The 47,025-nt window shown below is 38.0% G+C and carries 48 protein-coding genes and 1 pseudogene (1 of these 49 cut by a window edge); 33 read left to right on the top strand and 16 right to left on the bottom strand.

Annotated elements, in window-relative coordinates; all coding sequences use genetic code 11:
* The 33 genes and pseudogenes from BN1546_RS26980 to BN1546_RS26820 form a co-directional block, all read left to right on the top strand.
* Positions 1-209 (top strand): annotated as a pseudogene (locus BN1546_RS26980) (hypothetical protein); the annotation flags it as partial.
* Positions 210-222: 13 nt separating this feature from the next.
* Complete coding sequence (locus tag BN1546_RS28385; protein WP_255305660.1) at positions 223-708, top strand: hypothetical protein; 486 nt, start codon at positions 223-225, stop codon at positions 706-708.
* Entirely contained in the window at positions 680-970 is a 291-nt protein-coding gene (locus tag BN1546_RS28380) for a hypothetical protein (protein ID WP_255305659.1), read from the top strand. Before BN1546_RS28385 ends, BN1546_RS28380 begins: the two co-directional genes overlap by 29 nt.
* 92 nt (positions 971-1,062) lie before the next feature.
* Positions 1,063-1,818 carry a hypothetical protein gene (locus tag BN1546_RS26970; protein WP_090739291.1) on the top strand — a complete coding sequence of 252 codons (756 nt, stop codon included), beginning with the start codon at positions 1,063-1,065 and terminating at the stop codon, positions 1,816-1,818.
* Between the two features lie 112 nt (positions 1,819-1,930).
* Positions 1,931-2,431 (top strand): hypothetical protein, encoded by a 501-nt coding sequence (locus BN1546_RS26965; RefSeq protein ID WP_090739290.1) that lies wholly within the window; start codon positions 1,931-1,933, stop codon positions 2,429-2,431.
* A 5-nt stretch (positions 2,432-2,436) separates the two neighbouring features.
* Positions 2,437-2,733, top strand: a complete 297-nt coding sequence (locus tag BN1546_RS26960; RefSeq protein ID WP_090739510.1) for a hypothetical protein — start codon at positions 2,437-2,439, stop codon at positions 2,731-2,733.
* A gap of 196 nt (positions 2,734-2,929) precedes the next feature.
* A complete protein-coding gene (locus tag BN1546_RS26955) occupies positions 2,930-3,931 on the top strand; it encodes a tyrosine-type recombinase/integrase (protein ID WP_090739289.1) in 1,002 nt (333 codons plus the stop codon).
* A 26-nt stretch (positions 3,932-3,957) separates the two neighbouring features.
* Positions 3,958-4,377, top strand: coding sequence for a hypothetical protein (locus BN1546_RS26950; protein WP_255305661.1), 420 nt, complete (start codon positions 3,958-3,960; stop codon positions 4,375-4,377).
* A 66-nt stretch (positions 4,378-4,443) separates the two neighbouring features.
* Positions 4,444-12,456, top strand: a complete 8,013-nt coding sequence (locus tag BN1546_RS28375; RefSeq protein WP_255305658.1) for a phage tail tape measure protein — start codon at positions 4,444-4,446, stop codon at positions 12,454-12,456.
* Positions 12,456-13,046, top strand: a complete 591-nt coding sequence (locus tag BN1546_RS26935) for a phage tail domain-containing protein (RefSeq protein ID WP_090739508.1) — start codon at positions 12,456-12,458, stop codon at positions 13,044-13,046. The genes BN1546_RS28375 and BN1546_RS26935 overlap by 1 nt, the downstream gene beginning before the upstream one ends.
* Before the next feature lie 2 nt (positions 13,047-13,048).
* Positions 13,049-14,050, top strand: a complete 1,002-nt coding sequence (locus BN1546_RS26930) for a hypothetical protein (RefSeq protein WP_090739506.1) — start codon at positions 13,049-13,051, stop codon at positions 14,048-14,050.
* 56 nt (positions 14,051-14,106) lie between these two features.
* Positions 14,107-14,745 carry a phage tail family protein gene (locus tag BN1546_RS28370; protein ID WP_255305657.1) on the top strand — a complete coding sequence of 213 codons (639 nt, stop codon included), beginning with the start codon at positions 14,107-14,109 and terminating at the stop codon, positions 14,743-14,745.
* A gap of 18 nt (positions 14,746-14,763) precedes the next feature.
* On the top strand, positions 14,764-19,533 hold the full coding sequence (locus BN1546_RS26920) for a phage tail spike protein (RefSeq protein WP_090739504.1): 4,770 nt from the start codon (positions 14,764-14,766) through the stop codon (positions 19,531-19,533).
* 55 nt (positions 19,534-19,588) lie between these two features.
* Positions 19,589-20,035, top strand: a complete 447-nt coding sequence (locus BN1546_RS26915) for a hypothetical protein (protein ID WP_090739502.1) — start codon at positions 19,589-19,591, stop codon at positions 20,033-20,035.
* 17 nt (positions 20,036-20,052) lie between these two features.
* Positions 20,053-21,204, top strand: a complete 1,152-nt coding sequence (locus BN1546_RS26910) for a hypothetical protein (protein WP_090739501.1) — start codon at positions 20,053-20,055, stop codon at positions 21,202-21,204.
* Positions 21,205-21,223: 19 nt separating this feature from the next.
* Positions 21,224-21,937, top strand: coding sequence for a hypothetical protein (locus BN1546_RS26905; RefSeq protein WP_090739499.1), 714 nt, complete (start codon positions 21,224-21,226; stop codon positions 21,935-21,937).
* A 63-nt stretch (positions 21,938-22,000) separates the two neighbouring features.
* On the top strand, positions 22,001-22,681 hold the full coding sequence (locus BN1546_RS26900) for a hypothetical protein (protein WP_255305656.1): 681 nt from the start codon (positions 22,001-22,003) through the stop codon (positions 22,679-22,681).
* Between the two features lie 15 nt (positions 22,682-22,696).
* Entirely contained in the window at positions 22,697-23,263 is a 567-nt protein-coding gene (locus tag BN1546_RS26895) for a hypothetical protein (protein ID WP_090739497.1), read from the top strand.
* 19 nt (positions 23,264-23,282) lie between these two features.
* Positions 23,283-25,814: a discoidin domain-containing protein gene (locus tag BN1546_RS26890; protein WP_090739495.1), complete on the top strand. Its 2,532-nt coding sequence runs from the start codon at positions 23,283-23,285 to the stop codon at positions 25,812-25,814.
* Positions 25,815-25,865: 51 nt separating this feature from the next.
* A complete protein-coding gene (locus BN1546_RS26885) occupies positions 25,866-27,047 on the top strand; it encodes a discoidin domain-containing protein (RefSeq protein WP_090739493.1) in 1,182 nt (393 codons plus the stop codon).
* A gap of 4 nt (positions 27,048-27,051) precedes the next feature.
* Positions 27,052-28,248 carry a discoidin domain-containing protein gene (locus BN1546_RS26880; protein WP_090739491.1) on the top strand — a complete coding sequence of 399 codons (1,197 nt, stop codon included), beginning with the start codon at positions 27,052-27,054 and terminating at the stop codon, positions 28,246-28,248.
* A gap of 43 nt (positions 28,249-28,291) precedes the next feature.
* Complete coding sequence (locus BN1546_RS26875) at positions 28,292-30,361, top strand: discoidin domain-containing protein (protein WP_255305662.1); 2,070 nt, start codon at positions 28,292-28,294, stop codon at positions 30,359-30,361.
* 31 nt (positions 30,362-30,392) lie between these two features.
* Complete coding sequence (locus BN1546_RS26870) at positions 30,393-32,114, top strand: DNRLRE domain-containing protein (RefSeq protein WP_090739487.1); 1,722 nt, start codon at positions 30,393-30,395, stop codon at positions 32,112-32,114.
* Positions 32,115-32,174: 60 nt separating this feature from the next.
* On the top strand, positions 32,175-32,522 hold the full coding sequence (locus BN1546_RS26865; RefSeq protein ID WP_090739451.1) for a hypothetical protein: 348 nt from the start codon (positions 32,175-32,177) through the stop codon (positions 32,520-32,522).
* A 144-nt stretch (positions 32,523-32,666) separates the two neighbouring features.
* Positions 32,667-33,029: a hypothetical protein gene (locus BN1546_RS26860; RefSeq protein WP_090739450.1), complete on the top strand. Its 363-nt coding sequence runs from the start codon at positions 32,667-32,669 to the stop codon at positions 33,027-33,029.
* 150 nt (positions 33,030-33,179) lie between these two features.
* Entirely contained in the window at positions 33,180-33,524 is a 345-nt protein-coding gene (locus BN1546_RS26855) for a hypothetical protein (RefSeq protein ID WP_090739449.1), read from the top strand.
* A gap of 6 nt (positions 33,525-33,530) precedes the next feature.
* On the top strand, positions 33,531-33,791 hold the full coding sequence (locus BN1546_RS26850) for a hypothetical protein (protein ID WP_090739448.1): 261 nt from the start codon (positions 33,531-33,533) through the stop codon (positions 33,789-33,791).
* Positions 33,792-33,844: 53 nt separating this feature from the next.
* Positions 33,845-34,789, top strand: coding sequence for a peptidoglycan-binding protein (locus BN1546_RS26845; protein WP_090739447.1), 945 nt, complete (start codon positions 33,845-33,847; stop codon positions 34,787-34,789).
* A 14-nt stretch (positions 34,790-34,803) separates the two neighbouring features.
* On the top strand, positions 34,804-35,067 hold the full coding sequence (locus tag BN1546_RS26840; protein ID WP_255305655.1) for a hypothetical protein: 264 nt from the start codon (positions 34,804-34,806) through the stop codon (positions 35,065-35,067).
* Positions 35,068-35,082: 15 nt separating this feature from the next.
* Positions 35,083-35,322 (top strand): hypothetical protein, encoded by a 240-nt coding sequence (locus BN1546_RS26835; protein WP_090739446.1) that lies wholly within the window; start codon positions 35,083-35,085, stop codon positions 35,320-35,322.
* 15 nt (positions 35,323-35,337) lie between these two features.
* The gene (locus BN1546_RS26830; protein ID WP_090739445.1) at positions 35,338-35,598 is read left to right on the top strand and encodes a hypothetical protein; all 261 of its coding nucleotides are present in this window, start codon (positions 35,338-35,340) and stop codon (positions 35,596-35,598) included.
* Positions 35,599-36,273: 675 nt separating this feature from the next.
* A complete protein-coding gene (locus tag BN1546_RS26825; RefSeq protein ID WP_090739444.1) occupies positions 36,274-36,549 on the top strand; it encodes a hypothetical protein in 276 nt (91 codons plus the stop codon).
* 110 nt (positions 36,550-36,659) lie between these two features.
* Positions 36,660-37,013, top strand: coding sequence for a hypothetical protein (locus tag BN1546_RS26820; protein WP_090739443.1), 354 nt, complete (start codon positions 36,660-36,662; stop codon positions 37,011-37,013).
* Positions 37,014-37,274: 261 nt separating this feature from the next.
* On the opposite strand, the gene BN1546_RS26815 is transcribed toward BN1546_RS26820, so the two are convergent.
* The 16 genes from BN1546_RS26815 to BN1546_RS26740 all read right to left on the bottom strand — a co-directional run.
* Positions 37,275-37,478, bottom strand: coding sequence for a hypothetical protein (locus BN1546_RS26815; RefSeq protein ID WP_090739442.1), 204 nt, complete (start codon positions 37,476-37,478; stop codon positions 37,275-37,277).
* Between the two features lie 299 nt (positions 37,479-37,777).
* Positions 37,778-39,193, bottom strand: coding sequence for a helix-turn-helix transcriptional regulator (locus tag BN1546_RS26810; RefSeq protein ID WP_090739441.1), 1,416 nt, complete (start codon positions 39,191-39,193; stop codon positions 37,778-37,780).
* A 285-nt stretch (positions 39,194-39,478) separates the two neighbouring features.
* Entirely contained in the window at positions 39,479-39,934 is a 456-nt protein-coding gene (locus tag BN1546_RS26805) for an AbrB/MazE/SpoVT family DNA-binding domain-containing protein (protein WP_090739440.1), read from the bottom strand.
* A 247-nt stretch (positions 39,935-40,181) separates the two neighbouring features.
* Positions 40,182-40,922: a hypothetical protein gene (locus BN1546_RS26800; protein WP_090739439.1), complete on the bottom strand. Its 741-nt coding sequence runs from the start codon at positions 40,920-40,922 to the stop codon at positions 40,182-40,184.
* Positions 40,923-41,181: 259 nt separating this feature from the next.
* Complete coding sequence (locus BN1546_RS26795) at positions 41,182-42,063, bottom strand: DNA-binding protein (protein ID WP_090739438.1); 882 nt, start codon at positions 42,061-42,063, stop codon at positions 41,182-41,184.
* Between the two features lie 310 nt (positions 42,064-42,373).
* Positions 42,374-42,586 carry a helix-turn-helix domain-containing protein gene (locus tag BN1546_RS26790; RefSeq protein ID WP_090739437.1) on the bottom strand — a complete coding sequence of 71 codons (213 nt, stop codon included), beginning with the start codon at positions 42,584-42,586 and terminating at the stop codon, positions 42,374-42,376.
* Between the two features lie 41 nt (positions 42,587-42,627).
* Positions 42,628-43,068, bottom strand: coding sequence for a hypothetical protein (locus BN1546_RS26785; RefSeq protein WP_090739436.1), 441 nt, complete (start codon positions 43,066-43,068; stop codon positions 42,628-42,630).
* Positions 43,065-43,679 carry a uroporphyrinogen decarboxylase/cobalamine-independent methonine synthase family protein gene (locus BN1546_RS26780; RefSeq protein WP_255305653.1) on the bottom strand — a complete coding sequence of 205 codons (615 nt, stop codon included), beginning with the start codon at positions 43,677-43,679 and terminating at the stop codon, positions 43,065-43,067. Before BN1546_RS26780 ends, BN1546_RS26785 begins: the two co-directional genes overlap by 4 nt.
* Positions 43,679-44,269, bottom strand: coding sequence for a hypothetical protein (locus tag BN1546_RS26775; protein WP_090739434.1), 591 nt, complete (start codon positions 44,267-44,269; stop codon positions 43,679-43,681). Before BN1546_RS26775 ends, BN1546_RS26780 begins: the two co-directional genes overlap by 1 nt.
* Positions 44,266-45,138 carry a hypothetical protein gene (locus BN1546_RS26770; protein ID WP_141651608.1) on the bottom strand — a complete coding sequence of 291 codons (873 nt, stop codon included), beginning with the start codon at positions 45,136-45,138 and terminating at the stop codon, positions 44,266-44,268. Before BN1546_RS26770 ends, BN1546_RS26775 begins: the two co-directional genes overlap by 4 nt.
* Positions 45,116-45,307, bottom strand: coding sequence for a hypothetical protein (locus tag BN1546_RS26765; RefSeq protein ID WP_090739432.1), 192 nt, complete (start codon positions 45,305-45,307; stop codon positions 45,116-45,118). The genes BN1546_RS26770 and BN1546_RS26765 overlap by 23 nt, the downstream gene beginning before the upstream one ends.
* 136 nt (positions 45,308-45,443) lie before the next feature.
* Positions 45,444-46,025, bottom strand: a complete 582-nt coding sequence (locus BN1546_RS26760; RefSeq protein ID WP_090739431.1) for a RusA family crossover junction endodeoxyribonuclease — start codon at positions 46,023-46,025, stop codon at positions 45,444-45,446.
* A gap of 72 nt (positions 46,026-46,097) precedes the next feature.
* Positions 46,098-46,364, bottom strand: a complete 267-nt coding sequence (locus BN1546_RS26755) for a hypothetical protein (RefSeq protein ID WP_255305652.1) — start codon at positions 46,362-46,364, stop codon at positions 46,098-46,100.
* A gap of 14 nt (positions 46,365-46,378) precedes the next feature.
* A complete protein-coding gene (locus tag BN1546_RS26750; RefSeq protein WP_090739429.1) occupies positions 46,379-46,558 on the bottom strand; it encodes a hypothetical protein in 180 nt (59 codons plus the stop codon).
* 15 nt (positions 46,559-46,573) lie between these two features.
* Positions 46,574-46,840, bottom strand: coding sequence for a hypothetical protein (locus tag BN1546_RS26745; RefSeq protein WP_090739428.1), 267 nt, complete (start codon positions 46,838-46,840; stop codon positions 46,574-46,576).
* Positions 46,818-47,025: the 3' portion of a hypothetical protein gene (locus BN1546_RS26740; protein ID WP_090739427.1), read on the bottom strand. It continues 32 nt past the right edge of the window; the window shows 208 of its 240 coding nt (coding positions 33-240); its start codon lies beyond the right edge, outside the window — the gene reads right to left on this strand; the stop codon is at positions 46,818-46,820. The genes BN1546_RS26745 and BN1546_RS26740 overlap by 23 nt, the downstream gene beginning before the upstream one ends.

Here is a 47,025-nt window from a genome sequence, read left to right as displayed (position 1 = left end):
ATATCGTTGTTCACAAAGACATTTGGCTATTCATGGATAATGAAAAAAAAGTCATTAGACCTTATGAGATAGCTAAATTGATTCTTGATTCATTCAAAGATAAGAATGTTGAGGGTCTTGGAGAGATTCATTTTGTAAGTGCCGACCATACGGTTGTAAATGAACAATTTGAAGGTTTCAGAATTGCTGCTACCACTACAGAGTTTTAAGGAGTGATATTCAATGCAAGATATTGATTTGAAGCTCAAACTCTTCACTGGTAGAGCGATCAACGCCAAAGGTTATGGAGACATAGCACCGCTCACAGTACGCGAGATCGTTGATATAGGTTACTCGGAGTATATGAAGTGTTTGAATATCATGACGCTGACGACAAAAGATTTTCTTGAAAATCCACCAGAAGAAATACATGTCCTTGAACTGCTGATGGTATATGGTGGTCAAGAAATTGAGAGTGCCTTCGAGCAAGCAATGGCGCTCTTTCTTGGTGGGACAGAAGTTGTTCTTGATAAAGAGGATTGTCGCGTATTCATTAAAATCAGCGACGAAGAAATCCTTATTGTCAATAAAGAAAACTACCATGAGATTCAGGAAGTTATCAAATGGCAGAATTACATCAATAGCTTTGATGAGAAAAAAATGGACAACTTTGATCCTGCTGACGAGGAAAACTCGAAAGTTGAAAGAGCAAATGGATGCAGTTGCTAGAAGAAGAGATGAGTTAAAAAAGAAACAGCATCAAGACTCAGATGGAGATGATGAGAAGGATATTGACTTCTACGATATTCTGTCAGCTATATCATCCAAGTCATATGGCATTAATGAACTCAACGTCCCTGACTTAACTGTATACCAAGTGTATAGGAAATTTAAACGTATGGAGATTATTGACCAATATGATATCAGTATTAAATCTATCTTGGCAGGAGCAAAAGATGTTAAGCTGACGCACTGGTCTAGTAAGGCTTAGTTTCTGTATCCAAAATAGACGAAGAATGTATGTGCTAACCACTATTATGTATGAGCGCACTAAATATGATTTCTCAAAGGAGATGATTACACATGGCACGTTTTGGTGTTAAGGAAGTTGCAGATGTAATTTTTTATAATCTGCTCACTGGTAAAGCTGAACTGTTCTTGGACACTTTGAAGTTGTCCAATCTGGAAAATGCCGCTGAAACTGTATACGCAAACGGTGGTAAAGGGAACCCACGACTGATTTCTTGGGACTTCAACCGTACTGCTACGTTTAACGTACAGGATGCGTTGCTGAACCCTAAAGCAATCGCAATGCAGTCTGGCACTGAGGTCGAGAAGAAAATAGAGACGATCTATGAGCGTATCGTAGCTGTAACAGTTGACGATGGTTCTGGTAACTCGAAGATCGCTCTGGACGAAACTCCAGACACAGGTTCCGTACAAATCTTCGAATCAACAGATGGTTATGGTCAGGACAAAGAAGTTACTTCTGCTTCTATCACTGTAACTGGTAAAGACATTACTGTTCCTGCTGCTTCCTTAGCTGTAGGCACAACTGTAATCGTTTATTTTACTTATCAAACAGTTGATGAGTCTGAGGTAATTACTCTGCACTCTGATAAGTTTGGTGGATTCTACCGCGTTGTTGGTAAGACTTTCTGGCGTTCCGAAGCTACAGGTAAGGATGAGAAAGTACAGATCGTCATTCCTAAAGCTAAGATCGGTTCCGCGTTCACGCTGACAATGCAACCTGATGGCGACCCTTCCGTATTCGATATGGCTCTTGATGTATTTAAAGACCCTCGGAGTACTGAAATGGTTAAACTTGTTCGTTACTAATTTGCCCAAAAAGCCGAAGAAAGTACTGAACAAACACTTTAATGGTGAGAGGGAAATTTCCCTTTCACCATTTTTTTTGTGTCTTCATCTATGAGTATAAAAGGAGGAAATAATGACAGAAACATACCGCAATCTTGATTTTCATCTAATCGAAAGGGCAAGCGAAAAATTTGAAAATCTAAAAGAAGTTCTTGTTCAAATGGAGATTGATGGGAAGATCGAAAGTTTCGTGGTGGAGATTTACAAACACTTTGCCACAGTGCAAATTACACAATGCTGTCAAGAATTGATCGAAAAGCTTGATCATGTTCGCGTAAAGAACAAGGGTCAAATCGAAACTGTTCTTGTGCCATATATGATTTTTATGCTCATCAAACATTTCACAACTTTAGAATTGCCGAATAAATTTGCAGAGCAATTGAAGGCTATTGAACATATGACGAACACAGGAACTATGTTTCAAATATTTATGTCGTTTGACGAGAATGAAATTGGAAAAGTGCAAAGCGAAATTTCTAAGGTTCTTGAAAACTTCGATAGCAAAATGGAAGAAGTGGAAGAGTTTAAAGAGCAGATTCGCGCCAAACTTGTAGATAAAAGTCTTATGGAGTGATGTGAATGTCACACAAGAATTTTGATTCATTAAGGAAGGCTGTATTGGCGAAGGCTAAGGAAGGTATGAGAAAAGATGTGATGACTTATGCAAAGACGCAAATGGTACAGGCTACTTTGGATGAAGTTTATAAGGTTTATGAAACATATCAATACTCACGAAGAAGGTATTCTGGTGGTTTGCTTGATGAAGATAATATCAATTGGCAAATCCTCTCAAGTAGTAATAGGCGTGGTGGATTTGATTACGAAATCTACAATAATACGAAGACCAATTTTAAAGGTAGTCAGAGATTTATTTGACCCACTTGTTGTGTTAGGTCAAAAAAAAAAAAGCGAAAATCATATGGATTTGACTCAGAATATCTTTTACTATTCTCATTCCGAACACATGCCTTATGCGCAGCCTAGAGACTTCATTAGCGCTACGAAGAGAAGGTTGAATAAAGGGACTATGGTTTCAACTCTTGGAAGGTCATATGAATAAGAGGTGATAGAAATGGCGAAAAGAAAATACGTCAGGTATGTCACCAAAGACAAGCTTGCTAAAGTATCTGACGAAAATAAAATGCATATACAGAAATATTTTAATTACAAGAATATGAATCTTAGTGACTCTTCTAAAACGAGTTACGAGTCAGACTTCAATCAATGGTTGGTATTTATTAATGATAAGTTTGGCAAAGGTAGTTTAATGACAGAGGATATTCTAATAATGCTGAAAGACGAAGATGGCATTGAGGATATGGTTGATCTAATAGAAGATTACGTGGCGTTTTGTGTCACAGTTCTTGGTAATAACGAGCGAAGGATTCAGCGGAGACTGAGTTCCATTTCCTCGTTTTTTCTTTATCTACTCAAAAAACGGAAAATCAAATCCAATCCTTTGGACTACATCGAAAGACCTTCTGTTAGAGCAGGAGAGAAGCCACAAATTACACAGACTTACTTGTCGGAATCACAATTAGATCAGATCAGGAAGCATTTCAGCAAAAATGACGATCTGCAATTGCAACTGTACTTCGAACTGTCATTGTCAACAATGCTTCGTGTTAATGCAGTCTGCAATATAAAGGTTGACCAGATTGATTTCGAAACAGGAATGATTTCGGGGATCAAAGAAAAAGAAGGATATATTGTTGATGGATACTGTTCTGATGAGACTATGAAGCTTATTAGAAAGTGGTTAGATTATCGCAAGGAGAATGAGATAGAGTCTGAATATTTGTTCATTACAAAGTATGGTGGGGAATGGAAGCAAGCGAGTAAGAATTTAATGCAAACGTATTGGACAAAGAAGATCGGACAGATCATTGATGTTCCCGAACTACACCCCCATGATTTTAGGCATAGTGGTAGTTCGTTGTTGTTCAATAAGGGCATGTCCTTGGAGGATGTTCAAGAACTACTGAATCATAGAAGTCCAGACACAACCTTGAAGCATTATATCAAGCGTGATATGAAGAAGCTTCAAGATGCTAAGAAGAAGTTTGAACTATAAGAGAAAAAGGAGTGTTTTTCGTGAAGATGAAGAACGATGAAGTTGAAGATTTTGCGAAATTTCTGATGGGATTGGAATTGCCAAGTTATGAGTCTCGTTTGCGAACTCGGTTTGTAAAGCGTGTTTTGGCTGAACGAATCCAACTTGTAAAAGAAGAACATGTGGAACTGATTAAAGAGTTTGCTAGATTCGACGAAGAAGGTAATCCCATTATTATACAAGATGGAGATAAACAAATGTACGATGTTCCAGATCGTACAGCATTCAATAGAGAGTACTTTAAGCTTCTGAATGAGGATTTCGTTATTGACGAAACAGAAGAACGCAAGGAAATGCTCCTGCTAATAAAAGATATAATTTTGAACTGCGATAAGACTTTTAAAGGTAGAGAAGCTTTAGAGTACGACAGATGGTGCGAGATCGTTGAAGAAATTCAATACGAATAACTTTGAAGGAGTGTGATAAACACTCCTTTTTTGTTTTTTATTTTAGCATAAAGGGAGTGTTTATTAATGTCGGATTTTAATATTCTGATTGGCGTAGATATGACGAACGCTGAGAATGACATAAAAAGGTCTATCGAAAATATTGGTGACTCATACAAGTTAAAACTAAATATGATTATCGGAAATAAGGATGTCGTTTTCAAGCAAATCAGAACAATTCAAGACCTTTTTTCGAAGTTAGGCAAACTCGATATCGACTTTGGTCTTAAAAATGATCTTAAAGATGCTACGAACATCAAAGAAAAACTAGAAGGCATGTCAAAAATCGACTTATCGGAAGTTGGTAATGATCTTACGAAGTCTTTAGGTGAAGCAAAGAAAAAGCTGAAAGAGGTTCAGGACGAATACAAAGGTCTTATGAGTGTTATTGACAGGACTGATAATGCTGGCAATAAAATGCGTACTACTAAGACAGGAGACAAGTTCTCCAATAAAACACAGTCTAAAGGAACTAATGAGAGAAATGAAATTATTGAAAAATCCCCTGTTGATACTCGTAATTTCTCTGCGTTAGATAGCTATGTAACTAAAGCCATGAACAAGATTGATTCCATGAAGAATGTAACCAAATCTAGTTTGAATGATGTTGCAAAGCTTACTGAACGTTTGTCTATGCTCCATACAAAGTTGGCTAATGGCGATGAAGGATTCCATGATGAAGTAAAAGCAATCAATGACTTGATCGAGTATTATGACAAGCTTGAACGCGAAATGATGGAAGTCAATAAGACAAGAGAGACGCAAGTTAAAGAAGCAATCAAATGGTCTAATAAGCTTGCTGATGTTGAGAAGCAGAACTTTGCTAATCCTGCTTCTAAGAAGAAGATGGGTCGTTTAGTTGGAGAACTTGATGCTGGCGACTTTAAGAACTTGGATCAACTGCAAAAGAAACTTCAAGAGATCCAGAATCAGTTTGCTAAGATTCAAGGTCAAGAGAAGAAGGTTGCGTTTGGTCGTAAAGTTGCAAACGAATACGACAAGATCGACAAGAAGGTCAACAGCGGTAAGATCGACAAAAAGTATGCATCAACAAAAGATACAGCCAAGTTGAATGAAGCTGTAGATAGCGTTAAAGCTTCTGACAATATGCTTCAATTGGAAAATGCTTTGAAGCGTGTAAACAAAGTGTATGATGATATGCTGAGAAAACAAGCGGAAGCAATTCAGAAAGAGAAGCTTCAAGTGAAAGAAGCGGAAGACCTTAAAAACCTTCAGCAACACCTTTCTGATACTGAAAATGAAAGAGGAAGACTTTCTCATGAGAAGAAAGAAAGAGAACATGATGTTCGTGAACGTACTGGACTTGTCAACGATAAGTCTGATGAAATTAGTCAGAAGAAAGGTAAGATGGTTGACTCTGGCTTTATTGATGCGAAAGATTTCGAAAAGATCGAAAACAAGCTTCGTGAACTTGGTCGTCTTGCTCAAAGTGAATATGTAGACAAGCTGGATGTTCAGAAAGAATTGAACGCTATCGACAGTGAAATGAGTAAGATCACAAGTCGCTATGAAGACATGGATGCTAAACAGCGCAAGATTCGTGTTAGCACTCACGATTGGGGCAAGGAGATCGACAAGATTAAGGCTGAGGGCTTCGTAAGCGACAATGAGTTCGATGGTGTCAGAAAGTCCATGCAGTCTCTTAGCGCCGATTCTAAGACGTATGAGCAGGATTTAAAGCGTGTCGAGACGCAGATGAAGAGACTGAACGACTTGTCTACGAAACGTGGAGAGCGTCAAGAGACACGCGATATTACCAAAGCAAAAAATAACAATAAGATTGAGAGCATGAGAGGTACGGTTCCAGACAATGTTCTTGATGATGTCAAGGGTATGAACAATATGCTTGATTTCAGTTCGTCCAAGAAAGACATTGCGTTGATCGAAGACGAAATGAGAAAACTTGCAAAGCTCAATGACGACATTGTTAGTGCTGGAAAAGACGAAGAAAAGATTCGTAGAGTTATCGCAGAACATCAACAAAGTGCTGTGAAATCTGCTGATAGATATGCTGATAGTATAGCTGAGGTCGTTCATAATGCAACTCGCCAAATTCAAGACGCAACTAAGCTGAACGCTATTGAACAGGAAGCCATAAGCATCCAACGAGAAATTAATGAACTTAGAGAGCGTGGAACACAACTTTCTTACGATGAGCAAAGAGCAATACAACAACGCATTCAAGCCTTGAAACGATTAGCGCAACGCCAAAGAGATGTTGAAAGTGATGAGAACGGAAGAAGTTCAGCAACTCAACGAATTAGAGATAAATTTGAGAGCGCAAGCTATCGTGCAACACGAGGTTTTAGTGAAAATTCTTCCGAAGCGAGAAAGATCAAAGAAACCATTAAAGAAATTGAACGAATGGTTAATGGTCTTGGTGATAAGGTTGGAGATGAGTTTAAGGATGCCACAAAAGAAATAGAAACAGCTATGAACAGACTTAACTCTCAGTCTCGCAGATTGCGTGAAGAAGATTCTCGTAGAAGAAATTCAATGTCTGGTCAACTTGTGAATGCACTCAAGAAAGCACCAATTTGGGCGGCAGCAATGAACCTTGTTTATGGAACAATGGAACAGATAAGACAAGGCTTCCAGTCTATTCTTGATATTGATGCAGCAATGATCAACTTGTCAAAAGTTTCAGAAGCAAGCTCTCAACAACTTGAAGAGTTTAAAACTACTGCATCTGAGATGGGTAGAGACTTAGGTGTTGTGGCAACTGATGTAATTAATGCAACAACCGCATTCCAAAAGCTTGGATATACTCTCGAACAATCGACAAGTCTTAGTAAAAATAGCCTTTTATATGCCAACGTAGGTGATATGAATGTAGAGACAGCTAGCGATAATCTCACAGGTACAATTCAAGGTTTCGGAGTTGAAGTGGATAAAGCTGGTAAAAATGTTCGTAAAGTTGTAGACATGTTCAATGAAGTGTCGAACAATTTCGCTATTTCAGCGGAAGGAATCGGGGAGGTAATGACTCGTAGTGCTGCTGTTCTGCATCAAGCTGGTAACTCTATGGAAGAATCTGTTGCCCTCGCTGCTTCCGCAAACGCAGTTATTCAAAATCCTTCAAAAGTTGGTAACGCACTCAAAACAGTGGCAATGAGACTTCGTGGTGTTTCAGAAGAGGGAGAAGCGGTTGAAGAACTTGGTTCTAGTCTTCAAATCACATTTGATCGAATCAACAAGGAATTTGGATTAATGGGTGATAAAGCACTTAAAGTAATGGAAGACGATGGGAAAACATTCAAATCAACTTACAAAATTTTCGAACAAGTTGAAGGTGTTTGGAATAGGCTTACCGATTTGGAACGTGCAGACCTTACAGAAAAAATGGGTGGTAAACAGCAAGGTAACGTTGTAGCCGCAATCATTCAAAACTGGGATGATGCAGATAAAGCCGCTAAAACTGCTTCCAATTCTGCTGGTTCTGCTGCAAAAGAATTTGATACTTACATGGATGGTTTTGAATATAAGATTGGACAATTAAAGAACGCTCTTGAACATTTCTGGACTACTGTAATTGACGATGATGCAGTTAAGTTATTTATTGACGCACTTACAGCCATTATTGATGCTATGACGAAGTTGGTCGAAATTACTGGAGCATTGCCGCTTGTTTCGGTAATTGGTGGTTTGCTTGGTCTTTTGGGAAGCAAGGGTCTTCGCGAAGCTGTTCTGAATGTTGGAGGTCTTGGTGGGGCTTTTAAAGGATTGGGTGGATGGATTCTCAATGCTGTTAAGCTGATTCCTAAATTTATACCTTATATTGGCGTTATGCTTGCGATTGGTGAAGCGGCTAGTCTTATTTATAAGGCGTTTACTATGGAATCAAGAGCAAGGAAAGAGCGACTGAAAGTTCTGGACGCTGAAATCTCTAAACAAAAAGAGTTTCAAGCAAGCTATAAAGAAACATTTGAACAGAAAGATTTTGATCTGAATGACTTCGCTGACCTTCAAGCAAAAGGTACAGCTAGAAACACTGAGGAAGAGCAAAAGTATCTTGAAACGGTTAATAAAATCAAAGATACGATGCCAGAACTAATATCTTATTACAACGAGAAGAACGAAGCTGTTATCAAGAGTGCAGATGAAATTCGCTCTTTGGTAAAAGCTAACGAAAGCCTTATCCTTCAAAACGAGAAAGAGCAACTTAAAATTAACATTGATGAAGGTAGTTTTGATGAAACAGAGGACAGACTGAGAAGAATCAAAGATGCAGAGAATCAGCTTGGCGCTTCTGAGGGAACAGAGAAATTGCAAAGTGTTGCTAAAGAATATTTGGATAACGAAGTTCAGGAGATTAATGAGTCTAATTATATGGATGTTCTTGAAGGGTTTAGAAATAAACTATCAAAAGAATATGATTCTCTATCCGAAGACGAAAAAAACTATGCCCAAATCCAATATCAAGCTATTCAGAATATCATTCCTCAAACGCGAAACAAAGAAGCAGCACAGGCAGTTCTTGATGGGTTGATACGTGATAATGAAGCTATGAGACAGTATTGGCAGGATGATGTCAAGAAAACAAAGGAGTCCATTCAAGTTGGCTCTGATGAGATCATTAAACTTATTGATCAAGCATATAGCATCGCTACTCGTGAAAAAGGGGTAGAATCCAATTCTAACACATTCTTGTTTATCGACCAACTTAGACAAAACATGATTGACAATTTGGAAACGTTTGGCACTGATGTTAAATCAACAATAGAGAACATTCCTAGCTACATTGATCAAGCTTTGGCTGACATTCAATCTCATGGAATTTCTATTGACGAACTTATAACAACGCCAAAAACGGAAGAAGACTTAAAAAGAGTCAAACAAGAAATTGAGGAAATAAAAGCTTCGTTAATGGCGACTGATCCTAACAATCCTATGATTCAGATGTACGATGCACTGATCTTAAAACACACACAGGCATACAATGCTATTAAAAACACACCTATTCAGCCATTTAGTTTTGCAGGAGATGTGTTAAACCCTGTCCATACTTTAATGGGTGAAATTACCGACCTTGGCTCTGCGTATCGAACATTGCAAGAAGGTGAAGAGTTGTCGTTGGATACAACGATGGACTTGATCACTAAACACCCTGAGCTTATCAAAAGCATGAGAGTGGAAAACGGTGTTCTTAAACTCACTGGTCAAAGTGTAAGGGAATTAGCTAAAACCAAGGAGAAAGAATTTAAAGCTGATATACGACAAAAGAGACAACAGCAAGTAGAAGCGCTGAAAACAGCAAGAACACAAATTAGCGCTAACAAGGCTGAGATTTTGTCATTGCAAGAAAAAATGAAAGCTTTAAATATTGCTAACAGTGCATCAGCAGCCCCTTCAAACCCAATGTTTGTTGCCCAGCCAGAAACAAGCACCAGCAGTACGAATCCTTTTCCTGGCTTGCCTTTTAATCCGATGAAGCGAGTTATTGACCAATCGACAAAAGCATATAACGAAAAGATTAAAACAGCACAAGAAGCTGTTAAAACAGGAGAAAGACAAATTGGCGAAATCCAGAGCAGTATCGAAGCTATGGATAAAATCCTCGCAACAGACTTTACAGCAGGGACTACTCCTGCTGCTAAAGAAGAGAAAGAAAAAAAAGAAGACAAAGGGAAAGAACTTCAAGATGCTATTTATATTGTTGATAAGTACACCAAAACAATAGAAGGTCTTAATAGACAGATTGAAAAACAACAAAAACTCCAAGGTGAGTATGGATCACAAACAAAAGCATATAAAGACGCTGTAAACCAAGAAATATATCTAACTAATCAAAAGAAAAAAGCAATTGATGCAGAGATTGCTTCCTTACAGAAACAAATTAAAACTAAAAAAATTCAAAAGACTGGACTAATTCAAATCAATAAAAACGAGAATGAAAACAAAACAGCAAGAGCAGTCGCCGCTGAACTACAACAAGAGATTGACCAAGCGCAAGACAGACTGAGAGAACTTGGCTCAGAATCCGATTCAACTGCAACTAGGGTTGGAGAACTTCGTATGATGCAAGTTCAGGCTACGCTTGATACTTACAACTTGCAACGAGAAGTAATGGAAGATGATATTGCCTACCAAGAGTATGCAATGAATCTTTACGACAGTACGACACAAGCGTATAGAGATCATGCGAATGAAAAAATGAAACTGGTCAAGGAGCAACAAAAATATAACAAGCAAGAGTTGGATTTTCTTATCAAAGAAAGAGACACTAACAAAAACCTAAACAATGCTCAGATCAACGAACTGAACTCATTGATCAGAGCGAAGAAACAAGCCATCTTCGATATGGCTGAAACTATTCAAGAAATTGAAACATTAATTGCTAATTCAGGACTCGAAAAATACATGTGGCGCATGGCTAATGAGAGTGAAAAATATGCTGATGCTATCTCTGATATCGAAGACAAGATTAAATATGACTTGAAAGACGATGCAGACTATGGCAAGCGCATTGATTACCTCAAACAAATTGCATCTCTTCGTATGGGTGAAAGAGACGATATTAAGACAAACATTAAGTATCTCGAAAATCAATTAGCTTTGTATGGTGACAATCAAGAGATGGTTGATAAGATTTCTGATGAGCTTGAAACGTGGAAAGATAAGTTGAAGGATACCGAGAACGCTATTAAGGATACAAACAAAGAAATCGAGACTGTTTATAAAGATGTTGCTGAACGATATGTTGACTTATACAAAGAGCAGCTTCAACTTATGCAACAAGCTGATGAAAAATACTACCAAAACAAGATTGACGCAGAACAAAAGGCACACGACAAACGCATGAAACAAATTGAAGATGAGATGGATGCTTTGCAAGAAGCATATGACAAACAAATGAAACTCATCGACAGAGCAGAAGCGGCTAGAGATCATGAACAGGATACTACGAAACTCCAAAAAGAAGCTGATGAGTTGAAGAAACAAATTGACTTGCTTTCTATGGACGATTCGTATGAAGCCAAGTCTAAGAAGGCTGAACTGGTCAAGGAACTATCCGACAAGGAAATGGAGCTTGCCGAAAAGAACCATGACAGAGAGATTGATCTGAGAAAAGAAAATCTTGAAGACGATCTGGATGCAGAAAAAGAAAAACTTGAAGCAAGAAAAGAAAGATATCAAGAAGACCTTGATAATCTAGTCAAATCTCTCGAAGAACAAGCTAAGAAGAAACAAGAGTATTGGGAAGCAGAACTGAACAATGAGAAGAAGTTTGCAGAGTTGCGTAAGCAAGTTATTGACGGAAACTTCGATGAAATGTTCGAGACGATTAACACATGGAATGAAAATGTTGCTGGAAAAATGAGTGAACTTGGTAAGCAAGTAACTGAAAACTTTACCTACAAGGTACAAGAAGCTGTTAAGGCTATGAAAGACCTTAGCACGATGAAAATCGGTTCATACTCTGACTCTACCACTAAAAACAAGGCAACCAACCTCGATTCAGACAACAAACCAATCGCAAAAACTCCAAAAAACACTGAACTATCTAACGAAGATGTTATTACACAAATGAAACGAAACAGTAAGCTTTGGCAAGAAGCTAAAACAGATGCAGAAAAGAAAACTTATTTTGATGCGAATCAAAATCTTGGTAATAGCATTGGAGCTATTTACAACAAGATAAAAGGAACATGGTATAAGAGCGATGGAAAAACTCCACTGTACTCCTTTGATACTGGTGGCTACACTGGCGATTGGAGTGGAGATGAGGGTAGGCTTGCTGTTCTCCATAAAAAGGAGATTGTCTTGAACGAGAATCAAACTGGACACATTCTTGATGCTGCTAGATTTATGGATAGAGTCAAGACTACAATTCCTACAGCGAATCTCATGCGTAGTGTATCCAAACAGTCAGCAGCGCAGGTTGCTCCAAGTACTAGCGAAACAAACGAATATAACATTGAAGTTAATATAAACGGTAATGCAGACAAGAAAGTAGCTGATACTGTTGCCGATCAAATCGTCAACAAGATCAAGCGTACCAAAGGAGGACGATTCTAATGCTAGAGGGGATTCACTTTTATTACGATGGTGTTCACTCGATAGATATGGGTCTTCTCAACTGTACTGTTGACGGGGGAATGTTTGAAGAAACATTCCTTCCTTCAAGAAGCATCGTGGAGACTAAAGTAGCTGGGAGAGACAAGCCTTATTTCCAGTCTATTGACTTGGAACCGCTTCAATTTGATCTGACTTTTGCTTTCGAAAATGGTTATGACGAAAGAAAAATCCGCGAGGTGGCTAGATGGCTGTTTCAGCCATACTACAAACCATTTTATACAGTTGACAATCCCAATCGAGTTTTCTATTGCCTAGTCGAAGGAGATTCAAATCTGATTCACAACGGAGCCAAGCAGGGGTACATCACTCTTACTATGAGGTGTGATGGTGCATATAGTTATACGCAAAAGACATTAAAAGAGAAGATGGGTTTTAGTAGTTCAAAACTAACAAAAACCGCTTCTGAAAACACTTTTAATAGTGGGATGGGTTATATGGAAAACATTCTAATCACTAATGGGAAGATGTCGGTTAATAAGCGGCAAACTACTTGGCGTACTCTCGCAGGAAAGAAATGGAGTGATTTATAAAAATGGCTACTAATACGAAAAGACTTAATTTAGTTCAACCTTCGGTTGATGATGATATTCAACAGACAATTATTTCATTGTCGGACAATTTTGATATTCTGGACGATAATTACGATGAGATTATTTCGAACGTTGAAACCCATCTGGTTAGCGGCTTAGTATATGATTCAGGAAAGAAGTACTGGAATCGAATCCCTAGCATTGGTGGATTTGCTGGATGGACAAATATACGAACGGGTGTATTTGCTCCAAAGTGGAAAAAGCAAACAACTTACTCTGTAGGAGATAAAGTGATAGCTAACGCTAACAATGGTCATTATTATGAATGTATCGTTAGTGGCACAAGTGCAGTTATTGAACCATCATTTCCTATATCCAGTGGAGGAAGTATTTATGATCTCTATGAATACACGATCTGGCAAGCATCCTACAACTACTCTTTGGATGATATCGTTATCTCTACAGTTGGTGACAAAAGCTACTATTATAAGTGTATTGTTGCTGGTACATCTGGAGCAACAGAGCCTTCATGGAAAAATACAGCAGGAACAACTAATACCGATGGTAGCTGTCAATGGTATGCTTACAAAACAGTCATTTGGGAAGAGAAAGGTATTAGCTGCGAGTTTATTCCTTTCGGTACAGTTGGCGGCTATGCAGGAGCGAACACTATTAGTACAGTAGGTACAATCTCTACAGGTGAATGGAAAGCAAAGGATATTGCTGTAGATCATGGTGGCACAGGCGCAAGCAACCCTAAAGACGCAAGAATTAATTTAGGTGCTGCTGGCAAATACTCTGAAACGATTGGTGATGGTGTAAAGAAATCTTTCACTATCAATCATAACTTTGGAACACAAGACGTTGTAGTTGTTGTAAGGGAAACAGGAGCGCAAGCCAATTTTGTTCCATCAACTGTGAAGGCACCTGACGTAAACAGCGTTATTGTTGAGTTTTCTGCTGCGCCAGCCACAGGACAATATAGGGTAATAGTGATCGGTTAAATGATGGGGCTACCAGAGATGGTAGCCTTTTATTTATTATGTTGGGAGGTTGAGGTATGACAAAGTGGATTGATCTTTACATTCAGAAAGGTGTTTACATTTCTGATGAGTTCGATATTAGTTCGAACTTTGAAACATACATTGAACACCTAATATATGACTATAGTGTGAACGAAGGTACAGTTGATATCTATATTAGAATTTCGTATGACTCCTACAATTGGGAAGAATGGGTCAAGGTTAATGAAGTTGCCCATCCCATCTTATTCAGGGATGAGTATTACGACATGGAATTTGCAAAATTTCAATACAAAGTAGAGATGGTCAATAACGGTATTGTTAGTCCTGAGTTTAAGAGTTTTTCTTTTTATCTTACAGGTTCTTATCTTCTTGTGAACACAGGGGATATGGCATGTAAGCCTGAGTTGTGGATTACCAAAAGGAATGGTAGTGGGAACATCAAGCTTATAAACGAATCAAATGGTCAAGAGTTGATTTTTACTAATTTAAATAACAATGAAGAAGTATATGTTGATTGCGAAAATGAAGATATTATTTCGAATCTACCATTAACGTATCGCTACGACAACCATAATAATGTCTTCCTTGAATTAGAAGTAGGAGACAATCTTCTCACTGGTGAGGGAGATTTTGAATTGACGATACGACATGAATTTAAGACTTTACAAGGATAAAATGGAGGTGCTTTCTTGATGTTGAGACTTGGCGATATTGATTTTAAGAAAAAGCCAGTTACGCCACAATTGTTTCTGTGCAAACCAAATAAACAGACAATATCTAAAATGGGTGAAGCATATAGTATAACCTTTAGCCAAAAACTTGGAGCGTTGAATGAACTGAACTTCGTGTTGCCAGTGTTTATTGATAAGCATCATATAGTAGAGAGAAACCCTAATGCAGATATGATGAAAGGGCGATATCTTGTCAAACTTGTATTAGGCTCCTATGAAGAATACTTTATCGTTACTAATTTGACTAAAGAAGGGCAAGAAGATGGAGAAACTATCGAGATTCAAGCCATGTCTTTGGGATACGAAATGAACGACAAGTTGATTCGTGATTATACTGCCGTATCTAAGAATGCAACAGGATTACTGAATGATCTGTTAGTTGATACAATCTGGAGAGTTGGCTATGTAGATGGAGAGTTCGATCTGAAATACAGAGGGCTTGAAGTGTCATCCAACACCGTACTAGAGCTTGTCTTTGAGGTCGCTAAGACATTCAACGCTCTGGTGGCATGGAACACACTTAATCGCACCGTGAGCTTCCTCAGACCCGATCTAGTGGGTCAGGATAAGGGGTTCAGAATCAAGTATGGTAAGTATCTCGAAAGTTTAAATCAAGAAGAAAATGCAGAGGAAATAATTACCAGAATGAAGATGTATGGTAAGGAAGATATTTCGATTCGTGAAATAAATCCTACAGGAACAACGTACATTGAAGATTTCAATTACTTCGTTTACCCATATCAAGAGAATCGTAAATACTTTAAAAATGTGATTTCAGATAGAACTATAAGTAGTGGAATTGCTATCATTCCTGATTACAGTCAAAACGTCAACTACAAGGTTTCCGCTACTCTTAGAGCGTCTAGTGATGACGATATGATGGGAATTGTAGTTCGTTACCAAGATTCCAATAATTATTATTATGTTGGTTGGGACTCTGGCAAAGTTAATGGTGGTATGGGATGGGGAAGTAATCATGTTCGCATCTATAAAGTAGAGAATGGTGTTTCTACGTTGCTTGCTCAAGCTAATTCAGTAGATGGTTGGAGTCAGAATGTAAGCTACAAGATGGCTGTGGAAACTTATAACGACACTATTAAAGTATGGATTGATAATAGACTCATCTTTAGTGCCAAAGATAGTACACATACATCTGGTACATTTGGGTTTATAGGTCAAAATCAATCATTTACTGCAAGCAGTATCGAAGTAGAGATTAAGGAGCATGAAATTATAAGTCATAGCGACTATATGACCGATGAGCTTTGCCACATGATCATCGAGTATGATGCCCTGCTTCAAGCTAACAAAGATGCATTCACAAATTTGGTAGCTAAACGTGGCACATTCTATTCGATTCTTAATACCAAGAACACCGAACTGACTACGTTAAACACTCAGTATAAAATCTTGCTTGATGAGCGCGATGTACTGAATACTCGAATCTCGATAATGAACGATGATATCGACCATTTGGATAACACATATCAAGATAAGACGCTGCTGGAAAGTGATTTACAATCATTGCTTGCAGAGCTTAATGCAAAGCTGATTGAGATCAAAGCTAAGGAAGCAGAGATTAGCATGAAAGAAGCTGAGATAACCATTCAGGAAGATTACTATCAGCAGGTTCTTAATGATATCAATAAACTCAAAGTCCTTTTGGATGCGAAGAATAATTTCACCCCTGAACTTCTAAATGAAAGAAATCAATACATCATTGAGAAGGAATGGCAAGACACGAACATTGATAACGCTGACGACCTGTTAAAAGAGGGTATTAAAGCATTCAATGAAGCAAAAGAACAGAAGATTACATTGAAAATTGATATTGTAAACTTTCTTTCAATGATTACAGAGCAGCGGAATTGGGACAAGCTTGGTTTAGGTGACACAATTGGGATTGAACAAGAAAGACTTCAAGTGGTATTTAAAGCTAAGATCATTGAAATTGAATATACATTCGACGATGAAGAAATTAGTATCACGATTAGCAACGTTAAGGATTCTGCAAACAAAGACAAGTTTCTTGACATGTTATATAAGTCTTATAGTACTTCGACCACTGTCTCTATCGACTCTTGGAAATGGGATTTATCGTTGGAGAACAAAGGTTCAATCAATGAGATTATCAATAATATTTGGGATGCAAACAAGCAAGCTATCAAAGGTGCTAAAGACCAAGTTATTGAGATTTCTGATAGAGGACTTATAATCCGTGACCCGAACGACCCTGCTAATTATCTGGTAGGGCTCAACTCTATGATCGCTATTACTAATGATGGTGGAAACACATGGAAACATGCGATCACCGCTAATGGTATCGTAGGCGAACGTATTTACGGAAAAATCTTTATGGGTGTAAATCTAGCACTTGAAGATGAAGATGGTGTTCTGAAATTCCAAGGTTCAAAGGGGGAAATCTTTGATCGCAATGGAAGACTTGTAATGAAACTTGGTTTAGTCAATGAGAATCCTGATGTATTCGGACTTTGGTCATTCAACGACATTACAAGGGTAAAAGTGGATGACAGAGAGGGGTTCGTAATCGACAGAGCAACGACTGATCTGAACAAGCATCCTGATGGATGGGAGAAGATCATGTGGGCTGACCCAAGCGATGGAACACTCTATACTCATGATCTGGTTGCTGAGAATATCAAAATCGTTAATGATATTGGAAAAACGATTCTTGATGCAGAAAACCAATACTTGGATATTGGCGACTTCAAAGATATTGTAATGGACAACAAGCTGACTACTCTGGAAAAGATGCAAGTCATCACTGAGTTGTATAAGATTGAAGCTGGTTACCATAGAATGATCGAACAAGCCGATGAATATGTTCGTTCTCAGCGTGACGATATTTTCGATATGGAAGCACAGTTCTTCTCCAAAGTGTCCAGTACAATTGATCTTTACTCTACAACCCCACTCACTAACGCATATTTCGATTTGCTGAATTACATGTCTCAGTACATTGACATTGTAACACAATCACCTCTGAACATTAACGTTAACTCTCCTAAAACAGAGCAAACAAGCGAGATTCCAGATCGCGCAGAGTTCATTTTGAAATTCAAAACATATTATGACGAAGAGAAAAACCTTCGCAATAAGATTGAGGATGCTCAATTCTATTCAGGTCTGAACATGGGTCAGTACTACAACAACGTTGTTATTGGCGAATATGGATTTATCGCTTTAAGGAGCGATGGAAAGTACCGATCCGTTTTAAATGCTACTAATGGTTTGGCATTGCAAAAGTGGGAAAACAACAGATGGACAAACAAAGTTTATGCTTCAATTGGAAATTCGACATATGAGGATGGAACACTCATTGCGGAAGATTTGGTAGCTAAACGCTTGCGTATTGAAACTAAACTTGGTGGGGTGCTACTTGATGCCGATGCACTCAACTTCGATTTTTCTGTTTTGGATTCCATTATTATTGATGATGTTATCGTATCCACAGAAAAGATAACTTTAGCTAATAACTATAAGAGTATTACAAAACAATACCTGACCCTAAAAGAGCAAATTAACGACTATGTAACCACTATTTATAATGATAGGGATTCTTCCTACTATGGTCTGGACGATGCGAAAAACCAGCTCCAATCCGCAGGGGATGACCTAACTTCATCCTATAATGCGTTGACGACTTATATGGCTCCTGTGTTTGCTAATATGAACGCTACAACTCATATTGTAGCTGACCTTAAATCTACGCGATACTTGTTTCATTTACAGTGGGAGAACTTCTATAAATCGTATGAGAGCGCTAGAGCGAAACTTGCAGACTTCCTTGAGAAGTCTTCTTTGCAGTTGGGCAGAAATTATAACAATACTGTTATTGATGCTGAAAATGGGATTGTGGTAACAAGAGGTAACATGATGAATCGAACCACCTTGAATGCAACCGATGGCATCAAAATCGAAAAAAACGTTGGTTCTGCTGGTTCCCCAAATTGGGAATTGAGGTTCTATGTTGATCTTGAAGGAAATCTGTTTGCTGATGAGTTGAGTACAAGAAGACTACGGATTCTTGATGGTAAGCTTGGTGATGCCATTATCCTTGATTGGAAGGATGGTATTACGATCAACGGTCAACATGGCGAACAAATCAGGCTGAATGCAAACGAGGGCATTGCTATTGATGTTAATGGTGATCCGAGATTTTGGATTCACAATGATGGAACGTTGAGAGCGAAACGGATTATTGTTTCTCAAGATGATGTTGATCCACTTCAATTACCTGATGGTTCTTACATCTCTAAGCTGACCGTAAACGAAGTTAGAACTATGAATGGTAATCAACCACAAGACTACATTCATATTAAGGAAAACTTCTTTAAGTTTTACACTGGTACAGGAGCTACAGATGACCTTGAAAAGTTGGCATTTATCATTGAGGGTGAAGGACATGATGGATTCGCAACGATCAAGTTGGGTATTGGAGATGGAGCAGGAAATGAGATTGGATATATCCGAAAAGATCAAGATGCGTTCAAGTTGGACTACAAGGCTTCTGGTGGATATTATAGACGATTCTGGATGACCAATGACTATGGAACAGGCGCAAACGGTATGATCTTTCAATCTGATGGTGCAGGAATAAAGATGGTTACCAATGGTCATGTTATTAGATTTGAAGCGAATGCTAGTAACTATATTGAAGTTTCCCAAACAGGAATCAAACTTGTAGGTACTAGAATTGATTTGAATTAATAGGGATGTGTCGGGAGTCTTTCTTCCGACACATTTTTTATGGGAGGGAATTGCGATGGCAGGAGTGGCTTATGATAGTTTGCCTATTACAGAGTCCGCTAAGAGTGGATATGTAAGTTATACATGGACTTACGAGACAAAAGACAGTGATGGAGATTGGGATAGAGATAGTAGTGGTAGTGGCACTACAGAAGCAATTGTAAATGGAACGGTGAAGGCATCTAACACTAAGGTTTTTGTTGGTGGGAAGGCTGTTGTTGTTAAAGGCGATCAAACAGATGAGCATTGGGTTGCTGGAAGTATGCCAACACACGGACATGGGGCTAGTTCACCTAGCGCAAGCCCCGGAAAATCAGGATCAGGATCAGGAACGGTTTCTATTGGATCTTCAACTGTATTCATTGGAGGTAAAGCAGTAGCCTTTGATGGTGCAGATGTTAAAACTACCGTTGGGAGTACATCTAAAATCAATGGGGGAAGCACAACTGTATTTGTAAACTAAAATGGGGAGGTGAAAATATGCCATACTCAGATTATTCCTATTTAGACCCCTTGCATATTATTTGGAGAAATGGAACGGCAGAAGACCCTTATATAGATCGGGCAGAATACTTGAAGATTCTGAACCATAAAGTTGTACTTGCTGAGATTCCAGACAGATTTACAAGGGTCAAGATTGCTGGAATGATTGAGATTAACTATGATGGAACGCCAAAGAAATCTATTCTTCCGTACCAGTTTAGTGTTAATTACTCAACTGGTGTGATTCAGTTTCATGAAACAATGGAGTCGAAGAAGATCAACATTGTTTATAAAGGCAAGGGGTTTATCCAATATCCATCAAGTAGAATCTATCATCAAGATGAGCTTAATGATGTTGTCGAATCACTCGATGTGATTATCGAGAGAGCTAAGACAAGCATATATGATGCTGAGAAGAGAATTAAAGACTACGAGAAGATGAGAGAATTAATTCTCGAAACGATAGTCGATTCCGAAAGAACAACAAATGATGCCAAAGATGCTACAGAGAGAGCGATTGTGGCAACAGACAAGGCTCTGGATGCGTATCAGACGACACGACTGGTGTTTTTGCCATATGTCAATAAGTACGATGATATTGCTGTTGAGTACCCAAACCCTGATGTTGGTTGGACTGTTCAGGTCTACGATACAGGTATTCGCTATCGTTGGGATGGGATTGATTGGGTTCCTATTGATCTATTTGGTGGTGGTATTCCACTAGCTGATGAAACGATTGATGGCTTGCTGTCCAAAGAGGACTATAAGAGACTCAGGATAATTGATGAAGAAACTTATTCCAAAAGAGCATTAGTTTTTGTTGTTCCATCTTATCCACTGCAAGGCGTTCAAACAATCGTTGCTAGATTTCCATTTGATGGGAATATTATTGGCATCAAGGCTCTTTGCGGAATTAAGGGAGATAGCGATACCGAAATAGCAATTGAGAAATCAAGAGATATGGTTGATTGGAATAATATCATGCTAACCAATCTATTCTTCAAGGCAGGATCATTTTTTGATGATGGAACAGCTTCGGTATTTGATAGCGTGGTTAATGAAGGCGATCTGTTTAGGATCAATGTAATTCAACAGGGCGTAGGCATACAGAATGTCACGTTGGAGATTATCATAGCAACAACAATATAATTGAGAGGATTGATATAATATGGCAAAGCCAATTATCTACTGGTACGACTCTACACATACCGCACAAGTTCCTACTCCTTTTGACTTTGGTGTCATTGACGCAGGAGATGAGAGCAACGTATTTACCTTTAATATCTGGAACAACAAAGGTGGTATAGCTGACGTTTCGAAAATGGAAGACTGCACGATCACTACACGCGATATGGATGGTGGTCTTGGTAATACAGTTGGTAAGATTGTACAAGCAGTTCGTGATGACTGGTTCCATGCTCAGATCGACACCTTGGCTGAAACTGACCTGTCGCAAAATTCGTCTAAGATTGGTGCGAACTACTCTAAAGCACTTGGCACAACTGGAACAACTAAACACCGCAAGAGTTTGACAGCAACCACTTGGGTAGCAAGTACAGCTTATACAGTTGGTGATGCTGTTAAACCAGCAGTAGCAAATGGATTTATATATGTTGTTACAACAGCAGGAACTTCGGGTGGTACTGCCCCAACATGGTCTACAACTGAGGGAACTGCTGTAACTGATGGCTCAATCGTGTGGGATACTGTTAAGATCGAGCATAAACCAAATGCTAAAGAAATCTTGGGTGTGCAGAATGATGGTAGTCCTACAAATGCCGCTGGCAACTTTGCTACTGTTACCTTACAAGCTGTTGTTCCATTAAATGCTGACGCTGGTAGACAAGATTTTAAAGTTCGTGCTTCTTATCGTTATGTATAAAGAGCAGAAGAAAGTACTGTAATAAAATAACGGTTAGTTATCACTTTAAAGGGTGGAGGACTTATGTTCTTCACCCTTTATTTTTTTATCAACAATTTATTCCAATACAATGGATGGGGGCTAAAGGATATGTTTATTTTGGGGAATCGACAAATGACACAATCGCCAGTAAAAGATCAGAGTTACGTTTGGGTGGCTGAATATTATGATGGAACAAATCTTGCAGAATACAGCTTCGACACAGGAAAACCAAATAGTTTTTATGCAGTAGACAAGAAGAAGGTTGTTAGATTCGGTCTTTTAGGAGAGAGTTCGCAAGCATTTTTTGATGTAGGTAATGGCGTATTCACAATCAATAATCATAGAATTACAGTTTCATATGAAGCCGAAGGGGTTGAGTATCCACTCACAGGCAGAGCTTTAGTGTACAACGACTTGATTACTTATAAGGATGCAGTATCAGATGCCGCTCCTTTCATGCGTGGAGAAGGTGCATTCACTAACTCAATACTTCAATTTAACATTGGATATAAAAAGAAAATGGAGTTATTGGATGTTAATATTAATTTTCAAAATGTATTGAGCATTCCAACATACGATTCTCCATTTTTTCAAATCAAGATTTCGGCAGACAAAGACTTAGATGGAAAACTGATTATCAGACGCAATGGAACTATTGTAGACGAGATTCATGCTCCATTGAAGGCTGACATGTCAGGCAATCTTAACTGGACTATTCGTTAATGTGAGGTGATATAAATGGCTGTTCAAGAGATTGGCATAGTTATCGAATTAAATGTTGGCACTTACAATAATACTGTCTATAAGAATGATCGTCTCCAACTCGCTGAAAGAGGAGTCGATGGGGATGGGAATATTATCTATGTGGATAGTGGCTATTGGGAATCTGAACCAATAGCGATTAACGACAAGGTTGCATCATTTAAGAATGTTGCAAGAACTGTGTACACAGTTGGTGGAGCAACATATAAGACATATGTGAAAACATCATCAGATGGATTTGTGTGGAGTGACTATATGGAGGTTGATTCGACAGGAACAATCAACAATTCTCCTGACAGATGGGCTAAGATCAAAATCGAAATCTTTTCAGAAAAAGTCCTTTCTAATTTCTATGTCGATCAATTTGACGAAGTTGGAAAGTACAACAATGAATATTTAAACACTGCTGGTGGGGCGCTGTCACTAAAGAAAGTATATAGCCACAAAATGGAAAAAGTTAATGATAATGGGATTCTTCGCACTCAGGTTATTGAGAGATCGAAGTTTAAGAAAATTGATTCCTTGAAAGTAAAAAGAGGATGATATTTAAGGAGGAATATAAATGGCGACGATTGGACAACAACTAACTACACCCGAAGCAGGATGGAAGAGATATGACGAAAGAAGCCCTTCAATCGTATTTGATGGGACACCGATGAGACAAGCATATTCAAGTAGCGGCACATATAGCAGTACTCTTTCTTATCCTGACTACGCTTCTAACCCAAACAATGGGGTGAGGTTTAAGTTCACAGGGAAAAAGTTGATCGTAGGAGTTTTATATTGGAATACTGGTGAGCATTCAGGATTCAACATTGAGGTTGATGGCATTAATTATGGAAACTTTCAGACTGGAATGAAATCGAGTAACATGGGAAGCACAGTCGGTTTTGTTAAAACGGACTTTCCTGATGGAGAACATACTGTAACTTTGAAAGTTGTTGATAAGAGCGTGTTTGGAGTTAGCGCAAGTTCATTTGCTCTTGACTTCATTGACATTGATTCGAATGGTCGATTGTTTCATCCAGATGAAGTTACTGATTTGGCTGATATCTCTGTTGGGAAGCGAATCAGATGCCATTATACTTCAAGCACAGGAATGATGGGTTCGTTTTCGAACTTAGGGGAAGAAACATCTGATTTTATTCCTGCGACAAGCGCACAAATTCCAAATGGAGACTTTTACTTTATTCTCAAAGGTTACGAAGGGGAGAATTGCGTTCTCATTGCAGACCGTAATATACAGAATTACATCGCATTTAGTACTATAAATGCTAAGGGAGCAGTAGATGGTCTGCCTGTTAGTATCATATATGTTGATTCGACAAGCGGTGTAGACACCAATAATGGATCAAAAGAAAAACCTGTTAAAACAATCGCGAAAGCAATTGATCTTTCTTCGCATTATGGTGTTGTCAAATTGTCGAGTGGCGTTTATGCGACACCAACGCTTCATGGTTTGGTTACGTTGAAAGGTTTAACTTATGTTGGAGAAAGTAAAAATACAATAATTGAACTTGCTTCTGGCGCTCAAAGTTATGATCAACCATTAGGAACATCGGCGTTTTTCCAAAATCTTATCATTAGACCATCTAATACTTATGGTGGTGATACAAGATTTTTTTGGTACAACAGTAGCTATGGTAGTGGTAATTTTTTTATGGACTTTAGAAATGTTGTATTTTCGAAAAGTGAAAATAAAGCATTCCCATCAGATGTTGTATTTTGCTGGTCAAACAGTGGAGTTAGTAACCCACAAGTTTCATTTATCAACTGTTCGTCAAACGCTGGAAGATATGGATTGGAAGCGAATGGAGGGATTGCTAGAACTAGACACTTTAATTGTGCTTTTTCTGAGCCAAAGATATCATCCACTATGGAAATCCCACTTGCGACCAATATTGTTGGAACTTTGTTCGACCAAGAATTTAACATTACAAGTGATGGATGGGCAGATAAGGGGCAGGATAGAAGAAGTGGTAAACCTATCAGCATTGGCGTTTACGGTGGAGAGTTCAATTGGAGTGCTTATAAATATAGAGCATCGGTAAAAGCTTTAAGGTTATTGAGTGGTGGCGTTTCATCCGTTGATAAAAATAATGAATGGGATGAAATTATTGTTGGATCAACATTAAATGACACTATTGCTAAAGGCGATCAGAATGTTTGGAATTGGGGTACAGTTGCATCATGGACTTCTTCTATTCCGATTACTAATTCTGGAAACAGGGTTCGAAGAGGTTCGCCTACTGTAAGTGGTTTTTACGAAGATAAGGCTATAACATATTCGGATGCATTTTCTGGATATCGTCCAGTATTAATTATTGAGTCTCCAATTAAAAACAAGTCGTTTATCTTCATTGATGGCGAATATAAAAAATACGAAAAAGGTAATCCTGCAAGTATAGCCAACATTATAACGACCCCCAAAATGACAAGTAACACTACACCATCTGGTGTAGCAAGTGCAAGTAGCATTTATAGTAGCGCCTATGAAGCGTGGAGAGCGTTTAATGGTCAAGCAGTAGGAGCAGAAGATTGTTGGGCATCAGGTGCAGGAAGCCCAAGTGGATTTTTATCATATAAGTTTGATAGAGCCACTATTATAAACGCCTATTCAATAACATCAAGAGATGAAAGTGACATAGGGTCTGCTCCTAAAAATTGGACTCTCGAAGGAAGTGACAATGGGACAAATTGGACTGTTATTCATACTGCTACCGATCCAACAGGATGGACTCAGAAGGAAACAAGGTTGTTTAAGTTGGACAAAGACTATTCTTATATATATTACAGATTGAACATAACATCAAACAATGGCTTAAACTACACAACTGTTGGCGAATTAAATCTTATTAGGATTAGTGTTGTTAGTGAGGTGCCATCAAAGTGGACTACCATATCGACAACTTTACCATCAGAAGACACTTTTATGAATGAAGGTATGGACAATTTATCTGCGCTTGATAGAGGATACGTAACGTTCGTACAGCCTATGGTAGATGGCATAACTTATGGTAAGGGAATGCTGTTCAAGTCAAATGTAGACTTAACAAAGTTAATCGACATTAAAAGTATCAATATCAAGAAGTAAGGCTAAAATGCCTTGCTTCTTTTTATTTTTTTAGGAATGGAGTGAAGATGTATGGCTGGAAACGCAAAACCAAGTGTAGCAGGTATTAAAGGCGAAACATCAATCAATTTAAATGGTTCATTCGCACGTTCACACAATGGAGCCATGGATGTTTATAACGACATAAGCGCTCTATTCGATGGAGCGACCACGACCACATCTGTATATGGAACTCTGCTTCTTATGATAGGAGGAGTTGGTCAAAATTATATTGATTTTGATTGTTATGAGGACATTAAGATTTGGTGCATTGGAAGTAAGGCATATAGTGATGGTGGCGGTGGCACTCCTAAGAATATTCTTATTGAAAAATTTGGTGATACTGGATGGGCTACTGTTTCTGAAAGAAGCACATATAACAATGGAACATGGTATGACCTTACGGGAGTGCTGGAAGCTGGAAGATATAGAATTAGACCAAAATCGAATTATGTTGTTATGGATGAATGGTACGTAGAGAGGGTTAGAGATGGGAATTTCCTTCTGCAAGACGATAATGGAATAGTCAAATCTATAACACCTTCTAGGATCAGTAATGTGGATTTAGCAATGACAAGTAACACTACACCATCTGGTGTAGCAAGTGCAAGTTCACAATTTAGTGCCGATTTTCCAGCATGGAAGGCTTTCAATCGAACGACCACAGATATAAATGACTGTTGGGTAACAGCAAACAATGTCTTAACAGGTTGGTTGCAATTTAAGTTTAACCAGCCAAAAATCATTGAAAAATATGCAGTCACCTCAAGAAATGCAACATATAGAGGTGATATAAAAGCTTGGACGTTTGAAGGAAGTAACGATGGTATAAATTGGAAAGTTCTGGATGAAAGAAAATATGAATCAACTTGGAATCCATACGAGAAAAGAGAATACAACTTAAAAGTTAAGTTCAATTCATTTTTATATTACAGAATTAATGTTACTGAAACAACTATGGTTGGTGGAGCAACATATTTGACAATTGGAGAATTGACATTTTACGAAAGAAGTTCTCCCGATCTTATCGTATTGGACTCTTATGACAAAGATGACTTCACTAAGTATGGCATGTATGTAGTCGAACCAGATGTTCCGATTATGAGAATCAGAGATGTTGTCAAAACATCATCCAGTCTTGGGAAAGGGAAAACCTTCTCTCATCGAGTCGATTTGGAGAAATATAAAGCAAGTAAAATTATATTAGGAGAGTGAAAGTATGGCTACTTATGGAACTAAAAGTCTTATACCAAATATGACTAGCGCAACCGCTCCTAGTGGTTTGGCAAGTGTTAGTAGCTATCACAGCACATCAGGTATTCATCTTGCTTTCGATGGCTCAATTACAATGTCTTCATCGTGGGTAACGAATGGAGTAACAACTGGATGGATTGAATACTCATTTGCAAAAGAAGTTACGGTAGGTAAGTATGTGATTTATCCTCAAGCCACTTTCCTTGTAAGAGCGCCTAAATCATGGACACTCCAAGCATCTAATGATGGTGGGGCAACATGGGACACTCTTGACACGCAAGTTAATGTTACTGGTTGGGCTAATAGTGTGGGGAAAGAATTTATAATAACAACACCTAAGCCTTATAAAACATTCAGGTTGAACATAACTGCTAATAGTGGAGACTCACAATATTTGTCGATTAGCGAATTTCAGTTGTTTGAATATATTCCTGACAGAAAATTTCTTATTAAGAATGAAAATGGAGAGATTTTTACTGCTACATTTTCAGACCCTAATCTCAATGTTGTTCCGAAAATGACAAGTGACACAACTCCTAGCGGAAAAGTTATTTACAACGCCTATCAAGGGTATCCTCACTACGGTTGGGCAGCATTTGACTATTCAGCATCTACAGGGTGGTTGGGCGCTACAAACCAAACTTCAAATCAGTGGGTTGGATATGTTTTTGAATATCCAAAGATAATTGGAAAATATATAATTTACCCACATCCATCAGATTTGGAATACACTCCAAAAAACTTTAGATTTGAAGCCAGTAATGATGGAGTTAATTGGGTCGTTCTCGACAGGAAATTAGGTGTTACAGGATGGGCTATAGGTCAAAGAAAAACATTTATCATTGATAATATAGACCCATACACACATTACAGAATATATTTCGAATCTACTACCGCTGGTAATAGATACTGTGGCATCGGAGAATTAGAAATGTATGAGACATATTCCACACTATTTTCTCTTGGAGCAAAGAATCCAACAGCCGAAGATTTTGAAAAATACGGATTAAAAGTAGGAACGATTTTATCATTAAATGCAGAGTTCTCTACTAAAAAGGTATACATGGTTTCCAGCACTGATTCGGTTGGCTCAGGGAGAGTATTTAAGAAGAGAATCAATACTATGAACATGCCAATCAAAAGAGCATCTAAAGTTGATTAATAGCTAAATTAGGGAAGGGGTTGTTTGCGTGTACTTGAAGAATATGATTCCTAATATGACAAGTAGCTCTACTCCATCAGGAATGGCGAGTGCATCTTCTTCGGAAGATACTTCGGTAGAAGCTTGGAAAGCGTTTGATGGAAAAACAAATACTGTTTGGAGAACTGGCAGAGGAGCTAACAAAGGGGTAATTCAATACGCTTTTGCAAAAGCTCAGAATATAAAAAAGTATACTATAGTAGCTGGCGGTGAGGATGGAACTAGCGCTCCAAGGAATTGGACTTTTGAGGGTTCATATGATGGTGCAAATTGGGCTGTATTAGACACTCAGATAGATCAAACCAATTGGATAGGTGGTGCATGGGGAACCACGCAGAAAAGGGAGTACAGTTTTACTAATGATAATTTCTATAGTTATTATAGGTTGAATATCACTCAAAACAATGGCATGTATTATTACCTATATATTTTTGAGATTGAGATGTTGGCACCAGAATACGAAAGGAAGCATTTGATTTACAATAATAATAAATATATTAAATATGATGGGAATGTTTTTGTTGATGTAGTTATTACTGGATCAGAGCCTACAGATCAAGAGTATATTGACAACGGAATGGATGATCTATCTATAATTCCTGAATCTGCGTGGAATCAACTTCAAGGAGATGTTGATTTTTGTTTTTTTACGGATGACCCATACTTAGATTACTTTAAATTACTACTTGACTCTTTGCCTTATTCGCTGGAGGGTGAGTGGGGAACCAATAGCATTTCAGTCATTGAGTACACTGACAGCGTTACTACAAAAGACTCAGTTATCACAACAGATATCGAGCCAATGTCAGTATACGAGGAATTGGGCGACAAGGTTGATGTTCTCTATTACACGGAAGAAAACATAACTAACCCTAATGTGGAAATTATAGCAAACTACAGTCCGCTAGACGAGATCAAGAGTGATTTTCAAGTTGTCACTTGGACTAATGAACTTCCTTCAAATGGTGGTGTGACTCGATTTGTTGAAGTCAATGCATTGCCATTCCAGCAATTGCTCATCAATCAAGAAGACATTGAATTTCTTGGTGATATTAAATCATTTGTCGCTCAAAGAGTGGAGAATGGGTCTACTACAGGGAAAACAAGATACATGTTCTCTTTTGATGGAGGCAATTCATGGCTTGGATATATAGCAGATAAATGGAGACAAATAGATACCAATGACAAAGATTCAATTACATCTTTAGGTATGACTGCTGATCAGGTGAATAGAATCAAAACAAGCATGTGGGAAAGAACGATCAATGATGAAACAAGAGTTGCGTACTATATTGACGAAAGAGAAAACCTTGACGAAGATTCTCAGATCGAATTTATGAAGTACACAGCAATGGCTAATGCCAACGATGTAAAGTTTAGCGATTTGGCATTTTACCTTCTTAACACTACAGCGACGATCAACCTTACATTTGCAGGGAACAAGTTAAAAGGTGTTCTTGATGATGCAGATAAAGGTAAGGTTAAGTATCGTGTGCTTCTTAATGGAAACCCATACTATCCTGCGACTGGTCATTTTACGGAGTTACTTGCTTCTCCATACGACATTAACATCGTTGTCGATGATAGGATGATTAACTTTGGTGTAAACAATACAGTAAAAGTAGAGTTTCAGGATTATTGGGGTCTTGTAGACGCTTGGACGATGACTTTTATCGGAACTCACTCTGGATTGGTGTTTACAGATGAGTCGGGCAGCTTCTACACCACAGCATTTGGCGAAGTGTTGAAGAACCTAGACTTCGGTCAGATCATTGCAGGACAAACAACAGTTGATTATAAGGTTCTATTGGTAAATAACATTGGTTACGATGTGGAAAACGTATCGCTTACGGCTATACAGCCAATGCGTAATGGCACCCCACTTAATGGTGTAACTGTCGAGTTGTCAAAAGAACAAACGCCATTTATTCCACTTCCTGAACTCTTTTATCCAGATGTGCTTTCGACAGGGGATTCAGTGGGATTTGCTGTGCGGATTGCAACTACAATTACGGCAGATGAAGAACCATCTGGCAAGTTTGATATTCGGGTAAATGCAGACAGAGTTATTTAGTCTCAATACAATGAGATCGGAAGTGAGATAGATGAACGACATTTGGTTCTATGATGATGTAAACAGCACCTTAATGATAAGGACACCCTCTAACAGAATGGAGGGTGTTTTTAAGCTGTATCAAGTGGACGACAAAGACATGGATTCAACCATGATTGTCAAGATTAAAGATGAAAATCCTCTTGTCTCTCACCTTTCAGTTAGGACTCAAAAAGAGTCAGATTTAAGGGCGACAATGGATATCAAGTATCGTGGAAACGACGATCAATTTGAAAGTTTCCTAGAAGTTATAGGATCAACATACCTTGATTCTTATTTAGAAATCAGACCTAACAATAGGATGTTTGGTATATTTGAAATCCTACCACCTCCAAGAGTATTAAAAGAAGCGTTTAGCACAGAAGATTCAACAACTCGTAGTAGACCAGACCTAATGACGATTAACTATGGTGATTCTCAACGTATGATGGTTGGTAGATCAACCTCAACTACTGATGGTGAAGAGTACATGGAATCATTCATTAAGTTTGGGAACATCAAAGATTATCTTCAAGACTTGCAACTCCTAGAGAAAGCAAACCTAAGATTGTACTATGTAGGTGACTTCATAGAAGACGTTGACCTTTCGTTGTACCTTCCAGACAAAATCTGGTATGAGTATGGTATCACACATGCAAACAGACCAAGCCCAATTGAATTGATTACTAGCTCCTACACCATCAATACTGTCGAAAGGTATGTTGAGTTTGATATCAAGGAATTGGTAATGAGATGGCGTAATGAACAAACGGACAACTTTGGTTTAATTATCGCATCGAACAATAAGTATGCAACAAGCTTCTACACAAGAGAAGGTAGAATGAAGCCTTTCATAGATATAAAGTACATCTCCAACAAAATCTACAGTCCTGGTAGAGCTGATATAAACTCTACAATGTTCATCATTGGTGGAGGAGATGTTGATATAAATGGTAGGTTGACTGTAGATAGTACTTACACTAACGACGATCAATTTACTGCTTCACTCTATGTTCACAGAGCCGAGTATCCAGTTCCTTATGATGTGAAGGCTAACTTGATTGCGTCTAAGCCAGATCAACACGCTACTATGAAAATCACCATTCGTGATGAAGATAGTAGACCAGCAACGCTGACTGTATATGGATATAGAAACGAAGACAAACAATCTAAACTAGGCATCAGTAAACCAGACTTCGCAGCGAGACTTACGGTTGACCCTAATATTAGTCTCGAAGCAACGCTAATGGTTCGCTATGATCTGAATGAAGATCGTGAAGCTACATTTGCTGTTTCAAGAGAAGAGCTTGTTGGTACAATGCGAATCATTGGTATTAATGAATCACCTCTGGAAGCGATTATTGAGGTTCCAAACTACAGTTATGTAGAAAGTACGATTGGAGTATCAAGGGATGAGCTTCTTGGTTTCTTTGATATTCATAATGTAGAGCAGAAAGACGCAACGCTGTATGTAAAAGAACGTGAATACATGACTGGAACAATGTTTGTCAGAAGTGTAACAGAGTTGATATCGACAATGGATGTTAAATACATGGTTCAAGTCGATGGCACACTTACTGTCAGTAAGAAAAATCTCCATGGATTCCTGTATCCTAGAATTAGTGGAGAAGATGATATAGAGACGTTTGCCTATATAAGAGCAAGAGATGCAAGTGACCTTGGATCATACCTGAGTGTTGGAGGATTGATGGGGGCTTACTACTTCATCATTTAACAAACAAGCCCTATGGCGAAAAGCTATAGGGCTATCATTATTATTGAAGGAGATGTTCATATGACTCAATATGTTGATGCATATAATCGTGTTTGGGGAGATGGAGATATCACAAATAGTATAGACATTCCTGCATCAATGAATTTACTAACGTTCGAAGTGGCAGATGGTACAACATACACCGTAGGTATTCCTGCTGGTACTTATGGTTTTAATGGCGTAGTACGAAGGGCTGACCTTGTAGATGAGTTTAATCGTCAGCTTGAAAGTTCGGGAGTGCCTATAAAATGTTATGTTGGTGGTGTTCGAGGTGAAAACAAGAGATATAATTGTATGGTTTTCCAATCGAAAAGTGATCAAAAGATAGTGAGCATTACAGGTTCGTTCCTTCCTCATTTCGAGGATTAATTTCTAAATGGAATCTGGATTTTATTGAGAAGTATAGGAGAGAAAATGCAGTAAATTACTAGGGTCTAAAAATAGGGGAATATAGACTCCAGTAAACACTTTCTATATTGAACCCTAAATTGACAATGAAGCGAGGTAGTGCATATGAAATTGGTTATCGAGAAGAAGTTGGCGAACAATAACTACGAGGTGAGTATCGCAGTTGCCGACATTCAGGAAGTTGAAACTGAACTCTTTAATGATTATGGCAAGATTCAGATCAACATCGGCGGTGAACTAAAGGTTACTGGTGGTACCACACCAGAAGCAACCATTGGTGATTCCTTCAAGTATCTTCCAACGGACTTTCCGATTGTTCGTGTATTCACGCAAGCGCAATATGGCGATAAAGCGCAAGTTGTTGCAAATGCATTCGCAGACACAATCTCTGAACGAGTACAAACTGCTATCACAGCTTTGAAAGCGAAATCGGATAGCTTCACTGGTACTACAGAAGTACAACTGTAAGGCAAATAAGAGGAATGTCCAATGTGGCATTCCTCTTATTTTTGTTTGTACAGAATCGTTGTCAATACATCAAACAGAATAACCCCTCATCACTTTATATAGAGAGAGGGAGTGATAAACTAATTTTCTAGTAAAGGGGTGTGATTCCCGATGACACCAGAGGTTATGCAAATCGTCGTTCCTGCACTGACAGCGATTGTTGCATCTGTTGGTACGTTTTTGGCAACAAAAAACACTAACAAGAAAGATATAACGCTGAACGATAGAATGTCATTATCCGAGGATGAGAAAGCGTTTAGGCAAGGCTTGATGGATACTCTTAATGGGTATAAGAATGACCTTGACGAAGCAAGGGAAGAAATCAGGACTTTGAGCGAAGAAGTTACACAGCTTCATAAAATCAATCTTGATTTGACGTTGGAGAACAAGCGTCTGCAAGTGAAGGTTGACGATTTGCGTACTGAACTGCAAGCGTTCAAAGGCAGAGAGGTGTGATGACCTATGAAATGGATTAAGGATGGTCTGTCGATGGATGAAACTAAAATATCGGCATTGATTCTAGCTTTCTTCATTACATTGGTGGTTGCTCTGTATCAGGCTGTAAATTTTGGTGATATTTCAGACAATATGCTGATGTTACTTGCCTACGAGCTAGGAGCATTCACAGGCATCAAAGTTGCAGAGACATTCACAACGAAGAAGAGTGTCGTTACATACGATGATTCATCAAGTATGGACGACACAGGCACAAAGCTTCCGTAATTAACTTTTAAGGGAGCTAAAGAAAGTACTATAATAAAAGGAGGTAATGGTGTATGGACTTGCAGTCATTACTCAAAAAGAGTGAGACAAAATTGAATGCAATTAACCCCACACTGAAAGCTAAAGCCATTCAATTAATTGAAAAAGCTTACTCCGAAGGTATTTGGATTTTAGTTACACAAGGGCTAAGAACAATTGCAGAGCAAAATGCATTGTATGCCCAAGGAAGAACAACATCTGGCAAGATCGTGACAAATGCAAAGGGTGGTACAAGCTACCACAACTTTGGACTGGCGTTTGATTTTGCAGTATATAATTCTGATGGTAAAACCATCAATTGGACTATAGACAGCAGATGGAAACGAGTTGGTGCAATTGGTAAATCGTTGGGTCTTGAATGGGGTGGAGATTTTAAGTCAATTAAAGATATTCCTCACTTCCAGCTCACATTTGGTCTTACTACAGCACAGTTGAGAGCAGGAGCAATGCCACCTACATCTGTTCCTTCAACAAGTGGCACAAGCAACTCAGCCAGTTCAAGTGGTGTAATTCAAATGGGAGACAATAATAACAATGTTGTTGCTCTACAACAGAAGCTTAATGCTGTTGGTTATAGTCTTGCTGCTGATGGTGATTTTGGAAAAGCTACTTATGATGCTGTAGCAAGTTTCCAGAAAAAATATGCTTTAACCGCTGATGGTATTGCTGGTCAAACAACACTGAAAAAGCTTAATGCTGTATTGGACGCTGCTAAGACTAAGACTGAAAGCAATATTGATACTAAGACAGACAAGGGAGATGATGAACCTATGGAGCTGGCACAATGGCAGAAAACCACAATCATCGAAGGAGTCAAGAAGTATAACAAAGTGATCGTTGATGGTGAGCCTGTAATCAACAGTCCGCAAACGTGGATTGACAAGGTTAATAAAGGAACACTTACTGCTGGTGAATTGGCTACACTGACATTCGCAATCGTTAGCAGAACACAGAACTAAAAGGAGGGCTTTAAATGCAGGAGAAAGTACAGACAAGAAAACCACGCGCTAAGGCAGTTCAGGAATCAGAGGTCGTAGAGAAGGTTGAAGTGGAAGTAGGGGTAGAAGTGAAAGCTAAACCTATTTCTTTGGGTATCGCTACAACCAACCTTATCGTTGATGGCAAGGGAATTGAGCAGGGTGAACAGCTTGACATTCTCGAAGACAAAGGTGATGAATGGCTCACAGATAGAGGTCTTGTGTCCAAGCTGTTCCTGCTTTTGAAGAAGATTAATTAAGGTGGGTGATCGTCAATGGAAGTTGTAGTTCGATATTCTGATTTTTCGGAAGTGATCAAAGAGGTTCAGATTCCTATTGACGCAGATAAACGTAATGTCATCAGCATTGAATCCAACCAAGCAGGAGATGCCGATATCGTCAAGCTGGAAAGCATTGACGAATCGGTTTCTTTCTCGGTTGTTCAAACGATGAGCAAGCCTGATTTGCGTGACTACGTTCAACTGCTACAAAAGATTCTTGTACAAATGAAATAAAGGAGATGATTCAAGATGGAATATATTGTTGCTTTATTGATTATCGCTATTATTGTTATCCTCTACATCAAACAGCCAAACAAGGTGTATGACGTTGTGATCGGTTCGTTGGTAGGGACTCTACAGAGTAAAGAAGGCGAGATTGTCTATGGGTTGTATAATAAACTCCCTCAGAGTATTAAAGATAAGGTCGATTCCAAGACTGTCGCAGAAATCGTAAGCTTCACCATCGAAATCGTCGCTGACCTTCTTGGCAAGAAAGAAAGCACTAAGTAAAACTAAGCACCTTCCCTTAAATGGGAGGGTGCAATTTTGTCGTTTATAGAGTGATTAAATAATGAATATAAAATGATCAGAGCGGACATAATACTTTTGTACCTTATTTGGAGGGTATATTGAGCAAGAGGACGGTAGCGAATCCACCATATAGTTTCGGCTATTTATGTGGTCAAAAATTGCTACCGTCTTTTATTCGTTTAGGTATGATGGCATGATGATTCATAGACAGTAGTAACAAGAACCGAATTAATAAAACTATAATGAAATTTTCAGGCTTTGAAAAATTCACAAAAGTAAAGTTCACCAAACCCTTTGACTAAGGAAGGGGGTTATGCTAAAATAAAGGATAGTGCATATTCAACATTATTACCCAATGTTAATGGTCTGACTTTTTGAAAGGCAGACCATTTTTTTATATGAGGTGATTATTTGTCTAGGTTTTCTTTAAAAACACAAGAGGATTTTGAGAAATTTAAAGAGGAAAAAGAAATCAAAGATAGATATAGTGATGGTATGGATTTATTTTTATGTTAAGGGTTCGGAATAAAGTTTGACTTTACACTTTCTCATACTTATAATTAAGCTGAATTGCCATATTCAGAGTTCCACCCAAAAGCCTTCCATCCCATAGGAGGGCTTTTGTTAATATAAATATAAAGAGGTGAAAAGAGAATGGGTGAAGCAAAAAGAAAATTTATAGAAGCGTATAAAAACGATCTTAACTTGAATGCTACTTTAGAAAAAATGATTGGTAATTTAGACGATCAATCTTCTAAATTAAAAGAAATGACAAAGAGTGAAAAATACAAGGAATCTTATCATTTGCTTAAAGCGATTATTAGTGATTGCCAAGACGTGATGGCAAAAATCGAACTCAAATTAGATGGTGATGTGGAGCTTGTAGAGGAATTTCAGCTCACGGATGCCGATGAATACTTTTCTCGTTAAACACGAACAATCATCAGCTCATTCCTGGTGGCCAAAATCTATATAACCGAACATTCAAATTCCGGAAGTACATAAATCGTTCGTATATTGCTCAAAGGAGAGAATACCAAATGAACGAACCAATGAAGAGAATTGAATTTTTTAATTTTATAACCGAATTAGAAAAGCAAGAAGACATAGCGTTACTGTTAGGTACGTTTCTTGGGCTTACAAAGGAACAACTTTCAACGTTGACTCCTAGCACAGTGTTTGAGGATGGATTGTTTCCATATAACGAAGATAGCAGCGAACCCTCTGATCGGAAGCTTTTAAAAGCTCTGCTTGAAAGAATGAGCGAAGAAGAAATCCTTCTTATATCCAAAGACATGGATGCACGTTTCACGCAACTTGGGATACTTATAAATAAAAAGGATATGACTTTCTCCTATATAAGAGAAAGCGGCAAAGCCGCTGGAGCATTTTGATGTTTACGTAACGAAAAAATGGGTATTATATTAGTACACCTTAGAATTTTCCCCTTAACCAGACACGTCCTTGATAGGGCGTGTTTTATTTTGTCTGATCTAATATGTCTATAGTTACATATATAAACATATGTACAAAACACGACTTTTGTGCATATGTTTATGGGAGAAAAATAAAAGGACTACCTAATTGCTCAGGTAATCCTTTTATCGGGAATTTCTTTTGTATTGATGTAACTATTATACCCTATAACAAACAGATTATTCAACTTCTTTCGACTGGTAATAATGTTTTTCAATAGCTTCTTTAGACAACTCTAAAGCTTGCTTTAGACAAATACGAATGTGATGGTCATCTACAAGCTCACCTAAATCTTGTCTAGCCTTTAGGGAATCAGTCATACTGTTAGCTATATTTTCTAGTTGACCAGCAACCCATTGAACGTCCTGTACGCTCATTTTCACAACAGTTCAACTCCTTATTTCTATGTAGATAATAAAAGAGGACTACCCCACCCGCCAAAGTTTGGTAATCCTCTACATTTTTTCTTTAGTCATCGGATTACCCGACCCGTCGAAAAGTTTGGCAACCCTACTTATATAATATACAATAGTTGTAAGTAATGAGTCAAGTCCGATTTTTGTTCAGTGAAACAAGCAACATTTAGCGAAATTTAATACACGTTTAAGAACCTCCAATTTGATCGTTAAGATGAATAACCTGACTATGCAACTGAACAGGTACAGTGACAAATAACAAAAAGCTAGTCGCGATGATCAGAAAAGCAACCTTTTTCAACATTATCTAACCACACCTTTTCAATTATTTTTGAGAACTCGCTCAATGTCTCAGGAACCGCATGAGTACGGAAATGCTCAAACAGCCCTATACAGTTTATATAATAGCTCTCGTTGTTTAGTATATGGTAACTTACCAACGAATACATCAAGTATTTAAAACCATCATCGTATGAACCTCGATGTAGATGGTAATAAGCTAATTCATAACTCAAACGTGCGGATTGCTCTGGTATAACTTGTTTCGTATACATATCCGTTGACGGCTGTTGCTGCTGAGTAAAAGAATCAATTTCAAAGCGCCGAAGTATGTCATCTACATCCAGCTTATAACGATTAGCCGCCATCAAAACATTTAACAGTTTGGTGACCATTTCTTTATCTGCTTTATTGGCTGAAACAGCAATGTATTCAACATACTCCGTTAGCACACTGGTATCTCCAGACAGGAGCTTATTAACGTGAGTATTACCTTCTGCCCAAGTTTTGTACAAATCGATCCAGTATTGGGTATCTTCGTCAGTCTCTTTGACCCAATCTAAATTGGCGTAGGCGTAAGTATATTGTAGAGCTTGTTGATAATCGCCTTTGGCTTCGCAGACACTAGCACACAATAGATCAGCATAGGTGATGTATACAAACAAGGGACGAGTTAGACTTTTAGTAGATTCATCACGTTCTCGACTGTTCTGTTGATGTTTCAAAGTGTATTGGATTTCCGCCTTAGCTCTCATTTTTTTAGCGATTTCCTCAACCTTATCCCATTTACGTAAAGACCTGTATACGTTTGCTAAATCCTTCAATGCGTCAAGTTGGTCTATTTCATTAAGGCGCTCAACAAAAACTTCAAAAATCGTAGCTGCACTAAGATTACGGTTTTGATCATCTCCAATTTGGATTTTGAAAATCCGATATTGACAGATGGCTAAACGTTCAGAATGTTGATATCTCTCCGCTTCGGCTACCCCTTCATAGAGTATCAATGCAGCTTCTAGCTTTTTCTGCGCCAACAATCCTTCTGCAATTTCAAATAGTTTGGGCGAATACATTAGATTGTCCATGATGGCTCCCACCACTCGACGGATCGCATCTAACTTGTCCAACTCTGCACAGCGAAACAAAAATGGCTCAATTCGTTTCATATTTGGAGGGTGATCTATGATGTAATTTTCCGCGAACAAGTCGTAAAAGTGACCCTCTGGCAAACCCATAGCCTTAGTAATTAAGTCAAGCTGGTTAACAGACAAAGGCTTATTCCCTGTTACAATAGCGCTTACTGCTCCCCTATTCATCCCTGCGATTTGTCCAAATTGCGATAATGTTAAGCTTTCTTGTTGTAGAAATCTGTCTAATTCTGCTCGAATCGTGGGTGCAATTTTCATCAATAAACCACCCTTTCAACGTAGACTAACAATACGATGCATAGTTAAAATTATTATGTAGTTCTGAAACAAGTAGTAGAATACCCTTCTTGATTGTACCATCTTTTGGAATAAAATCATATACATTTCATATATGTATTTTAGATACCTTTAGGATAGTTTTTCGAGGATTTTATGATTAAAAGTATCGGAAGAAAAAGCTACAATTCGTTTGAAGATATTCTAAAAAAGAATTTATAAAATAATAATAAAAGACTAACTACAAGGATAGTTAGTCTTTTATTATTATTGCTCTCTTAATTTACCTTTTAGTTGACTTACACGACATTGAGATACACCCAATATTTCTGCGTATTGCTTTTGCGTATACGATGGGTGTTCCAGCATTAAATCGTTGAGTTTTTTAAGCATTATTTCAGGCTTCTGATAAATGCGTCTCTTCGGTTTTTCAACTTTAGATATTTTGTCATTTGATATTTTTGGAGAAATTTTACCTTCCTTCAAATCGTATGCACAATCAGAGCAAATAAAACTATCTTTAAAATATAATAATCTATCAATCGAACCACAAGTTTTACAGGCGACTCCAATATATTGTCTAAAAGCCAGCATTCCAGAATCTTTGTCTACAAATATTTCTAATGGATCACCGATGTCAATCCCCATCGTTTCTCTCATTTCTTTTGGAATTACTATTCTTCCAAGGTTGTCTAATGGGCGAGTCATTCCAGTGCTTTTCACAGTTAAAATCCTCCTGCTGAATAATGGCAAAAGGATTGCCTAGTATGAAGCTCAGGCAATCCTTTTGCTTTGTTGTTTTTTTTACTGCAACTATATAAAGTCAAGGTTTTACATTGGTGACAAATTGCGAGATCCCTACAACGACCAGAAAAAGATAAATCACAACAATACCCAAAACAGAAAATCCCACAATCTTCCATACTTTTTTCTTATTCAATCCAGCACCCCCCCTGTTGTCAGTGTAGCATTAGAGCGTTTCAGAGATAAGTCTTACCTCTCTTCCTTGTGTATCACCTGACAAAGTGTGTTTAACTGTTCCGTAAGTCAATCCCCATGTACCTTTAAAGTCATGTGCAAAGTAGTTGACTTGGTAAGCATACTGGCGATCTGCTGATGTGTAAGGTCTTTCTTGGTTTACTGTAATGCCGATAATAGGGTTGTAATTGCGTACGACCATACCACCTCCACTAAGCACCTCAATCTGTTGGTTGCCTGGAGTACCGCTTACTCTGTAGGTAACAGTAGACCGAAGTTCACTTACGGTTATACCTAAAAACGTTCCTTTGGAACTATCAGAAACCGTATAATTCATTGCCTGCGGAGTGACTTTAGATGAAGTATCTTTGGACGGAGCGTCCTCTTTATGGCTTACTACAATATCTCCACCAAAAAGTGAAACGTCCTTCTCGCTACCGAACGCTTTTACAACTTGCTTTTGTACATCCACATCGTTCAAATACTTAATGAACTTATCTTGATCAGATTCAGACAACTTGGAAAATTGTTCTAAAGTTTCCTCGGCACCATCTTGACCTTTAAGCCATTTAATGTAATCTGACGGAGAGTTAATTTCGACTTGCTGTTGTTGTGTTTTAGAGGTAGTCTGTTCAGTAGTGGGTTCAATGCTTGTTGTTTGGGCAGAAGCAGCCATCGGAGCTACTGCCATAAGAGCTAAGACACCAGTAAGGATAATTGCTGTTTTCTTCATTTTCAACGAGCACTTCCTTTTCTATAATATGTGGAATACTTAGCCATTATACCACAATAAAAGGAAATGTCTGTATAAAAATATAAGAATTTTGGAAAATGATTCTTTGGAACTATTTTACCAAAATAAAAACCCCTTCCACTATGAAGGGGCTTCAAGAGATGATTGAAATTAGCTATTCGCTCCATGATTATAAGGTTGGAGTTGGAAGCTATTCGCTCCATGATTGTTCGGGGCGAACCCTCCGATACCGCTCACGCTACCGAACAGAAACAAAGCTACTACCATCAAACCTAATGCCTTTTTCATCTTTTAACACCCTTTCAAGGATAGTTTTGTTCAATGCATTATATTCATTTAGCTGCTCTTTAGTTGCATGGGTACTAAATGTAACAAATAATGCATTGATTTTTTTATACCCTGTATCATCTTTAAGTTTATCAGACATTCGCAAACCATTAAGTGTAATGTTTAGTGCATTGAAATATCTCCCATTTTTAAAGTTATATAGTGCCATAAGATATAGATGGTCTATATAATAACGTATATTGGCTTCCTCTTCGTACTCTCCGTCCAGAGCGTTTAGCTGAATTTCAAATTCTTCTAATGCCCAATCAACATTATGATTATTTTTTATAGCTGATTCCAGAATTGTTATAATTCCCGGCAGCAACTCTACTTCCTCGGCATTGTGTATGAATTGAACGTACTCAGGGAGCACATCCATTTTTCCCTCTAGTAAGTCAAGGACGTATGTATTTGCTCGTGCAAGCATCTTGAAATGAGCCACATCAGCTTGACCTTCCTCGCCCAACCCGTACATCCATCCCAACTCAGAGTATTTTTCAATGCAGTCACGGGTTCCTTCGTAATCACCCATCTTCTGTAATGCAATACCTTTCATTACCATCGAAAACCCGAAATAGAAAGCGACACTTCTTTTAAGTCTTCCAGTATCAACTCTCGGCTGTTCTTTTGCTTGCCGAAGTTGGTTTTCTTCGTACAATCCTTTAATCGACGTATAAAGCTTGTCCGCAATATGCACCATAGATTCCCAGTTTTCGTTAGAAAACTCTTCTTTTAATATGTCTGTCAAAAGGTTTATGTCGCTTACTGATTCCAAAATTGCTGATTTGAACATGTAGCTTTACCTCCTGATTACATTTTTAACCATACTATAACATATTTAGGCAGCGGTCAATTACTTAGTTAAGTATATTTGGTGACAAGTTTTTACAAAAAAACAAAAAGAAATAGACCGCCCTGTGCAAAGGTAAACGGTCTATTTCGTTGAACCAGAACACGGCTGACCGCCTCATCCAAAGGTAACGGTCTATTTCTGAACCAAGCCTACTGCTGACCGCTCTTCAAGGCGGCTGTTGTAAAAGAGTGGGGATGTTTGCGCATCCCTGCTCTTTTTTAGTATATCATGTTCAAAACGTCATTTTCAATCATTTAATCTCTAGCAGTTTTCCAATATCGTCTATGTCCAAGGCATTCATTATTTTTTCAAGGACTTGTCGAGAAAACATCTTGTTTTTATTTCTGACCATTTCAGAAATTGTAGCTTCTCTGACTCCAGTCATTTGAGATAGATCTTTCTGATCTAAACCCTTTTCTCGTAAAATATTCTTTAAATTACATGAAAGTATCTTATTGCTCATTCATATCTCTTCTCTCGAAAACGAAATAATAATCTTTTATACTACTTCAAACGAAGCATATCTGCATCAGCAAACTTTAGTGTGTAGTAGTCTTCTTTTTGAATATATTCATCGACTAAGAAGGATTCATCATATTTAACTCCAACGCTTGGCAAAGCGACATATTGAGTGTCAAGGATGTTCATATCCTTATCATAAACAACCAAACCGATATGACCAACTAATGTTCCACTATAATTGTTAGTCAATCTTGCTTTAGCTTTGGGTTTACTTCCTGAATTGTCAATAGTGAAGTCGTCAATTTGCAAAAATCCAAATAGATATTCGCTTGACTCCTTTTTCTGTTGATTCTTAATTCGTGATTCTTCTTGCATTTGCTCATATGATTTTTGAAGCTCTTCTTCTTTTTTCTCTTTTTCCGCCGATGCACAGGCTGTAAGTGATAATGATAATAGCGTTAAAATTATAATCGCCTTCTTCATTCTATGTCTCCTTGTGGTCTATAGGCGTTTGGTGTTTTTATTTCGTTTAGATCATATGTCTCCCCCATGGAGCCAACCTTAGTCGCTCTGTCCCATAAGGTTTGTAAAGAATAATTGTTCAAACGTGTTGTCCATGCTTGAAATTTGCTTGAGAAGTCTAAGTCAAGCATTGCTCTACCCCAAGCTTCTTTGCAAATTTGAACCATTTTTAAAGGTAAGTTGCATTGACGGATTGCCTTGACGACCCCATTATTACTCTCGATTAGGAATATCGTAAGAATATTGTACCCTTCCGCAAGCTGAAAAACTCTTTCATCATCATATAGAGTTGGATCAAATTTCATTTCAAATATCATAGACTTCCCAAACATGATCATCGGAAGAATCATTCCACCATCACCTTGTAACACTTTGACCGCGATCTTGTCGTTTCGGAACGATTGTTTATCCATAAAGCTAATGTCAGTTAAATGTATGCAGAAGAAATAACCTTGATTGAAATCGGTTGCTTCAAATTTTGCTCCGTCAATTCCTTTAAGTTTTTCTATGCTGTTAGCAAAAAGAGGAAACCTTTCTCCAACTTTAATCTCACATAATTCTATATCGTCCATTATAATCTCCTCTGTCTTTTTGCTTGTTCTGCCCTAAGAATAACTTTAGACCAGAGTTTCTTTTCAACGCTTTTATAAATGGAAATGTCTTTCTCACCCATAACGATTGGTGGAATACTCTCTGCAAACAATTCATTAGCCATTGGCACATTTTGATTGGTCTTGGAAAGATTTTCTTGCCACATATCTGGAAAAGTTTCCTTTAGTTTATTATCGAAAATATGGGTCAATTCGTGAAGATATACATGGGTTAAATACGCCTTTATTTCTGTTGAAGTAAAAGGCTTCAACACATCTTTTGCAATCTCATCACAGATAGTTATCGCGTAAGGCAACCCCATGATAGTGCGTAACTCTAATTTATCATTGGCATAAACCACAGCGAAGCCAACATATTCTTTCTCGATATCCTTGTAAAATCCAAGATTGATTTGAGTTTGAATAAGAGGATTTTCTTTGACTGCGACAAGGTAATCTTCTTTCGATTGAAACTTGATGATTACCTCATGTGGAATCTTCATCATTTTACTCTCAAACATTCTCTTTGTGCTGTCAAATGTAGATTCAAAGAACTTTTTATTTAACTTCATTTTTTATCTATTCCTCTCACTGTAACATGGATATCAAAAACAGTGCTTTCATTTGTTTCTTCCATCTCTTCTATAAGATATTTTAATTTTCGTATTATTGCTTTTCTGTCTCCACCTCTTTTGTTAAAAGTGAAAAAGAAATCCTCTAAAATTTCATTGGTTGATCCAGAATCATGTGTGCTAACAATCTCATTTTTTTCTGGAGCAACTTCGACAATCAACCTTGTATCGTTAGATAGATTCTCATTCAGCGTTCCTTCGTTAATCGTATCATTTTTTTGTTCATTGTCATTGATATTCCCAAGTAACCTCCACCTTAAACTGCATACTGCTTTTTCGGTAACTCCCCATTTTTCAACGATTTCCGCTGTAGTATATTTATCAAAGATAATCTTGGCTACATCAACTTTATGCTTCTTCTTCATTTTTTTAAATTCATTGTAGGTCAACGTATAATAGTCATTGACCTTGAATGGTTTATCTCCACTAAATGTGGGTTTAGACCGCATTGTTCTTGGAATGTCAAGCCTTCTCATATGGGAATAGAATGTCTCAGGAGAAACCCCCATCTTTTCAACTATTTCTTTCATTTGAAAATTATCTCTCCACTCAGTCAGCAATAACTTTTGAGTCTCATCATCTAATTTTTTAAATTCAGCATTACTCATTACTTCTTTCAATTTGATCGTCGTCACCTTTCCATTTAAAGTCTTTTTATCTTTGTTGGACATGAAATAATATGGAGTCCGCAAAGGTGAATTTTTACCACCTTTTCTAGTGGCAACTCTTTTGTGAATGTTGTTAGCTACACGCTTCTTTTCACGAACATCATCGTTGAATAACTTTTCATATTCCCAATGTTTCATCATAAATTATCCCCTTTTTTCTAAGGGCAATCTCATCTTTTTCCATCTTATCTCGTATTGCATCAATAATGTATTGTTGTTTTGATTCTGATTTCATGTGGAATACAAACCAGTTAATCTTCTCTGAAAAATTATCTTCAAATTTTAACGGGAAAGTTTTTCTTCTAGCCATAACACATACCACCTTCTCATGTTACTATAGTAACATGTATTACTATAGTAACAATGGTTACTAGCTATAGTATAAACTCCAGAATTTTCCTCGTCAATAATCTTATATAAATAAAAAGACTGCCATAGGCGGCAGTCTACTTTTTGGCTTTGAAGCTTGTACATATCGGACTATTAATGCTTCCGATTTCCTCTCTGACGGTTCCTGCAACCGAATCCTTTAAGATCGAACAAGACCCGTTGCGATATCTGGAACATCCAGTACATTTAGCAGAGAACTCTTTGTAAACGTCTTTGTCTTTGAAGATGCCAACAAAGTCAACGGGTTTAATGGAAACCTCGATACGAGGATTACTAGAGTCATATACAATGTGCTGAGTCCGAACTAAAACCCTAGAGTCATTGTCATACACAATACCTTCAAGAGAATCGTTCAGAAGTTTGTAGATATTATTGTCATCACTACCGCGTCTTGCGAAATAAATGACTGCATCCTGATAAACAAAGTTTTCCTTTGTCCATTCATAATCCCAATCAGGCTGGTCAAGCAACTGTATCCTTGCACGACCTTGAATTTGTGCTTTCACTTTTCGACCATCTTTAGAGAGGATTCTTCGTCCAGTTGGCACACGCTGTTTTATCCTTGCGTCATACTGATACTCGTTAATGTATAATTTATTGATTGATGTTGGTACAGGCAAAGTAAGATTAAGTTCCATTTATAACCACTCCTAGTAATTTCATTTGGCGTGTAGGAGTGTAGAAGCCAAGAAAGTACTAGGAGGTAAAGCTTAAATTAATTCAAGTCCATCAATTGAAATCAGGTAGCCTTTTTGGTTGTCATTGTGAATCAATGCCACTGAATCGTTATTATTAAAGTGTTTTTCGACAGCAAGCACCATATATACTTTATCTTTTTCTGGTTGGAGTCCACGCGCATGTGTGAAGTCTGCAAATCCGAGTTTTGCTCTCATATGATTAAACATATCTGTGTAAGTGCTGTAAGTCTCTCCTGTGTCAACCACTTTTACCATTTGCCCTCGTTTGATTTCGTTCATTAAAATCATCTCCATTACAATTTGATAAAATTAGAAATAATAACATTGTCAGTGTCAGTCTCTTCGGTTATCTTTTCTGAGATAGCTTGAATGTCGCCAAAGGTAGCGATAGGATATTCCAAATCAAATCCAGCCATACCATCAAAAACTTCTCCATTCTTTTTACCTTTGTAGTAGATAAAATAATGATGCATCAAATCATCTCCTAATTATTTATTTAATTGTTTAATGTATTTCACAGATCGTTCGCGAAGTGCTTTCATGTCGCTTATCACTTGTTCAAAGTGTTCTTCTGTCGTTTCTATTAGGCGACCAGTTTCCTTATACCAGTCGTTCAATTCTTGTCCAGTCAGTTCCATGTCGTTCTGGACAATCCAAGCACCATGTAATCCAAGTTTGGAATGAGGGCTTGCTGAAACCCTCATCCAATCCTCGAACAGTCTTTCGTTAGCTTTAATGGAGTATTTTTTGCTCATCGTGAATCCCCAACTCAATAAGCAAAAGTTTAATGGTGCCTAATGTCCGCTCTGACGTTTCGGTTTGAGATTGACCTTCGTTTACCTCATCAATCTTCAACAGCAGTTTTTCCATCTCTTCTTCTGTCAGGATTGGAATCCCAAGTCCTCTTTCGAATAGTTCGATCAACAAACTTAGAAACAGA

Source organism: Paenibacillus sp. Mc5Re-14 (genome assembly GCF_001049835.1).
GTDB classification, from domain to species: Bacteria; Bacillota; Bacilli; order Paenibacillales; family Paenibacillaceae; genus Paenibacillus; species Paenibacillus polymyxa_C.
Note: the sequence above shows the minus strand (reverse complement) of the source record. Positions and strands in the feature narration are given on the sequence as shown.

Excerpts from the sequence above, each read along its gene's own strand:
- BN1546_RS26965 (WP_090739290.1), top strand. The coding sequence starts at position 1,931 with ATGACAGAAACATACCGCAATCTTGATTTTCATCTAATCGAAAGGGCA.
- BN1546_RS26950 (WP_255305661.1), top strand. The coding sequence starts at position 3,958 with ATGAAGAACGATGAAGTTGAAGATTTTGCGAAATTTCTGATGGGATTG.
- BN1546_RS26910 (WP_090739501.1), top strand. The coding sequence starts at position 20,053 with ATGCCATACTCAGATTATTCCTATTTAGACCCCTTGCATATTATTTGG.
- BN1546_RS26895 (WP_090739497.1), top strand. The coding sequence starts at position 22,697 with ATGGCTGTTCAAGAGATTGGCATAGTTATCGAATTAAATGTTGGCACT.
- BN1546_RS26860 (WP_090739450.1), top strand. The coding sequence starts at position 32,667 with ATGAAATTGGTTATCGAGAAGAAGTTGGCGAACAATAACTACGAGGTG.
- BN1546_RS26845 (WP_090739447.1), top strand. The coding sequence starts at position 33,845 with ATGGACTTGCAGTCATTACTCAAAAAGAGTGAGACAAAATTGAATGCA.
- BN1546_RS26880 (WP_090739491.1), top strand. The coding sequence starts at position 27,052 with ATGGCTACTTATGGAACTAAAAGTCTTATACCAAATATGACTAGCGCA.
- BN1546_RS26935 (WP_090739508.1), top strand. The coding sequence starts at position 12,456 with ATGCTAGAGGGGATTCACTTTTATTACGATGGTGTTCACTCGATAGAT.
- BN1546_RS26820 (WP_090739443.1), top strand. The coding sequence starts at position 36,660 with ATGAACGAACCAATGAAGAGAATTGAATTTTTTAATTTTATAACCGAA.
- BN1546_RS26745 (WP_090739428.1), bottom strand. The coding sequence starts at position 46,840 with ATGAGCAAAAAATACTCCATTAAAGCTAACGAAAGACTGTTCGAGGAT.
- BN1546_RS26825 (WP_090739444.1), top strand. The coding sequence starts at position 36,274 with ATGGGTGAAGCAAAAAGAAAATTTATAGAAGCGTATAAAAACGATCTT.
- BN1546_RS26840 (WP_255305655.1), top strand. The coding sequence starts at position 34,804 with ATGCAGGAGAAAGTACAGACAAGAAAACCACGCGCTAAGGCAGTTCAG.
- BN1546_RS26905 (WP_090739499.1), top strand. The coding sequence starts at position 21,224 with ATGGCAAAGCCAATTATCTACTGGTACGACTCTACACATACCGCACAA.
- BN1546_RS26955 (WP_090739289.1), top strand. The coding sequence starts at position 2,930 with ATGGCGAAAAGAAAATACGTCAGGTATGTCACCAAAGACAAGCTTGCT.
- BN1546_RS26780 (WP_255305653.1), bottom strand. The coding sequence starts at position 43,679 with ATGGACGATATAGAATTATGTGAGATTAAAGTTGGAGAAAGGTTTCCT.
- BN1546_RS26785 (WP_090739436.1), bottom strand. The coding sequence starts at position 43,068 with ATGAAGAAGGCGATTATAATTTTAACGCTATTATCATTATCACTTACA.
- BN1546_RS26870 (WP_090739487.1), top strand. The coding sequence starts at position 30,393 with ATGAACGACATTTGGTTCTATGATGATGTAAACAGCACCTTAATGATA.
- BN1546_RS26835 (WP_090739446.1), top strand. The coding sequence starts at position 35,083 with ATGGAAGTTGTAGTTCGATATTCTGATTTTTCGGAAGTGATCAAAGAG.
- BN1546_RS26875 (WP_255305662.1), top strand. The coding sequence starts at position 28,292 with ATGATTCCTAATATGACAAGTAGCTCTACTCCATCAGGAATGGCGAGT.
- BN1546_RS26970 (WP_090739291.1), top strand. The coding sequence starts at position 1,063 with ATGGCACGTTTTGGTGTTAAGGAAGTTGCAGATGTAATTTTTTATAAT.
- BN1546_RS28385 (WP_255305660.1), top strand. The coding sequence starts at position 223 with ATGCAAGATATTGATTTGAAGCTCAAACTCTTCACTGGTAGAGCGATC.
- BN1546_RS26765 (WP_090739432.1), bottom strand. The coding sequence starts at position 45,307 with ATGGCTAGAAGAAAAACTTTCCCGTTAAAATTTGAAGATAATTTTTCA.
- BN1546_RS26890 (WP_090739495.1), top strand. The coding sequence starts at position 23,283 with ATGGCGACGATTGGACAACAACTAACTACACCCGAAGCAGGATGGAAG.
- BN1546_RS26900 (WP_255305656.1), top strand. The coding sequence starts at position 22,001 with ATGTTCTTCACCCTTTATTTTTTTATCAACAATTTATTCCAATACAAT.
- BN1546_RS26800 (WP_090739439.1), bottom strand. The coding sequence starts at position 40,922 with ATGAAGAAAACAGCAATTATCCTTACTGGTGTCTTAGCTCTTATGGCA.
- BN1546_RS26750 (WP_090739429.1), bottom strand. The coding sequence starts at position 46,558 with ATGCATCATTATTTTATCTACTACAAAGGTAAAAAGAATGGAGAAGTT.
- BN1546_RS26850 (WP_090739448.1), top strand. The coding sequence starts at position 33,531 with ATGAAATGGATTAAGGATGGTCTGTCGATGGATGAAACTAAAATATCG.
- BN1546_RS26960 (WP_090739510.1), top strand. The coding sequence starts at position 2,437 with ATGTCACACAAGAATTTTGATTCATTAAGGAAGGCTGTATTGGCGAAG.
- BN1546_RS26760 (WP_090739431.1), bottom strand. The coding sequence starts at position 46,025 with ATGGAACTTAATCTTACTTTGCCTGTACCAACATCAATCAATAAATTA.
- BN1546_RS26865 (WP_090739451.1), top strand. The coding sequence starts at position 32,175 with ATGACTCAATATGTTGATGCATATAATCGTGTTTGGGGAGATGGAGAT.
- BN1546_RS26755 (WP_255305652.1), bottom strand. The coding sequence starts at position 46,364 with ATGAACGAAATCAAACGAGGGCAAATGGTAAAAGTGGTTGACACAGGA.
- BN1546_RS26775 (WP_090739434.1), bottom strand. The coding sequence starts at position 44,269 with ATGAAGTTAAATAAAAAGTTCTTTGAATCTACATTTGACAGCACAAAG.
- BN1546_RS26795 (WP_090739438.1), bottom strand. The coding sequence starts at position 42,063 with ATGTTCAAATCAGCAATTTTGGAATCAGTAAGCGACATAAACCTTTTG.
- BN1546_RS26885 (WP_090739493.1), top strand. The coding sequence starts at position 25,866 with ATGGCTGGAAACGCAAAACCAAGTGTAGCAGGTATTAAAGGCGAAACA.
- BN1546_RS26915 (WP_090739502.1), top strand. The coding sequence starts at position 19,589 with ATGGCAGGAGTGGCTTATGATAGTTTGCCTATTACAGAGTCCGCTAAG.
- BN1546_RS28370 (WP_255305657.1), top strand. The coding sequence starts at position 14,107 with ATGACAAAGTGGATTGATCTTTACATTCAGAAAGGTGTTTACATTTCT.
- BN1546_RS26810 (WP_090739441.1), bottom strand. The coding sequence starts at position 39,193 with ATGAAAATTGCACCCACGATTCGAGCAGAATTAGACAGATTTCTACAA.
- BN1546_RS26855 (WP_090739449.1), top strand. The coding sequence starts at position 33,180 with ATGACACCAGAGGTTATGCAAATCGTCGTTCCTGCACTGACAGCGATT.
- BN1546_RS26930 (WP_090739506.1), top strand. The coding sequence starts at position 13,049 with ATGGCTACTAATACGAAAAGACTTAATTTAGTTCAACCTTCGGTTGAT.
- BN1546_RS26770 (WP_141651608.1), bottom strand. The coding sequence starts at position 45,138 with ATGATGAAACATTGGGAATATGAAAAGTTATTCAACGATGATGTTCGT.
- BN1546_RS28375 (WP_255305658.1), top strand. The coding sequence starts at position 4,444 with ATGTCGGATTTTAATATTCTGATTGGCGTAGATATGACGAACGCTGAG.
- BN1546_RS26830 (WP_090739445.1), top strand. The coding sequence starts at position 35,338 with ATGGAATATATTGTTGCTTTATTGATTATCGCTATTATTGTTATCCTC.
- BN1546_RS26920 (WP_090739504.1), top strand. The coding sequence starts at position 14,764 with ATGTTGAGACTTGGCGATATTGATTTTAAGAAAAAGCCAGTTACGCCA.
- BN1546_RS26790 (WP_090739437.1), bottom strand. The coding sequence starts at position 42,586 with ATGAGCAATAAGATACTTTCATGTAATTTAAAGAATATTTTACGAGAA.